This window comes from Paenibacillus glufosinatiresistens (assembly GCF_031470375.1).
In the GTDB taxonomy this organism is placed as follows: Bacteria; Bacillota; Bacilli; order Paenibacillales; family Paenibacillaceae; genus Paenibacillus_AQ; species Paenibacillus_AQ glufosinatiresistens.
The window spans coordinates 57672-115342 of the sequence record NZ_JAVFHT010000008.1 but is presented as its reverse complement, the minus strand read 5'-3'; the positions used below and the strand labels follow the sequence as shown (position 1 = coordinate 115342).

Below are 57671 nucleotides of genomic sequence, written 5' to 3'. Positions count from 1 at the left end.
GGATTTGGATTTAAACAGAGTCAACGCTGATTCACTGGTTCTGATGATACGGGCATCGTTCACGCTGGAAAATTGGGAGGGCATTCTCCAGATCTCCGACAGACTTTATTCCGAGATATTGCAATTTTACGAGATCAACCAGAGTGAGCGCGCAATTGGACAGAAGGTAAGCAATTTCGGCCTTGCACGCAACATCGTATATTATTTTGGTTATAGTATGTGTATGAAAGGAGTCGCGCTAGAGAAGCTAGGGAGACACGCCGAAGCCCGCGATTGTATCAAAAAATATGAGGAGTTGGGCTGGGTCAACGGAATGGACGCAGAGGGCTGGACAGAGGTGGAGTATTATCGCAATATCGCCAAGGCGAACCGTTATGTTGTCGATCTGGCAGAGGGGAAACTGGAAGTTGTCCCGCAGTATGTGGAGTTCCTCCGAAACAATGAGGAGGAGTTACTACCGGGATTAATTTACATCCTGGAAGCTGCGATAAAAAATGGATATGAGATTGACGACATCCTTAATGAATATAAGGATCAAATCGAGAGTATGGGCGAGTATTACGAAACGAAACGGAACATCCGGTACTACATAGATTATATTTACTTGCAAGCAAGATACTTTGCTATGAAAGGAAATATCACTGATTCTATAAACACTCTTCTACGAACTTTGGAAACATCTGTTAAACTAAAAGATGACACGGGGTTTCGCAAGGCAGCCGCTTTATTTGAGACACTGCGATACCAGGCAAAACCTGAGCAGCTAGCTAAGTACCTCGGAGTGATGCAACAAATACTAGAGACTAGGGAGGAGTTCGTTTTATGAAGAAATTTTTCTCGTGCATTCTGGTTGTGGTCGCATTGGTGGGTGTTAACGCTGCAGTTGTCAGCGCTGACGGAGGAAATGCACTCAAGAGTTCTGTAGCGAACGAGGGAATCGGTACGCTCAGTCACGGAGTAGATCATTAAACAAGAACCCATAACCGGACATAAGAACCGGAATAAGCACCATCGGGACTGCCCCCCGTTTGTGAGACAGGGATCAAAACACCTTGCAAGTTTAAGCAGCCAGTCGCCGGAAGTCTACCGGGGACTGGTTATTTAGTTTCGCCTGAATCCGAATTGAGTTATAGTAGGTGATGTAGTCTCGAACGGTCTGTTCAACGATTGCAGTCGTTGTACATATGAGATCTTCGAGGTAGAACGTTTCAGACTTTAGCGTGGAATGAAACGATTCAATGGGGGCATTATCAGCGGGCGTTCCCTTGCGGGACATGCTCATGGTAATGCCTTTTCCTTTGACTACAGCCTGGTACGCCTGTGACGTATACACACTGCCCTGGTCGCTATGAAGCAGCATGTTTGTCTGCTCTGGAAGTTGATTCAGCGTATCCAAAACCAAAGACGTGTCTTGCTTGTCCGCTATACTGTAAGCCACTATCTCCCCGTTGTACAGGTCCAGAATGCTCGAGAGATACAACATCTTGCCTCCAAACGGTAAATAGGTAATGTCCGTGACGAGTTTTTGTAGACAACCCTCTGCATGAAATTGCCGCTTTAGCAGATTCTCTGCTGGTTGTACGGGCTGCCCCGTGTTCTTGCGTTTCTTCATCCTTACGCGGCACTGTAGCCCTTCACGCTGCATAATCTGTTGAACTCGTTTATGGTTTATGGGCTCTTCTGCCCGAAGGAGTGCGGTGATTTTCCTGTACCCATATCGGAATTTATGCTGTACGCAAAGCTGCCTTATTTTCTCCACCGTAGCCTCTGAACGCTTGGTTTCTACGGCGGCTTTCCAGCGGTAGTAGGTGGCTCTTGCAATCCCAAGCCATGCGCAAGCCTCTAACACGGTTACTTCTTCTCGAATAGACTCGATCCAGGTAATGACGACTTGCGGTTCCACCTCCTTTCCAATTCCCTGTACTTTTTTAGCACGTCTAATTGCTGCTTTAAGAAACGATTCTCCGCCTTTACTCTTTCCAGTTCCGTAGAGTGTTCTGGAACTTTTCCGTAGCTGTACTGTTTGCCCACGGGCTGCTCCAAACGATGCACTTCGCCTTTTCGATACCATCTCATCCATGTCTTTAACTGTGTCTCGTTCCGTATTCCGAGCTGCTCCATTACCTCTCTGACCGGAACTCCTGCCAACCTCATCTCAATGGCTTTCATCTTGATTTCTACCGGGTAACTCACTCTAGTTGCCAACGCAAAAACACCTCCAAGATTATCTCCCTATCTTACGACAAGGTTCCATTCTCTTGAAGGTGTTTTGATTTGTCTCACGTTATGGGGTCAGTCCCCATCTCATCAACCCGCGCCCAGCGCGGGTTTTTCTTTTAAGAGGCGAAGTTCTTGTGTGGGCCCGAATGTCCGTTGGCGTACCACATCCAGTTAAGAATTTTTTAATAAACAGCGTTTAAACTGACCGTGCTGCCTGGACAGTGAGGATAACGTACGTTCGGAAAGGATGTTGATGAGGATGAATAAAATACTATTCATCGAGAATGAGAAGAATACAGAACAATTAATAGGCAAGGATTTGCTTCATGAAGCGTATGCCGTCACTCTAACCCATGACGAATGCACCGGCTTACAGTTGGCCAAAGAAGAACAATGGGATTTGATTCTCTTGGATTTTATGCCACCCGGATTTACCGGAATCGAGCTGTGTCGTCAAATAAGGGCAACCAAGCAAACTCCCATCATCATCCTTACAGCAGAAACCAGCCTTGAAGATAAAATCGACAGCTTGGATAGCGGAGCCGATGATTATCTTCCTAAGCCTGTTCATACTCAGGAGCTGCTGGCACGTATGAGGTCTTTGCTGAGACGCGCAGGTACTCTAAATGATGAGGATTTGTTAGTATATCATGATTTAGAACTTGATATTAAGGGGCGAATGCTCAAGATCAAGGACAGGTCTATAAACCTGACCAAACGCGAGTTCGAAATCCTCTTCGTTCTGATGAAAAATGCAGGCAGAGTCATGATGCGTGAAATGCTGCTGGAATCCGTATGGGGCTATGATTCTGACGTTGACATTAAGATAGTTGATGTCTATATCAGCTACCTTAGGAGTAAAATTGATGAACCTGGAAAACCTAGCGTTATTAAAACAATGCGAGGCTTAGGTTATGTCATCCGAAAATAAAATACACTTCCATACTGTCCTTTGAAGACGGGCGGCCCGAACTTTTTGACCCATTCCGCAAATAACTTCGCGGAAGTTTCGTTGCCTACAAGGACATAATCGGGATGATCATAAGCTACAATCTCGGGAAGGTATTCGGAAAATCCGTACATGGATCGTTCAAATGCAGTCCAGCCCAATACGCCAAGAGAGGCCTTCGTTATAAAGGGGTCCTGTCTTCCGTCACACAACACATTTCCGCCGCGGAACATGACATAACCGGATGAACCGTAAGGAGCGAGAACCTTGGGCCGAATGCCTCCAGAGGAATGTTGTAAAATGTAGTCCATCTCTTCTACCGGATAGTTTCGGGCATCAATGATTGGCGGCACTAAAAATATAGATACACTATTCAGAAGTAAGCCTGCCGCAAGAACCAGCCGTAGCCGGCTCTGCCGGAATACCCAACCGGACATGCGGAAATGGGCGGGGATGGCTTCAAAAAGGATTGCTGCAAAATAAGGGATGAAGAGCCACATAAACAAGTTCTGCTTGAAGTTGGACACGCCTAAATATAAAATCCCTGCCATAAACAAGAAACGGAACGGTTTACCTCGCAATGCAAACGGCAAGGTGCAGGCAAAGAACAGAAGCAACAGCATAATAGGGAGATTCTCCAGTGAACCGTACTGGATTGGCTTCCATTCGTTGATAAGGAGATTGAAGTTCTTCTTCGTTACAGTCAGGATATACAAAAGACTTCTTATTCCGCCGGGGTTCAACATGCCGATGAGCCAGACCAGAGCAAAGACAGTCCCTTTACGCAGCGTCATGGTTTTGTGGATAAAGGACTCCAGCAACGCCATCCCTGTAAACACAGCAATGACCAGCCATACCCCTGCGTGAAAATTGGCAATCGCCATCGAAAGTAGGATCATCGCTGCTGCGTACCTGCTTTTGGACGAATACTGGTACTCCCTTAAGTATATGAAGAACCAGACAATCATAAAGGATGAGATCATCTGCGGTCGTCCTTTGAAATAATTGTAGTAAATCCAGCAGGAAATCAGCAGGGCAAAAGGAAGGAGGAGATAGTGATCCTCCACAAGCCCCAGCTCTTTACGTGATACTTTGCCGAGCCGAAGCAGACCGAGAATCAGACAGAAAAGACAGCCCGCCGTCAAAATATAAACTCCCGGCCAGCCCCAAATGTTATAGAGCGTTGCCACAAGAATTTGAAATCCGAATTCATGAGGGATGTAAGGTAAATCGTCTCCAGAGAAGGTATAGATAGCATGATGCAGAACCAGCCTGTGATCGATCATATATTGGCCGACCTTAATATGCCAGAAAGTATCGGGGTCATTATAAGAGAATTTAGGGATCATTAACAGGAGGGTCCCGATGATTAGAAGAACGTATAGCCATTTGGAGACTTTGAACGTTGTCATTGCCTGACTCCCCACATTTTTTACTATCACTATACCCGAGTATTCTTAAGATATAGTAAGAGGAGAACCCGTATACAGAATTAATAAATGCTTAAGAATGGTTTCATCATTAGTTTATACATGTGCCTTACATTGAAATGAACCAACAAGTTGACAGCAGGAGGCTGATTGGATTGCATGCTTTTTATAATTATCCCCTTTTTGCGGCCTTTATCTCCATGATTCTAGCCCAAGTGATCAAGGTCCCTTTGAATCTGATCATTGAAAGATCATGGAATCCGGGACTCGCCTTCAGCACTGGAGGCATGCCCAGCTCTCACTCTGCTGCGGCCTCATCTCTTGCGGTATCCGTAGGGATCGTCGATGGGTTTAATTCCTCTTTGTTTGCGATTGCTGCTGTCGTATGCGCAATTACTATGTATGATGCAGCGGGTATCCGGCGTCATGCCGGAATCCATGCGGCTCTGCTCAACCGGATAATCGAAATGACTAAAGGCATGACGCCGGAGGCCCCTCTGAAGGAGCTTCTTGGACATCGGCCTGTAGAAGTCCTGGGAGGAGTAATACTGGGTACGATAACCAGCTATGGCTTACATTATTTAAATTGATTTGTTGTTTGATGCGTCATTCTGGAGCGAATATAAAGGCGGGTGGTATACCGGATATGTCGATTCGGTTGAAGTTTCTGTTGTCTTACGCGGCTATGCTGGTGATTCCGCTGATTCTGCTTGTGCTAACGTCCTTGCTGCTGACGGTTGTCTACCATGGAGATGTGCAAAGCCTCAAGAACGCCTATGAGACTAAATTTGAAGGCATGGAGGAGCGTGATACCCGTAATCTGATCAAACACACTTTTTTGCAAAATACAAAATTACTTGAAGACACTGAATTTCTGGACGAATTATCATTCGATATGCTTAAGAAAAATACCTATCTCTATATCCGTTCTGAGAATAAGACCGTGTATGCCTCAGATGATCTTCTGCACAAGCAAGGTTTGATGGACTCCCTGCCGGCCTTCAAAAAGGACAGATCTTTTCCTGAACCCTTCCAGCACAAATACAGCAATGAATGGTATCAAGTCGCCCAGTTTGATTTGGTATCCAGCCATTCAGAACCGGTGAGTATTTTTCTGGTCAGCAAAATTGATCCCTTGGTTCATTTTATCCGGACCTTTTTTCCAATCCTGTTTCTGTCCGCGGTTATTGTCCTGCTCCTGACACATACCCTGCTGACCACCTATATGTCGAGAAGAATCATTCGCCCGTTGCTTCAATTACGTGAAGCTGCGAGACGGGTAACAGACGGAAATTTGGATTTTCAGGTGGAGGTTAAGGGCAGAGATGAATTAGGACAACTCGGAATGGCTTTCGAGGAGATGAGGTCCAGACTTCAGGAGTCTATCGCAATCCAACAGCAATATGAAATAAACCGTAAAGAACTGATCACGAATATTTCCCATGACTTAAAGACGCCTATTACCGCTATTAAAGGTTATGTAGACGGCATCCTTGAGGGTGTAGCAAATTCACCTGAAAAAAACGAGAAATATATGCGAACGATTGCCGCCAAAGCGGGTGAATTGGATCACCTGATAGATGAATTGTTTTTGTACTCGAAACTGGATATGCAGAAGCATCCCTTTTCATTTGAATCCGTTCTGATCCTGCCTTTCTTGAACGATTGGGCCGAGGAATTGAAAGTTGAGCTGGAGAAGCAGGGTGTGGAGTTGAGTATCTCCATGAATGGGGCTGAACATGCAAGGGTAGCTGTAGACCGCGATTCGTTCAAACGCGTGCTCGGCAATATTATTCAGAACAGTCTGAAATATATGGATAAACCGGAGAAGCGAATGACCATACAGACCTGGGTAGAGGGGCACAACTTCACTCTCGCCATTGGGGATAACGGACCCGGGATTCCCCCGGAGGCTGCGGAGCATATTTTCGAACGATTTTATCGGGCAGAGCAATCCAGAAATACAAATACAGGGGGGAGCGGTCTGGGACTTGCCATCGCCAAACAGATCGTCAGTGAACACGGAGGTGAAATTTATGCGGACAGCCAGGAGAATGCAGGAACAGTGATTCGAATGGTTCTGCCAGTTGAAGAAGGAGGCCAGAAAGATGAAGCGAACGATACTAATTGTGGAAGATGAGCCTTCAATTGCGGAGCTTCAACGGGATTATCTCGAGATGAACGGCTTTCATACCGAAATCGCTGTGAATGGCGAACAAGGCCTGGAGCTGGCTCTCAGCGGTAAATATGAACTGATTGTGCTTGATGTTATGCTGCCCAAGCTGAGCGGCTTTGAAGTGTGCAAAAAAATCCGCAACGAGTTGGACATCCCCATTCTTATGGTCACCGCCAGAAGAGAAGATATTGATATTGTGCGCGGTCTCGGTCTTGGTGCAGATGACTATTTGACCAAACCTTTTAAACCTGCTGAATTGGTCGCCAGAGTAAAAGCCCACTTATCCCGTTATGACCGTCTCAAGGGCAACGGAACCGCGACGAGCGAATTAGAAGTCAGAGACATCAGACTGAACCCGGACTCTCGCCGTGCTTATGTCAGGGATAAGGAGGTCACGCTGACAACGAAGGAATTCGATCTGCTCTATTTTTTGGCTCAGCATCCCAATTATGTATTCAGCAAGGACCAGCTTTTTGAGCGTTTATGGGGGATAGACTCTTTGGGCGATGCTCAGACAGTTACTGTCCATATTCGTAAGCTCCGTGAGAAAATAGAGGAGGATTCAGCCAATCCTCTGTATATTGAAACCCTGTGGGGCGCAGGTTACCGCTTCCGGTCCTGAATGGATGAGGCAAGAGCATCTGTGACGCCATCTAACTGGACTATAGCTGCACAACATCGAATGCCAAAGCTAATCTTCGGATGCCGCTTTGGCTTTTTAGTTTTCCCCGAATAGAAGTTAAGAATTATTTAAGGGTCAGTTCACAGGCATTTTAGATTTACCCGTTAGTCTAAAGTCAAATAGAAGGCTAGAGGTTTGATAGGAAAGGGGAGTCAATAAATGTTTCATAACTGTACCAACCCAAGGCTAAGGGAAGACCGCGAAATCTGGAACAAGGTCCCCCAGGTGACGATTATTTTCTGGATCATTAAAGTTATGGCTACAACGGTGGGCGAAACCGCAGCGGACTTTTTGAATTTCAATCTTCACTGGGGGCTTACGATTACAACTGTAGCGATTACCGCTCTACTTATTATCGGACTGTTCTTTCAGATCACTTCGGCTAAATATATACCTTCACTGTATTGGCTGACTGTCGTGCTAATCAGTGTGGTGGGGACACTAATTACCGATAATCTCGTGGATAACCTCGGAGTTTCCCTGGAATTAACAACCCTATGTTTCTCTGTGGCACTGGCAGCGACCTTCATCGTTTGGTATAGAAGCGAGAAGACGCTATCCATCCATTCGATTACCACAAGAAAACGAGAGGTTTACTACTGGCTCACAATTTTATTTACATTTGCCTTGGGAACTGCAGCCGGAGATCTTCTAGCTGAGAGCCTGAACTTGGGATACTTCGTTTCGGCCGTGATCTTTGCTGTCATAATTGGCATGATTACGTTAGCATTCTTCCGGCTGAAGCTGAATGCAGTGGCCGCGTTTTGGATGGCCTATATAGTGACCCGCCCCTTGGGAGCGTCGCTGGGCGATTACTTGTCACAGCCCCGGAGTGAGGGAGGACTGGAGCTTGGAACGACCGTCACCAGCACTGTTTTCCTCATAATCATACTGGGACTGGTCTTGTATTTAACCAAAACCGAACATGCGAAGGACAGAGAGGAGCAGATTAAGCTATGAATGATTATTGGATTGCGATTATTCAGGGCATGGTAGAGGGGATTACGGAGTTTCTCCCGGTATCTTCTACAGGACATCAAGTCTTGTCCGGGGAATTGCTCGGATTTACGGGTGAAAAGGCCGCTACTTTCGAGATCGTCATTCAACTTGGAGCGATTCTTGCAGTAGCAGTCATCTACTGGCGGAGGCTGCTCAGCCTGCTGGGGATAGGCGTGGTGGAGCCGGAGAATGGAAATACAAATGCTAAGCAGAAATTAAATCTTGTCCATGTTATGATTGCTTGTCTGCCCGCGTCGATCCTGGGACTTATCTTTCATGGTTTTATCAAAAGCTATTTATTTTCTCCCTACTTCGTATTGACGGGACTTGTGCTGGGAGGGGGATTTATGTTGTATGGTGAAAAGAAACAGGTGATGGTAAGGGCGGACAACATCGATCAGATTTCTTATAAGCAAGCCTTCCACATTGGATTGTTCCAGTGCTTGTCTCTGTGGCCGGGATTCTCGCGTTCCGGAGCCACCATTGCCGGCGGGCTACTCACGGGTACCAGTTATAAAGCCTCGACCAATTTCTCTTTTCTTATTGCTGTTCCGATGCTGGTAGCAGCAAGCGGTTATGAGTTACTGAAGAGCTATAACACCTTGAATTCCGCCGACGCCGGGTTCTTTCTCACCGGATTTGTTGTAGCCTTTATCGTAGCCATGCTGGCTGTTGTGACTTTCCTTAGACTGCTTAATAAGCTGAAGCTTGCACCGTTTGCCTACTATCGGTTCGGGCTGGCCTTGGTATTCCTAGGTTATCTGCTGCTTCACTAAGGGGGCTTGATTTTATGAAAGGTCTATATGATGCAAAGGAGAGAAAGGAAAGAGAGAATTATTGGGAGTCGATATTTTTGACGAAAGCCTGATGTGTGGTCATACCCCTGTCAAGTAGACAAGTAAAAAAGGCTAAGCAGCCAACGCGTGCCGGTATTCAACCGGTGCGCGTTGTTTTAGTTTGGCCTGAAATCGCTGGTAGTTGTAGAAGTAGATATACTCCTCCACCGCTTGATGAATATCGCCTTCTGACTTACACTGGTTAAGGTACAACTTTTCCGTTTTGAGATGCGAAAAGAAGGATTCGATGCACGCGTTATCCAAGCAGGTAGCTTTGCGAGAGTGACTGCCCTTGACGCTGAATTCTTCAAGTCGCGCGTTGTACGCCTGAGATGTATACTGGAAGCCCTGATCCGAATGGAGCACGGCCCTGGATACGTCTCTTTTTCGTGTCCACTGTTCAACCGTATCCAGAACGAGTTTTACGTCGTTTCGCTCTGAGATCTGCCAGGCCACAATCTCATTGTTAAACAGGTCCTGAATGGCAGACAGGTAATAAAAACGTGTACCGTCTGAGATATACGTAATGTCAGTCACCAGCTTCTGCTGTGGCCCTGGTGCATGGAACTGACGCTGCAGCCGATTCGGATACACCACAGAGGGAGTATAGCCGGAGCGTTTTCGCTTTTTCCGGATTACCGAAAGAATCGCCAGTTCTTTCATAAGTCGCCCTACTTTCTTATGATTGACGAGATACCCCGCCTCCCGCAAAGCTATTTTCATTCGGGGGTAACCGAAGTAGGGATGGGCCATGTGAATGGCTAGCATATGCTCTTTGATCTCGTGATCTCGTACAGGAGCGTCTTTGCGCCTTGACTCACTCACTCGCCACTTGTAGTAGCTGGCTCTAGGGATTCCGGCAATGGATAACAGACGTTGCTTGGAATGAAGGGGGCTACTGTAACCAGCGCGAGCAAATTACAGTACACATGGTGTTAACTATAACCCGACAATAGGTGGAGAGCCCGTTAGAAATCATAAATGGGTGACCGGAGATGAGTTAATAGCAAAGTAAACGATGATAAAAGAAAGCAGCTGCCTGCTTTCTTTTATATAAATAGAGGAGACTTGCAGAAATTGACGTAATTTCCCGAAGGAAAAAGGTGGATGAATGATATAATAGTACTATAAATTTCAGCTGGATAGTGGAAAATATAGGGGAAGCACTTCGAGGGGGACTAAAGTATGATTAGAGGGATCGCCGTTAAAAATGTGGCTACCTATAGCAGTGAGGGTGTACTTTATAGTGACCTTAAGAAAGTCAATTATTTTTACGGCTCGAATGGCAGTGGGAAATCGACCTTATCTAATGTTCTTAAACATAATGAACTTTTTCCTGATAGCAGAATAGATTGGGTTTCCCAACCGTTAAAAACAGTGGTGTATAACCAAAAGTTTGTTGAGGAGAATTTCCACCAAGACTCAGATATCAAAGGTATTTTTACTTTGGGAAGAGAATCCACAGAGATCAAACAGGCTATCCAAGACAAGAAAGAACTGGTTGATAAGCTAACTGAAGAGATCCGGAGGTTAGGTGCCAATTTATACAACAAACAGGAAGAGGCTAGACTAAGCGAGGAAGAGTTTATTAATGATTGCTGGAAGTTAAAGCAAAAATATGATGAAATCTTTACGGAAGCTTTCTCAGGTTATAGAAACAACAAAAGCAAATTTATGAACAGATGTAAGCAGACATCGACAGGCGCAACTATATATGACTTCTCGGATCTTCAAGAACGAGCCCAGAAATTATTTAAAGGTTCTTTTGAGAAATTGCCTCTGTTTGAGAAGATCAAAATGGATTCACTTCATGCGATTTGCAATCATCGGATTTTTCGCACTCCCATTCTTGGTAAACAGGAAGTGGATATCGCTGTTCTCATCTCGAAGCTCGCTATCAGTGACTGGGTGAAACAAGGGCACCGACATATTGCTGGAACCGATGGAATATGCCCCTTCTGCCAACAAGAGCTTCCAGATGGCTATAAACAAAAGCTCGATGATTATTTTAATGAACATTATGAAACAGAAATGACAGAACTTCAATATGCGGTAGACCTTTATAAACGGGGCTTTGATCAATTGGAAAGTCAACTGCAATTATTGGACAAAAAGCAAACTACATATCTGGATATTAGTATTATTAGGCAACAGCATGAACTGATTCATTCGAAACATGCACATAATTTGGATTTGTTAAAGCAAAAGCAAAATCAGCCAAGTCAGCCGGTAGAATTGTTGAACATTCTGAATTTTATAACTGAAATAAATGACGAAGTTGAACGAGCGAATCAACAAGTTAAACAACATAATGCTTTTCTTGAAAATCGAGTGGCGGAAGAAAATATGCTAAAAGCACAGATTTGGGACTTTATCTTGAGTGAGAATCAACCGAATCATGAAAAATATGTCCGTAAAGATTTTAGCACCGGGAGAGCCATCGAGAGTCTGACAAACACATTAACTCAAAAAAGGAATGAAAAAACCACTCTTGAAGCGGAGATTCACAGGCTAGAAGCACAAATCACAAGTGTGATCCCCTCTGTTAACGAAATGAACCGGTTATTAAGAGCTTACCATTTTACCAACTTTAAATTTGCTCATACACAAAACCAGGGGAATTATCGCCTTATTCGTTCTAATGGTCAGGATGTGAATCAAACGTTAAGTGAGGGCGAGAAAACGTTTGTTACCTTCCTATATTTTATGCACTTATTGAACGGTAGTAATAACAGTGATCTTATCACTGAAAATAAAGTTGTCGTTATTGATGACCCTATTTCAAGCCTGGACAGCAATGTATTGTTTATCGTGAGCAACCTGATATCCAAACTTATTGAAGATGTTCGCAACAATGAAAGTAATATCGTTCAATTGTTTCTTCTGACGCATAATGTCTACTTTCACAAGGAAATTACGTTCTCAAAAAATCGGCCCAAAAATGGCGCGAAAATGGCGGACGAAACGTTTTGGATTATCCGGAAATTTAATGATATAACCGAATCGACTTGCTATAACAGCAACCCGATTAAAAGCTCGTATGAGTTAATGTGGCAGGAATTAAAGTCGGCCGATCATACTTCATCCATCACGGTTCAGAATTTGATTCGTAGAATCATTGAAAATTATTTTAAAATCTACGGCAATTACAGCGATCAGGACATTATAGAGAAATTTGAGGAGGAAGAGAAAGTCATATGCAAGTCCTTGATTTCCTGGGCCAATGACGGTTCGCACTTTGCAGGAGATGATTTGTATATTGAGCACCCTATGGATACCGTCAGTAAGTATTTAAGAGTGTTTGAAAAGATATTCGTGGTTACCAATCATCATGCCCATTATAAAATGATGATGGGAATAGAAGAGACATTGGAATCTGCTTTGGACCAAACACAGGTATCGTAATAGAGAACGTATATCATTCAATCTACATATATTTGTCTTTCTTCAGTTCATGGCGAGAAGTTACCGATTCGATTAAATAAGCACATCAGCTTCGAATCATTTTCAAGCAGTGACAGGATGAATTGGAATTGAAAACACAGAACCCAGTCACATGGATATAAGAAAGGTTTCTTTGTTTGTCCAAAAATTAAAGTGCGTTAAGTTCTATCTGTGTGAAAAGCTGGTATTGGCCGGGAATTTGCAATCAACCCAATTCCAGCTTTTTGTTTTGTTTTGGAACTCATGAGAAGATAGGGTTATTATGTAGGTAGATTCTTGTCATTTATGTAAGAAGAATTTTGTCAACGGATGTAGGAGGACAAGAACATAGTCCCATAACAGCCCGCGCCAAGCGCGGGTTTTGTTATTTAAGAGACCAAGTTCTTGTCCTTTCCGCAGGACAAGAACTTGGTCCCTTTGCCGAAAATGGACAAGAACTTGGTACTATTGCCGATTTGATAAATATCAAATAACACATGTGTCAAAAGAAGATAAAGTTCTAGACTGTAGATACTTCATTAATCTCCAACGGGAAACGTTAGTTGAACAGAAACACACTAATCTAAGACCTTATTTGTCAAGTCTTGTTCTGACGCTGCTTCTTATTTAATATTCCGTAAATCAAAAAACTCTAATCTATTTCTTTACAATCAAAGAGCAACATACCTTCGAATTGGAAGCTATCAGTTGATTTTTTTGGCTGTATCATAGCACGGCAACCTTTAAGTAAGTGTAGCCTTACTTTTTTAAAACACTTCCTCCGAAAAGAAAGCGCTTTTCCCATTGAGTACCCTCAATCGTATCGATTCGAACTCCACCCGATTTTTTAGAGTAGGTTTGTAGGATTTTTCCGTTTCCCAGATAGATTCCATTATGAGTAATTCGTGCTGTATTTCTATTAATTCCTTGATAATCTGAAGCTTTATTTCCACGGTAAGACATAAAGAACATAATATCTCCAGGCTTTAGGCTTTTCCAATTTGTTGTATAAGACCCTTTGCTCTTGATGTAGGCACCTTGAGTTCTCGAATTAGAGGGTAAAGTGATTCCTGCCCCTTCAAGATAGGCTTGTCTAACGAAATCAGAGCAATCAAAGGTTCTAGTATTACTTCTACTGGACCCAAATTCATACGGGGTACCTAAGTATGTCATTCCTTTGGAGATGATACTATTCCTTACAGTACTTATAGACTCTTGCGAAGTATAACTAGCTGCGGATGACGTCGTCGATTGCACTCCGAATATACTGATTGCCAGAGAGGTAGAAAGCAATAAAATGGAAAAATTCTTTTTCATGATAGACTTCCCTTCGTTTGTTTTTTGTGAAACTGACGTCATCCTATCACAGGATTCAAAGACTTGTTTAGGCGTAATATTTGGAATGTTAATTAAGATGTTTTCCCACAAAAAACACATACTTAACACATAAATGATAGTTAAAATTAAAAACACTTAGAGAAATGGCATGTACATTTAGCTATATTTTTAGGGAAGTCTTAACAAGTAAACTTCATGGAGATGAACAATATGAGAAAAAAGTGGATGAATGTCCTCACCGTAGCCATTTTAAGTGTTAGCATTACTGCCTGTGGATCGGCGCAAAAGAATAATTCAGATGCGACTCCATCTGCAACTACTGCAACAAATGCTGAATCTACTACTGGTACCTCGAATTCCCAAAATAGCTCACCAGTGATTTTATATACTGCTGATGAAGGTGGTAGTATTACTAAAATTGATGCAAACACATACAAAGTCATTAAGTCGATCGATATTGACGGTTCGGTTCATAACGTACAAATTTCACCCGATGGGAAAACGGTAGGAGTTACAGTGGTTCCTACTATGGGGGAGATGGAAGAGGGAGCAGGGAACGCGCAAAGTGAACATGAAATGAATGGGTATGCTTATTTTTTTAGCACATCATCAGACGAACTAATTCAAAAAGTTGAGGTCGGGGCTCATCCGGCTCATATTGTGTTCACAAATGATGGGAAGTATGTATTGGTTACGAATAATGAAGGAAACGATGCATCTGTAATTGATGCCAAGTCCTTAAAAATAGTAAATTCCATTCCAACCGGAACGGGACCGCATGGATTTAGAATATCCACAGACAGCAAATATGCCTATATAGCAAATATGGCCGAAGACACGGTAAGTGTGTTGGACTTGGATGCTATGAATGAAAAACAAAAAATCAGTGTAGGTAATACACCTGTAACGACGGGAATCACGAGTGATGGAAAAATCCTTGTCGTTCCATTAAACGCAGAAAATGCAGCCGCTGTAGTAGATTTGGATTCTTCTAACATTACAAAAGTGCCTGTCGGTAATGGCCCTGCTCAGGTATACATTTCTGCTGATAATAAATATGCCGTAATAGCGAACCAAGGTACAGAAGAAAATCCGTCACATAGCATTTCAAAAATTGATCTCGTGACAAAACAAGTAACAGCAACGACTGAGACAGGCACAGGGGCGCATGGTGTAGTCATCAGCCCGGATGGCAGCAAGATCTTTGTGACGAATATGTTCGATAACACCGTAACAGTGATCGATAATGAAACAAATCAAGTGATTACAACAATCAACGTAGGCGCGACTCCGAATGGTATCAGTATTACTCCATAACGAGGCTAAGGAGGAAATGATTTGAGAGTAATCTTATTCGAAGTTGCAGGACTTTCGATTAGATCCTATGGCGTAATAGTAGGGTTGGCAGTGCTACTTGCGATAGGTGTTGCATATTATTTAGCTCGAGGGACCAACTATCAAAAACATTTATTGAATCTAGTCTTCTACGTAATATTTAGTGCAATAATCGGCGCAAGAATATGGCATGTATTCTTTTTTCAGTGGGGTTATTATTCAAAACATTTGGGGGAAATATTCGCGATTTGGAATGGTGGCATTTCAATCCAGGGAGCGTTAATAGGTGGTTTTATTGCGGCAGCTTATTATGCGCGGAAAGAGAAGATTTCTTTTTGGGGACTTGCGGATATTCTAGCGCCGGCAATCATATTTGGACAAGCTGTCGGCCGAATTGCCTGCTTTTTAAATGGAGATGCATTTGGGGCCCCGACCGGGACTGGCTTCGGAATTGTTTATCCAGAAGGGACTATAGCTTTCGAGCGCTATGGTTCAGTTCCGTTATGGCCTGCTGAAATATGGGAAGGTCAGCTTGACTTAATCGTCTTTGGTATTCTTCTAGTCTTGAAGAATATAAAGTTGCCTAAAGGTGGACAATTTTTAAGTTATAATATTATGTATGCCCTGGTCCGGTTTTCTATGGAATTTCTGCGTGGAGATTCACCGCGTTATGCGTTAGGCTGGACAGCAGGTCAGTGGACGAGTATGAGTATTCTTGTTATTTCTCTGTCTGTGTTCCTTTATTTCTTCACAAGGAACCAGGTGAAAGAGACAGTACATAGGGTGTAAGGTGCATGAGTGGAAGAGAACATCCTTTGTGCTTATCGCATAGCTATTTTGGATCTACCATATAGGTAGTGTTGATATCATTGATATAGCTCCGCAAGTAACTAGTAGTCATTTGCCTGGGGTGAATGGATTAAAACCGGCTCTGCCGTGTTCTTCAGTTATGACGGAGTACAGTTGTATCTGCCACCATGGGAACGTCATGGTGGCTTTTTTTATATAAGGCCAACTCTTCATATTACCACTTTAAAACTGTCTGGTAGCTATCTTATGTGAACATTGAACCCGACCCTCAAAGATTAATGATTTGTATGGTTCGTATTCTGAATCGTTTTTTGTAAACCTAGCGGCTTCGCTTGTTCAGGATCGTTATGATTTGCAACGGTGACATATACCATAAGGACTGTTGAAATGAAGAGGAACATGAATAGCGGTGAACTCAAGACCTTAAAAGTACCTTCGATTACGTTCTCGCTAGATAAGCGCTGCAACAATAAAGTGTGGGCAAATTGCAAGAATCCGGATACGACCATAAAAAAGAATAGAACATCTTTCCATTCAGATTGAGGAAACATTTGTATCAGCATAACCCCCATTAATCCGGCCATCATCCCAGACGATGCTCCGTTTAAGAACGCCCCCAAACCCATCAGTCCTCCTATTATGCTTCCAGAAAAGATCCCTAGAAGGACACCTAACACCAAAGATTGAACAGGGCCGGCAATATAGAGGCCGCTCAAAGTACCGCCTCCAAAACCAACAATCATCCCGACTACCATAGGCGAAACCATTCGAATCGATTCTGTAACTGTCGCCTTAAATCGCAGGATAATGACAAAAGACCAGACCAAAATGAAGATATAAAAAACAACTGCAAGTCCTAAGGATGACACTTTAATCCCTCCTTTTAATGTGAGTTTGGTTGAATAAGCTACTTGTAAAGCGTGTCCTCTACCTACAAACAGTGATATGAGAAAGGATTAAAATGTATTCTCCATTAAAAGCCCATAAATGCTACATAAATTCCACAAGGATCTCTTGTACCATGGAGTTACAGGAGGCGAAAAGAAAAATGAATACGAAATTATTAACTGGCTTGGGTGCTTTTATATTGACGTTGGGAATCGGTTCCGCAGTATACGCTACAGGAGTTGATTCCGACATCTCCAAAGGGGATGTTTCTTCCAAGCAAGAGGTAGCTCAGCAGGAGACGTATTTTCACCATATGGCGAACATGAACGATACAATGAACGATGAAGTTATGACGGATATGATGAGCAATACCGATATGTCTGAAATGATGAAGCAGCCAGGCATGGACGAAATGATGAATGGACTTGATATGGAAAAAATGATGGAAGATAAAGACATGAGTGAAATGATGAAAAAACCGGATATGGTGGACATGATGGAAGGTACCACAATGGATGAGATGATGCAGGATTCCAATATGGATGAAATGATGCAAAGAAACCATAGGACAGATATCCCTGGGCAGAGCGTAAGTATTTAATAGACTATATGATTAAAGTTTAAGGAGGTTATTTCATGAGCTGTTGCGGAAACCATAACCAGCATGACAGTCATAACAATCATCATAAAAAAGGCCCAGCCCATCGTCTGATGATGATGATGTGTTGTATACTTCCGATCGTGCTGTTCGTTATTTTAATCATTGCTAATAATGTAAGTGGTTCAACAAGTAATATGCTTGCCTATAGTGTATTGTTGTTATGCCCGCTTTCACATCTCGTACTTATGCCTTTAATGATGCGAAACAAAAAACACTAATTGTACTGCATCAAGTGAGATTTTACCGATTTATTCTGATGAATAACTGTCAGTCTGAGAGATCGCGCACTCCTAAGTTGGGGTGGCGGTCTCCTTTTTTAACTAGCCTTATTAGAGCTATCTTCATGTGAATAACAAAGGTGGAGGAACGAAATGAAGTTATCCAGCAAACTGATTCTATATATAAGCCTTTTCATTTAAATACTCATCGTTTCCTTCAGTACTTATGCCATCGCGAATATGAATGCCCAGGTTACCCACCTCGCAGAACAAAAGATGGTGTCTAACACAAAGTTAGCGACTGCACTGCTAGATGTTAAATTTCCCGGAGAATGGACGCTGAAGGATGGGAAGTTGTTTAAAGGCGAGGTCTCTATAGAGGGAAATCATGACGTTGCTTTGTTCGTTGGAGCATTAACTGGTGATGATATTGTAATTTTTAAAGGCGAGAAGGGTGTAGCTGCATCGTCTAAGGGTAGCCATAATATGAACATCACAGAAATAATACTTGAGTCGAACGTAAAATCCATCGTCTTAGGTGGAAAGTCGTATGTTGGTGAAGCGCATGATGGAACTGAAATGGCGGTCTATGAACCCATTAGATCCTCAGACGGAACTGTAATTGGGGCGTTCCATATTAGTATGGGCAAGGAAATGTACAATCAGGCAATTAGTCGTTTTAAAGTAAAAATGATTGTATTTACGATGATCGGACTCCTTATCGCTTTATTCCTCACCGCTCTTTTCACAAGAAAATTAACCGCACCCTTAAGACAAGTCACTATCATGGCGGAACGAGTTGCATATGGCGATCTTAGTATCACAGATATCCCCGTCACTTCTAAGGATGAGTTGGGTATCCTTTCGAGAGCATTTAATCTAATGACTCATAACTTACATACACTAGTGTCTAAGGCTCAGCAGGCCGCGGATGAGGTACATAAAGTTTCTGGTGTTGTTCAAATGCATATCAATGGCGTAGGAGATTCATCACTTGAGATCGATCGTACCTTGCAATCCATACTCCAAGGTGCATCCAAACAGGTTGAGGGCATGAATCAAAGTATGGAGGCCGTTGAACATATCCAAATTAGCATACAAGAAATCGTTCAAAGGTCATCACAAGTCGCCAGTGCATCGGAAAATATGGTTGTGCATGCGGATCAAGGCAACGATTGGCTTCTAAGCATCATTTCTGTAATCAACCATTTGAACGCATCCATCACACATGTAGCTAGTAAAATACAACAATTATCGGATAGCTCAGGCAGTATCGGGAACATTGCGACCGTTATTACCGATTTATCCTCACAGACCCATTTGCTGTCGTTGAATGCTTCCATTGAGGCTGCGCGTGCAGGAGAAGCTGGGAGAGGATTTTCTGTGGTTGCAGATGAAGTGAAAAAACTAGCTGAGCAGTCTGAAAACTCAGCCCAAGAAATAAGAATACTCATTGAAAAGGTTCAACATATCACCAGTGAAGCAGCCGAAGGGATGAACACAAGTTTAGCTCAATTAACAGCGGGGAACCAGCACCTAATCTCTGCAGGGAAATCCTTCGAACAGATCATTATCTCCTCTCAACATGTAGCTTCTCAGAATCAAAATGTATATCAAGCAACAAGACAAATGTCAACAGATTCTCACTACATTTCTGATTCTGTTGCGGATGTGACTACGATTGCCGAACACACTTCTTCTCGTGTTCAAGGTGTGGTCCAAACTTCGGATATGCAAAGTCAAATGGTTAACCAGATATCAGGGGCTCTTGAAAACATGTCCCAATCGGTTGACCAATTGCTAAAGTCTATCCGTATCTTCAAACTGTAGCATCATGTACGGCCAATCACTAGACTTACCTTAATGATATATAGAACAAGCCCGTTGATATATACCACGGGCTTGACAGTCTTTATTTGATGGTGCCGTTCAGGAAGTCAAATTCCTATCCCATTAGAAAGACGATCAAGCGAAGCTTATCCATATGAGGCACACTATAATTATCTCAGCTAAAAGCCAATTATCATTTACATGATTTCAAGGGTTTCCGAAGACCGTGACTTCGTCTATCGTGATCAAACTGAGGATCATTGTGGGCTGTAATTAACCGCAGTTTTTACAAAAATTACAAAAGGCAGAGGTTATATACAGGTGCATAAACAAAGAGGTTAAATGAACAGACTAAAAAAGGAGATGAAGTACTTCCTAATCCCCTGTTTACATACGGTAGGGGGGTATGGTATATTGATGGTGAGAGGTGAGGCACATGGAACAATCAGTGGAACAGACTGCATCTCATGGACATCATCGAAAAAGTCATCATTCTGATCAAACAAAGGCCAATCTAATGACCCGGTTAAACCGGATTGAGGGTCAAATTCGTGGGGTTAAAGGGATGATAGAAAAAGATACCTATTGCGATGACGTTCTAAATCAAATTGCGGCGATTCAGTCGGCTCTCAATAGCGTAGGGAAAATGGTTCTGGAAGGTCATATGAAAAGCTGCGTGATTGAACGAATCCAATCCGGCGAACATGAAGTGATTGATGAGATTCTGGTTACCATGAATAAATTAATGAAATAAACAAACGATATGGAGGAATGAAAGATGAAGAACGAAACATTACATGTAGAAGGAATGTCTTGCGGACATTGTGTAAAAAGTGTTGAAGGAGCCGTTAAAAACATTGGGGCTGATGCAAAAGTGAACCTGGAGAAAAAGACAGTTGAGGTCGTTTTTGATGAATCTAGTGTATCCTTGGAAGCCATAAAGAATGCCATCGAAGAGCAAGGTTACGATGTCGTCTAAGTCCGTAAGCAGCCATCGTCAAGATGGCTCCTTTTTTTCAACACAATGTACCCCCTGGGGGTATGAGGGAGGGGTAGATAATGAGTTCAACTATATCTAAAAGTGAGGAGCAAACAACCTTACAGATCACAGGAATGACTTGTGCTGCTTGTGCCAACCGGATCGAGAAAGGATTAAGAAAAATGGATGGTGTGACGGAAGCAAATGTGAATTTCGCCTTGGAACGGGCGACTTTGACGTTTGATCCCAAACGTGCAACCATTCCGCAAATGCAAGAACAGATTGAACATTTAGGCTACGGCACTGTAAAGCAAACCACGGATTTCCAAATCACTGGGATGACATGCGCCGCTTGCGCCAATCGGATTGAAAAGGGATTAAACAAAATGCCCGGTGTTGTAACGGCGAATGTTAATCTTGCCCTTGAAACAGCCCGGGTCGAGTACGACCCAGCGACTGTTACTTTGGAAGACATGCAAAAAAAGGTGGAGCAACTCGGGTATAAGGCCATGCCGAAGGAAGGGCAGCAGGACGCCTCCGCACATAAACAAAAAGAAATCTCTAAACAAAAAAGACGGTTTATCATTTCAGCCCTTCTCTCTTTACCATTACTATGGTCCATGATCAGCCACTTCTCGTTCCTATCTTGGATTTGGATGCCTATGATTTTCATGGACCCTTGGTTCCAACTGATTTTGGCTACACCAGTTCAATTTTATATCGGTGGCCATTTCTATGTTGGTGCGTATAAAGCGCTGCGTAATAAAAGTGCCAATATGGACGTTCTGGTAGCCCTCGGGACTTCGGCAGCATACTTCTATAGCCTCTATTTGACGCTCGAATGGGTTCAAGCCGGTGCGGGGGCTCATGGACCGGAAATGTACTATGAGACCAGCTCTATCTTGATTACACTGGTCATCCTCGGGAAATTGTTCGAGGCTCTTGCCAAAGGAAGAACGTCTGAAGCGATTAAAACACTGATGGGTCTTCAAGCCAAGACGGCATTGGTTGTTCGCGATGGACAGGAAATGACTATCCCTGTCGAAGAAGTCGTGGCCGGTGACATCGTAATCGTAAAACCAGGGGAGAAAATCCCGGTTGACGGCGAGGTGGTGGAGGGGGCTTCTTCCGTAGATGAGGCTATGTTAACTGGAGAAAGCCTGCCGGTTGAGAAAAGAACGGGAGATCCTGTCATTGGTGCAACGATTAACAAGAACGGAGTACTTCGAATTCAAGCGACCAAAGTCGGAAAAGAAACGGCCCTGGCTCAGATTATTAAAGTGGTTGAAGAGGCCCAAGGTTCCAAAGCTCCTATTCAACGTGTAGCAGATGCCATTTCAGGTATATTTGTTCCGATCGTCGTAGCGATCTCGGTTCTTGCGTTTATCGCTTGGTTTGTTTGGATTACGCCAGGAGAGTTTGCAAACGCACTGGAGATTGCGATTGCGATACTCGTCATTGCTTGTCCTTGTGCCCTGGGACTTGCGACACCGACTTCCATTATGGCAGGTTCAGGAAGAGCCGCAGAGTCGGGAATCCTGTTTAAAGGCGGTGAACACCTAGAAGCTACCCACCGCATTAATACCATCATCTTAGATAAAACCGGAACGGTGACAAAAGGCAAACCGGAACTGACTGACGTCGTGGTTTCCGGCTGGATGGAAACAGATCTGCTGGCCCTTGTCGGCGCGGCAGAGAAGAACTCCGAGCATCCTCTGGCTGAAGCTATAGTTGCTGGGATTATCGCTAAGGGTATCCAATTGCCGAGAACGGACACGTTTGAAGCGATACCTGGGCATGGTATTAAGGCAAATGTGATGGGCAAGGAAATTCTCGTGGGTACGAGAAAACTCATGGCTCAGTTTCAAGTGTCCATCAATCATGCGCAAGATCAGATGGACCAACTGGAGCAGGCAGGCAAAACAGCCATGCTGATTGCTGTAGATCGGCAGTATGCCGGTATAGTAGCGGTTGCAGATACCATTAAGGAAACCTCGGCACAGGCTGTTAAACGGCTTAATGACATGGGGATCGAAGTCATTATGATTACGGGTGATAACCATCGAACAGCTGAAGCAATTGCCAAGCAGGTTGGAATTACGCGTGTATTGGCTGAAGTTCTCCCCGAAGGTAAAGCAGATGAAGTAAAGAAATTACAGGCTCAAGGGAAAAAAGTCGCAATGGTCGGAGACGGCATCAATGATGCTCCCGCCCTTGCCATGGCGGATATTGGAATGGCGATGGGTACAGGAACAGATGTAGCGATGGAAGCTGCTGACGTAACTCTCATGCGAGGAGATCTCAATAGTATTCCGGATGCGATCTATATGAGTCGAAAAACGATGGGGAATATTCGGCAAAACCTGTTCTGGGCGCTTGCGTATAATTCTATCGGTATCCCGATAGCGGCGATTGGTTTGCTTGCACCTTGGGTTGCTGGAGCAGCTATGGCATTAAGTTCAGTTTCTGTGGTTCTGAATGCGCTTCGGTTGCAGCGTGTTAAATTGTAAACTTATTGTATTATATTGGGGAGAAGAGAAGAAGGGTATAATCCAATAATGGATCATGCCCTTTCAATCGTCTCCCCTTATCATTTTTTAACAACTACACTTTGAGGTTGTAATGTGGTGTGATCTACCTAACGTATTGCTTTTTTCGAATCTAACGAAGGGTAAATCTATTCTATAACCATCCTCACTACATTGGTCACCGTACATTGTACGTTCAAACAACACGATCAGGAGTAAGTACGTATAAATCTTCAAACTGTTCTCAAAAATATTCTCATACAAGCAGCATGAGTATTTGTATTATCACCGTAATTTGGAGCACTATTTCAAAACGAAAGTCCGGTTGTTTACGCAAACATACCCTATGGAGACCCGTTATATTTAGCGAGAGTCCTTTGAAAAAAATAAATCGAACGGTTTTTCTATGGGTTCAACACCTTACGAGGAATATGGCAGTGCCTTAACTGTTCGGCATAAGCGAAAAAATGCTAGTTGTCAATGAGCACATTCTCATATGTTGCTGGCCGATACTGAGGTCTGCGGTCAGAAACCACTATACATAAAATAGAATGACGAGGCATGGCGCTGTTTGTCGTGCATGGCATTCATAAAGTGTATTTCAATCAGGGAATCATTTGCCCTGTAAGCTAATAAGCTGTTTTTACTAATTCATCGTTATCTGCGATTCTAACACCTTTTAGGAATGTCTTTAGCATCTTACCGATGAGATTTTAAGCTATTATCCCCTAGATGGCTCAAGTTCGTAGTAAATCAAAGGTAATGCTTGGATTCGTTAATCTGAGTACGTATAACTCTGGATCATAGAGCAATTCAATCGCATTATTAGAAAGCGGAGTCTCCGGACGTGTACGTGTATATATTTGGTCTTTATTTAGATAATAACTAACGATCAAACAACATTCAAATAATGAAAAGAGAGGGAATGAAAATGTTACTTGCCAACTCCGCTACTCCAAAGCACTATACGCATTGTATTGAAGCCTGCCTAAAATGTGCACAGGCTTGCGAAGAATGTTTTTCAGCATGCCTAAAAGAGACTGATGTTCAAGCAAGAACCTCAATGATCAAGATGCTGAACGATTGCGCAGAAATCTGCCTTCAGGCAGCTCAATTAATGAGCAGAGACAGTATGTTTGCGAAGGCAAGTTGCGAGCTGTGTGCCATGGTTTGCGAAGCATGCGCCAAAGATTGTGAAGCGTTTAAAGATGCCCATTGTCAAGAATGCGCAAAATTCTGCCGCGAATGTGCAGAAGCTTGCCGGCAGATGGCAAGAGCGTAACGAGTGCAATGAAACATCGAGCAGGAGTATCTCGAATTCAAGAGATACCCTGCTTTTTTAGGTTAGGTGTATTGGTGTGCATCGGATTTTATTTAAGCAGTTGGAGGGTGTTTTCTCCCTTATGAGCAAAATCACACACTAAACTCAAATAAAGAACACGAATCTTACATATTAATCTCTTAAAATAAAGTCAATCAAAGATTACACATTTAAGAATTCAGAGGAGGAATAAGGCAATGGCATGGTCATGGAATCGGGTATATATAGTGCCGTTAAGTATAGGATCGGTTTTGTTTGGGGAAAAGACAGTGAATAAAGTAATCTCTAAACAAATAGAAACGGATTGGACCATTCACGCAGACTATTTCGAGGCAGCGGTACAGAATGAACAATTAAAACGAGAACTTTCCAGCTTACGCTAAGTTTTATAAAATGATCATTATGAAAAAAGGAACTGATCCTATCAGTTCCTTTTTGCTTTAACAAGTACAGATGTTCGAAATGGCGTCGAGCGCTTCAACCGATTTTCCGTATTTGCACATGGCGTTACAGTCGTTTCGTAAATCCGAAAAACGAATGTATGAGATAGGGCCGCACTGCGTTTGTTGCAAAGAAGGACGAAGCAGTTGTGCACGCACTTCTTTTTCCCGTTTATCCGGGCAAATCAGATACAACCTGGACGTTGCATTTCCTACGGATAATGATAAGTCATGCAGCCTGAGAATGCCGGAGTAGATGGAGGTGCTCTTTTCAACTTCAAATCCCGATACAATCTCATTATGTTCATTGAGCCAAAGAACATCGATAAAAGCGATTGTATCCGCAATAGATTTAGGGAGATCCATGGCTGGAAATACAGAAAGAGAATACCGCCCTAGAGGCTCGTCCTGCCATTGTCTCTGATGATCGTTCTGGGCGATCCAGACGTTGTACCCAAAGGACCGTCCCAGTCTCGCCAAATACAGCTGCATTTCGGAATGTTCACTTTCTTCGTTAGTATCATTCAGCACCTCCAGATGCCGCTTATACCGCCCCTTTTCCCGTTTCTTTTCCTCCTCTTGAAGAAACGCCTCAGCATTCCCGCTAACAATCAAGCGCCCGGTGCCTATTTCAAACAATAAGCCGGAAATGGCGCCCAGGTCCTTGGATAAGGATGAGCGGTAAGCCGTGTTGATGTCCAGCAATGTCTCGCGCATCTCCAAGTAAGCCGGCCAGGAGCCGAGCTTTATCTTACGATCCAGCAGGGAGTTAAACCCATTCACGATGGCTGTGTTGAACGGGGGGAAAAGTGTAGGTTGCAAAAAATACAAGATATTAGCTACCGCAGGACCAAGGCCTTTGATATGGTATTGATCCAGTTTCACAATCTCGGTCAACAATTGTTTTTCGTCAGAGGCTTGTAACACGGCCTTCAAAAATCGGCCAAAAGCCAGCTGGTTCTCTTCATTTTCATAAATGTCGGGAATACGCAGTTTAGGTTTCCAGTAAAACGCGTGTGCAGCACCTTCAAAAACTTGTTTTTGTTCACAAATCGCCGCAAGAACATCCTCCAGTGGAGAGCCCTTAAAGTCGTTTCCAAAAAATCGTGCCTCAATCGCTTTTATAACATCGTTCACACCGGTTTTAATGGTCCGAAAAGCCTTTAACCGATCGCTGTTGTTTAAAAACCAGGTGTGGTATACCGATTCCTGGTCAGTTTTATAATCTAAAATAAGCTGCTGTAACTCTCGGTTCATGTCGAAGTCGCCCCCATATTCAAATCATATCTAGGATTATAATGTCGATTTAACAGAGTTGCTGTGCGATTTGTTCGTTATAAAAACATGTTATGCCCATCAATTCTACATACTTTCCCCAAAGTCAGTTGGTATCCTTAGGCTACATCAACGAAAACAAATAACATTAATATTAAAGGAGGTGAAAAAGGTTGAAAGCATTACGCAGCACGATTGGCTTCCTTCTCCTTGTCATCATTGTAGCAAGTTTAGGTTATATCGGTTGGTATGCCAACGATAAAGGATTAATCTCGTGGAACAGTCTAAGTACCTCGACAACAAATTCGAATGTCCATAGTCAGCATTCGGCGTCCGTTGCGCCCGAAGGAACATCCACTAACCCAGTCACCACGCTGAGGGAAAGAGTATCTGCAGCCCAGCAATCGATGAAACAAATGGCTAACAATATGATGGCGTATCCGTCAGAAGCCGTATTAAATGGGTCTTCTGTTAACGACGGTGAAACAGGAGGAACTGCCTCACAACAAGCGGTGCCTGGATCAATTCAAGTTCAAAAGGGCATTTACTCCTTATCAGAAAGTGTGTATTTATTAGCACAGCTGGAGCAAACCCTGGATAACGGAATGGGGTTTACTGAATCGGCAAACCCGACGTATGAGACGTATCAGTTCCGTTATAACCTGCTGCTACAAAGCCAAAAGACGCTTAGCGAGGTGAATACAAAGCTCAATGAAGCTAAGAATGGTATTCTCCTAAACGGAACAGGAATGATGGGTAGCAATAATATGCAGGAAACGAGTAGAGCCATCTATGATATGGCCCAGACGGTGATGGGTATAACTAGTCTGAATCAGTGGGTCGAGCAGCAGATTCAACAGACCGTCTCACAAGCCCAGAATGTGTTAGCCGCAAGTACCTCCAATCAAGACAGCAGCATCTTCAATGGACTAGGAACCCCAAGTCTCATGATTCTAATCGTGGGTATCTTTACAATTTTGTTGGTAGTCGCTCTCGTTGGCGTGATCGGCAGTATACTAACCCCCCGTCCGGAAACGTCCAGTGCCGAAAATCACCTTTAACTTAAGGAGGAAGTAAAATGATGGATATGAATATGTCCGGAGGAACGCAAGGAACGCTGAACTACACCGGAAATTATCAAGGGATGGAAATGGAAGGCGTTTCAAGTACAGGAAGCATCATTTCCGGCATTCTTGGAACGGTGACCCAACTGCTTTTAGTGGCTCTGATTCTCAGTCTGGTGGTTGGACTCGCCATTTGGGTAAAAAACAAGTACTTTAAGGAATCCTATAGTAAAGCGAAGACCGTAGTCGGTAATGATCCTATGCTTAAGACCATTTTCGTTCTTGCAACTACGCTTATTGGTGTCATAGTCGTGCTGTATCTGCTGGGCATCGTACTGAATGGCGGATTTAACGCTGGTGGAATGGGTATTGTAGGTTCTTGGAGTGTAGCAGGCATATTAACGTTTTTTGTAAAACTGCTGACTATTCTGTTTGTGATCGCTTTGATTGCTTTCCTGTATAACTATGTTAAGCAAAATGTAAGCCAGTCTACAATCAATGCAACGAATGGTGCGGTTCTCACAGCAGGTGTGGAACCAAAAACGAATCGGACAGATGTAACGCCGGAAGGCGAAACGAAAAAAGACTAAATGAATCGCAGGTGATCGTTTATGAAGTTTGATTTTATCCTCCATTGGCTCTGGGCGCTGGTATTCTCGGTACTGGCCCTTAGTGGAATCGCTATGGCTGGAGCCAAGTATGGCTGGTTGATGCAATATGATATCGCGATGGCGGATATCGTACACCGGATAGCGGCTATCGTGTATGTACTGCTCACTTTCATTATGATGATGTACGAGATCATCCGCATTCTTCGCCGGGATAAAACCAAAAAGCCTTGGCTTGTGTTCGGACCATCCGGGTATGGACTGTTCACCTTCATCACAACACTCATCTTCATCATTACCGGTGCGATTATTTGGCTCTTTATGGACAGCAATCATGCAGCTACCGCGTTTTCACTTTGGATTCATGAAAAACTGACTTATCTGGCTGTAGCAAGCGTGATCTGGCACATTTACATGAAAACCCATGCGCTAACATGGCCTAAAAAAAGGGCTGCAAAACCTAAATAATGATTGCTCAAGGGAGAGAGGGCCTTTATCATGTGGATGCAAAAAAAGTGGTTCAAGCTATTCATCTGGTTTGTAACCACCTCGTTCTTCTTCGCTCTTGCCGCCATACTCATTTCCATGTTCAGGTTTGGACCGACAGAACAAGAGGTGATGCAGTTTATGATGGGCATGATGAAGGCCATGGATTCCTCTCTGATGGGGCTGTCGATGCAAGTGAAAGAGGACACAAACATACACAGTCTAATGAACCAGAGCATCGCTTTTGCCTTTCCGTTATTGTCTATAAGTATAGCGGCTGGAGTGTACGTACGGTGCAGAAGAAAGGTGTAAAACCATGTTTAAAAAGCAGAAAATGCCGTTCTGGCAACTCACCGCCGTTTTTGCTGTCATTTCGGTGCTCGTGGTTGCCCTATCCTGGGGAAACCGCACGGAGAATGCAGCTCAAATGGACGCATCTATGGCCGATATGATGAAGAGCGAAAGTTTATCCAAGGCTACGATCCCTGATCTGTTTACATACGAAGGGATGGCAGCAGGAGCGGGGAATGGGAACAGCCAGCATGAGGGCCACCATGATCAACAGGGAAAACTGTATACCATTCATATCGTCACCACTGCGTTGCTTCTTCTAACAATGCCAATGATTATTGCCGGAGCAGTATTTCTTGCGATCGTATGGCCGAAGCCGTTAAACGGGAGGAAAAGGAAATGAATGTTCTAGGTTCATTTGGCAATCTGTACATGGCCGTTTTACTGATCTTGCTTTCAGCCGGGCTCATTTTTACTGTCTATGAGATGGTAAAAAAAACAGTTGGCTATATCAGCGAGAGCCGGGGGCAAAAAGGAACTACAACTTCTAGCAAATTTGGAGGAATGACAATAATGAAAAGTAGTGGTTGGTTAAAACTGGCGGTATTTTCGTTTTTCGGACTTATCATTTCTGTAGTACTGCTCAATGTAACAAATCCGACTGCAGCATCTTCTACAAATGATCAACATAGTGTGCATGTAAACGGTACTGCAAACGCGACAGGTACGATGGGGAATATGAGCGGGACGGTGAATGGAACGGTCAATGGGACGGTCAACATGGACCAGATGAATGAAGTGATGCAGCGCATGAATCAGCTTCAGCAAGATATGATGATGATGCAGCAGCAGTATATGAACGGTATGCAGTCACAATCCAACATGAATATGGGGTCGTCCGGCGGTATGAGCGGTTCTGGAGGTATGATGGACGATATGGATATGAACATGGGCGGCATGAGTGGAAGCAGTGGCATGAGCGGAAGCAGCAGCAGCGGCGGCATGGGCATGATGTAATTTAAGCGGGAACGGAGCAGCGTTCGTCTTTATTGACCGAATGCTGCTTTTTTAAATCATCTATCTTTGAATAGGAGGAAGACAGATTGAGCAACAGAAGTTTGGTATGGTTGCTTTTCATTGCATTGATTCTTGGTGGAACGGCAGCCGGCCTTTATATGAATGGAACCTCTGCAGCTGGTCAGAGCTCAACCGTCATGGCTCCCCAAGCTACGGATGATATGTCATCCATGGATCATAGTGCGCATGGCACATCTACAAATGTAACGGAGGAGGAAACACCTGTACCAAGTTCCACTCCGACTGCTATCGTACCTACACCGACATCGCCCGTTACTCCAGGGCCAGAAAACACGACTGCCCCTTCAAGTGAGCCTACGGCGCTGGAACCAAAAGAGGGCCAGCCGGTAAAAGGGTTTTCTCTCACAGCCATGAACCGTACTTTGACCATTGCTGAAGGGATAACGCTGCCTCTATGGACATTTAATGGCACCGTTCCAGGGCAGGAAATTAGAGTCACACAAGGGGATTTTGTGGTTGTTACCTTGAAGAATGAACTGGAGGAGCCGGTATCCATTCACTGGCACGGGTACCCGGTCACCTCAGAGGCGGATGGCGTTCCCGGGGTGACACAGGAGGCAGTGAACCCTGGAGAAACCTTCACATACCGCTTCTCGGCCGATATACCGGGAACCTACTGGTATCATTCTCATCAGGAAAGCTCCAAGCAAGTAGACAAAGGACTTTACGGCGCACTGATCGTGGAACCCAAATCAGAGCCTAAACCGGATCAAGATGTGACTCTCCTCTTAGACGAATGGATGGAAGAGCAGGAAACCTCCAGCCACAGCGCTCATGGCTCTTCATCTCAAGCGATGAGCGAAGAAGAGATGATGGCCACGATGTATAACATTTACACGGTTAATGGGAAATCGGGTTCTTTAATCGATCCCTTGACGACCAAGGTAGGGGATACGGTTCGCTTACGTTTGATAAATGCCGGGTATCGCTCGCACGCCATTCATATTCCCGGAGAATTTAAAGTTGTCAGCTCAGATGGTCAGGATATAGCTGAACCAGGAGTACTGAATAACCAAATGGTTACGGTGGCGCCAGGAGAACGGTACGATATAGAAATGACCATCAAGACTAACGAAGACTTTACGCTGGATGCACATGACAATAATTTGTATAACGATCAGTTGGTGATCCCGGTAAAAGTCGCAGGAAGTAATGGAGTAATCAGCAAGATCCAGCATGAAAATATACCGGTTTTCAATTTGCTTCAATATGGAAAACAGGTAAATACGGATCTGCGAACGGTCAGTTCTTTTGATGTGGAGTATACCGCCATTTTAAATTCTAAAATGAATGGGAATGAGCAACAGTACACGATCAATGATCAGGTGTTCAAGGATCTTCCTGCGCTTCAGGTCAAGACGGGGGATTATGTTAAATTGACGCTTCAAAATGATGATACAGTAGACCATCCCATTCATATCCATGGCCATTTTGCTCAAGTGATCGAGCGAAATGGGGAACTGGTCAGTGGTACGATTATGAAAGATACCGTGCTGGTCAAACCAGGGGAAAAGGTTGTTTTGATCTTCAAAGCAGACAATCCTGGTAACTGGTTGATTCACTGTCATGAGCTTCATCATGCAGCGGGAGGAATGGTTCAGAAATTGATCTATACGGATTACAAGTCCACCTACACGCCGAGTTCCTCTGAAGGGAATAAACCTGAATAAAAGAGTGATTCATAAATATTCCCCCATAAAAAGTGAAGAGGGTGTAAGAACTTTAGTAAGTTCTTGCACCCTCTGCTTCATTCACCATCTAAAAAGAACCCCACTAACTTGGCATGATACGGATTTGTGATCTGAAAAGGGGGTGTATTCGTGCCGCTTTTATCAGGGGCGGTTTTTTCTGCAAATTCTAGTTCTGCACATTCTAGTACAGAAGAATCACTGGATGGGGGGTGTGCACCCTGGTTTACCGTCACTTCATTTGTTATATTGCAGCTGGAATGACTTCGAGTTACAGCATCAGGAACATCTTTGATAAGCTGTAGCAACCAACTGGTTAATAGCTGCTTGGTGAAGGGATGTTGAATCCATTCCAGGTGGTCTTTTCCAAGATACTCCGGTAGTGTAATCGTCACACTCGGCTTTGTCACAGCTATGGATCGTTCAATGGATTCGATGAATATAGCTGCGATTTTACTTTGAAAAAGGGACTTATCCAAATGCTCCAGGTCAACAAGAAAGTCAATAACTCTCTGGGAAGTGTGTTCGGGTAGATGAATCGTTAGCTTGTGCTCCACTGCCTGCGATCTGGAAATCTCCATGTCTTGTTCCCTAATTGGCGGTGTATTGCTCATTCTTAACTTTCAGGTACACTTTCAGTAATTTGAAATACGCTCTAGCGATCATCCAAATTGAATCTTTTGTACTGACAAACCGCAGCGGATAATCTTCCTCAAGCTCGTTGATTCTCTCGATGTACGGTCTTAAAAGCAAAGATCCACCGCCAATTTGATACGAAACTCGAATACTGGGGACCTTGTTCCACGTGCTCCGGATCAGTTTATACTCCTCACGAGCGATTTTCATCAGCACTTCATCGACAATGGACTGAATACCGGTACGTTTACCTCGAAACCAAACGTGATACCGTTCTTCTTCATTCTCAGTGGTTATGACTTCAATGAGCTGCTGACGATTTATGAAACGGTACCCCGTTTCTGTGTATACGCGATCCATGATTTCATCCAAATAAGGAGAGACTCCTTCTTTGATTCCGTCCGAATGGATATTGTCTACTGCTCCATCCTCTAAAATGATTGCCGCATCAGTCGATAGTCCGCCAATATCGTTAATTAATACGTTCATATGAGTGAGTTCTTCATTGCGAACCGAACCGTCATCATGAGTCGTTAAATCAATCAAAGCAACATGTCCTTCAATATTGACCAGTACTTCTTCAAAATGAATGCGTATTGTTCTACCACCAATGGTCGGCGTAATATGGAAACGGACCTCATGAGTACCCGATTTCAGTTTTTGTTTGAAAAGCTTGCGTTTACCACGTTTTGCTTCACTTAGTGGAAGTCCCGTGGATAAATAATAAGTCACTTCAGTAACGCCATTTTGATTTGGAGAAGCCATTGCAGCATCATAAGCTAACGCGGTTAACAACATTACAATGGGCTGGTCGGCTTCTGATTTATCACTAATCGTAGTCAATTCGTCGTTATGATCATATCCGCCGGCGAGATGACCTACCGCATAAACACCTTGTCCCCGTTTCAATGCGTCAGAAATGATCTCAACATGAAGCCCATCCAATGGGTGTTTCTCAAGCTCCACTATGTTTCGGGAAAGACCGATTTCGGCGATAACGTTGGGAATAAGGAGCTCGTTCTCTAATTTTTCGAAGTAAGCTTTTAATGAGTCATTGCCGATATCCACTGCTGCTTGCCGGATAACCATCGTTGTTTTCCTCCTTATGTACCTTTAGCGATTGGTTTTCAAATCGTTTTGATCATTAAAAAAATGACGCTTTACATACGCTTGAGTAATAGGATTGTCTTTTAGTCCCTCATTGGAGTGTTGCTGTGGTTGAATGGGCTGGTCTTCAGTTAAAATAGGTGAAGTTGTGGAGAAAGCGGTTAATGTAAATAGCCGGGCTATTCCCATGAATACCACAATAGCTGTCAATAGAATGAGCAAAAGGAGACACAGAAGAAGGAGTTCCGAAAAAAAGGCGTTCAAGTTCAAATGACCATCTCCTTTAGTACGATCCGTTTAACCATCAGCATACAACTCACTCCCTTTGGCACAAGTTTTTATCAGATTTAGGTAAATTATGCCATAAGAATATGTTGAAATGATGTAGATATGAAGAAGATTTCACTTCTTCAATTGCTTATCGTTTTTTCTGTAAAATAGAAAAGTTCACGATTCACGCATGCTTTCAACATACATTCCACATACTCAAATTTTAAAATAAAAATATAAATTAAAGGAACTTTCATAGGAGGATTTCAAATGGAATGGTCTACATTATTCGTGCTGGTATGTCCTTTCATGATGATTGTTATGATGTTTACAATGAAAGGGGGACACTCTCACGGCTCCCCAAATCATCGTGTTGCAGCTGAAAGCCTGCATGACCAGTTGGTCGATCTGAAAGCTGAAAATGAGCGAATTAGCAAAGAACTGCAGAGTTTTAAAAAATAGATGGACAGAATATGCCGTAAGCGTGTGTCGCTTACGGCATTCTAATGTTGAACCGTTCACACATCTACACATTTTCAACACATTAATTTTGTAATATTAAAAAAACAGATAAATTTGAGGTGAATGTTCAGTGTCGAAACTCCAGGTATTAATTGTAGATGATGAATGGAATATGAGAAATTTGCTGCGGATTTATTTAATGAAAGAAGGTTTTGCGATTAAAGAAGCATCCACGGGGCAAGAAGCCTTGGCGCTGGTCCAAGCCCATTCCTTTGATGTCATTATTCTAGATGTTATGTTGCCCGATATGGATGGTTGGCAAATCTGTAAGCGTATCAGAGAACTTGTGAAAACGCCGGTATTATTCCTGTCAGCGCGAACTGAGACTAAAGATAAGATAAAAGGTTTGGGTATCGGAGCGGATGATTACTTGACCAAGCCATTCGATTCAGAAGAATTACTGGCTCGAATTTTCTCGCTGATTCGTAGATCAGTGATGAACCAGGAGGTAATTCCTCAACCGTCGCGCATGCTTCATTATCCAGATCTTGTAATCATACCTGAAGCCCGTGAAGTCCGGATTTGTGATGAATATGTAGAATTTACTCAAAAGGAATTCGATTTATTGGTGTCTTTTGCGCAGAATATCCAAAAAGCATTTACAAGAGAAGAATTAGTGGAACGGCTATGGGGCTATGATTTTGAAGGTGAGTTCAGAGTCGTCGATACGCATATCAAAAACATCAGAGAAAAGATGCATTTGGCCGGCTTGAAATATAACCCGATCCAAACGGTATGGGGGGTTGGCTATAAGTTTTATGTTCCGGGAGATGCCAATGAAAAATAACCGTATCGGCTTAAAATTAGGATTTGTTATTATCACGGTGTTTCTAATCGTATTGGTGTTTCTGGGCTTTACTATAGACCGTTTATTCACAAATTTTTATATCGATCGGATGCGTACGGAGAATGAGGAATTGGGTTCTCATTTTGCGGTCATGGCCCAATCGGATAGTACTTCTGGTGAAATGATGAAAACTTTTGCAGAATTCTCGAACGTCAGTATTTTTAACGTCAATGCCAATAGTGAGGTAATTCTACACTCAGGAACGCATGACTCTTCCGATCGAAAGATAATTCGAAGCTCGGATCTGGAAAGAATCTTTGCAGGAAAGAAAGTCAATTTCTTATATACTGAACCTTCCGGAATTCGTTACTTTGTTTCCGGACAACCAATCTATGTGAAAGACGTAGCGGCCTCCGCCCTTTATGTCATGTCTTCCACCGAGAAAATGGAACAGTCATTACTTGCGGTCCGTAATCTTTTGATCTTGTCAGGGATTGGCGCTTTTTTATTGGCTCTCGGTATTACATGGATAATAGCCCAGTATTTATCCCGGCCTTTACTTAAAATGCAACAGGCCACACGGAAGATCGCTGCAGGGGACTTGGAAACACGTCTTGATATTAACAGCAATGATGAAATGGGCAGCTTGGCGCATGCAATCAACGATCTTGCTGTGGATCTTCAGCGATATCGGGATACAAGGCAAGAGTTTTTCGCTAATATTTCTCATGAACTCCGGACACCGATCACCTATTTGGAGGGCTATTCTCAGGTTCTCCAACAGGAACTTTATGAAACCGTAGAGGAGAAAAACAAGTATCTGGGAATCATTCATGACGAAGCGTTACGTTTGCAGCACTTAGTTGAGGACCTTTTTGATTTATCGAAAATGGAAGAAGGGAAGATTAATCTTGAGCTGGACTGGGTGAATATGTCTGATTTAACGCAGCAGGCGGTGCGAAAAGTGGAGCTCAAGGCAAGAGAAAAAAGCCTTATCCTGAAATACAAGGAAAACGGTATGATGAAAAAGATTCGCGGAGATAAAAAGCGGATGGAGCAAATAATCCTTAATCTTTTGGAGAATGCAGTCCGTTATACCGAAAAAGGCGAAATTAACGTCTCTCTCTCATATACCAGCAGTGCTTTTCTCCTGGTCGTGGAGGATTCAGGGATTGGCATTCCAAAAGACGAAATCCCATACATTTTTGAACGCTTTTATCGTGTAGAAAAGTCTAGATCACGCCAATATGGAGGAACGGGCTTAGGACTGTCCATAGTGAAAAAACTGGTTGAACTGCAGGGCGGGCAAATTACAGTAACAAGTGAAGTAGACAAAGGCACACGGTTTGAAATTCAGTTTTACCAGCAGCCATGACGTTAGGAGGCAGGCTAATGAAAAAAGTGGAATGGCTAATTGCTGTTCTTTTGATCGGAATGGGTATAAGTTGCATGACGATATCCGCGGTATCCTTTCAAAGTCCCATAATACAAGCAAGTGGGATCATAAAATTGGTAACATGTTTTGTTTTTATCGGGTTATTGAGTTTCGTTTCTTTAAGGATTTATAAAGCTCGAAAAAAACATTGAGACAAAGACTTTTTATTCGCAAAATTGCAAAACTCAATTTTTTCACAAAAACCACATCAAATCTTCATACTTTCAGGTTAATTGAAGATAGCTACACCTCATTCAAACACTGAAAGGAGAAGTTTATTTCATGACACAAGAACAATTACAGGAGTGCATTGATGAATGTCTACGTTGTATGCAGGCTTGCAATTACTGCTACAAATCTTGTTTGGAGGAAGAATCCGTTGATATGATGAAGGATTGCATCCGTCTCGACCGAGAGTGTGCGGATATTTGTGCCTTTACTGCTCAGGCCTTGACTCAACACAGCACCTATTCCACGGAGCTGTGCAGACTGTGTGCTGATGCTTGTGAACGTTGTGGTAATGAATGCAGTAAACACCATCATTCGGCTCATTGCCAGAAATGTGCTGAGGCCTGTTTCCGATGTGCGGAGGTTTGCCGTAAGATGATCGCTTAACTTAACATTTGACTTTAAATGAATCAGATGAGCAAGGTTGTTATGTTTCCCTTGCTCATCTGATGTCAAAAGGAACAGGAAAGGGTATAAGGAGAGTATGGATGGGTAGGGACACTCAAACGATTAAGAGACGATATGACCGAATAGCTCCGCTTTTTCATCGTGTGGATGGAAAAATGATGAGGAGTTGGCGCAAAGAACTGTTAAGCGGCCTAAGTGGGAATGTACTCGAGGTAGGCATAGGAACAGGTGCTAATCTTTCCTATTATCCACCCACTGTTCGCTTAACCGGGATTGATTTTAGCCCAAAGATGCTACAATATGCCGAACAACGTGCAAAGGAACTGAAGATCGACGTTACTTTAATGGAGATGGATGCTCAAAATTTAACTTTTGAAGATCAGACATTCGACTACATAGTAGCGACTTGTGTGTTTTGTTCTGTCCCCGATCCGGTTCAGGGCATGAGAGAAATGAAGCGAGTGTGTAATAAAGAAGGGGAGATCAGGCTGTTAGAACACATGAGGAGTGAGCATCCAATGGTTGGGAAGCTAATGGATCTGCTTAATCCCCTTACAGTTCGTATCAGCGGGGCCAACATTAACCGGTATACGTTAAAGAATGTGGAATCTGCCGGCTTGATCATACAAAAAAGCGAGCCTTTATGTACAACCATTGTAAGACGATTGCTCTTGAGCCCGTAATCAGCCGGCTTCCCACGTCAATGGTATGAAATCTGTTTCGTTGGAGACGATAATGCATACGCGTTAGTCTGCATAAATTTCACAATTCACCTATGAAGGAGTGTTATTAATATGAAAAAAGGTTTGTTCATTTTAGCTACAGCGCTGGTGGTCGTCATCAGTGGCTGTGGAAATACCGCAAATAACGGAAATGAAGCGTCCAATACACCCAATAACGCTGCATCCAGCATGAATCATTCAGAGATGGAACATGAGAATATGACAAGTGAAGTGCCTGAAGGATTAAAAGAAGCCGCTAATCCGGAGTATAAGGTCGGCGATCAAGTCATTATTACCGAGGGACACATGGCCGGGATGAAGGGAGCTACCGCAACCATTGTAGGGGCTTATGACACTAATGTCTACGCGGTATCGTATACACCCACTACCGGAGGAGATCCGGTTACCAATCATAAATGGGTTATTCAGCAAGATTTAAAAGATGCAGGAGACCAGCTTTATGCGCCTGGCACAGAAGTGGTGCTTAACGTTGATCATATGCCTGGTATGAAGGGGGCTACCGCAACTGTAGATACAGGTGAGCAAATAACCGTATACATGGTTGACTATACCCCGACAACAGGCGGAGAGCCAGTAAGAAATCACAAATGGGTAACCGGTGATGAGTTAAAAGCGAAGTAAACGAAGATGAAAAAAAGCAGCCCCTGGAGGCTGCTTTTTTTAAATAAATAGAGGAATATCTTTGCAAAAATTGACGGGAATTACCGATGGAATCAATGGATGAATGATATAATAGTATTAGATTTTCCGCAAAAGACATGAGGAATACAGGGGAATAGCATTACAAGGGGGATCAAAGTATGATTAGGGAGATTGCCGTAAGAAATGTGGCTACCTATAGTAGTGAGGGTGTACTTTACAGTGACCTGAAAAAAATTAACTATTTTTACGGATCGAATGGTAGCGGGAAAACAACCTTATCTAATGTTCTTAAACAAATTGAACTTTATGCTGATAGTAGGATATCCTGGGTTTCCCAGCCATTAAAAACAGTGGTGTATAACCAAAAGTTTGTCGAAGAAAATTTCCACCAAGATTCAGATATCAAAGGTATCTTTACTTTGGGAAGAGAATCAACAGAGATTAAACAAACCATCCGAGACAAAAAAGACTTAGTTGATAAAGTAGTTGAGGAAATTCGTCGGTTAAGTTCTAATCTAGAGGTCAAACAAAAAGAGTCTAAACAAAACGATGATGAGTTTACCGACGATTGTTGGAAATTAAAGCGGAAATATGACGATATCTTTTCAGTGGCCTTTTCGGGTTTAAGAAACAATAGAATAAACTTTATGAAAAGATGTAAGCAAGCACCGACAGGCGGACTAATATGTGCTCTAGCAGACCTCCAAGCGCGTGTACAGAAATTGTTTAATGGTTCAAATGAGAAGCTACCCCTTCTTGAAAAGATTAAAATAGAGCATCTGTCTGCGGTATGCAATCACCGGATTATTCAGACCCCTATTATCGGTAAACAGGAAGTCGATATTGCTGTTCTTATATCCAAGCTAGCGATTAGTGACTGGGTTAAACAAGGACATACACATGTTTCTGAAGCGGAAGGAGTGTGCCCCTTTTGCCAACAACAACTTCCTGAGGGATTTACTGAAAAACTCAATGATTACTTTAATGAACATTACGAAAAAGAGATGATTGAACTCCAAGATCAAGTTGAACACTATAAACGGTGTTATCATTATCTTGAAAATCAAGTGCAAGAGTTATTATTGACCGACAAGAAAAATACATATTTGAATCTCGATCTCATTTCGCAACAATATGAACTGATCCTTTCGAAAAATGCACATAATTTGGACTTGTTCCAGCAGAAGCAAACTCATCCCAGTCATCCAATCGAACTGTTAACTATTGCGGCTTTCGTCGATGTGATCAATGAAGAAATCGTCCGAGCGAATGAACAAATTCAGCAGCATAATACTTTTATAGAGAACCGAGTGGATGAAGGGAATAAATTGATAACCCAGATTTGGGATTTTATCTGGAGTGAGAATCAGCAAAATCATGAGAAATATGTTCGTATAGATTATAGAACAGGACGAGCAATCGACAACCTTTCTGCAACATTAGCTCAAAAGAAGAATGAAAGAGTCGCATTAGAATCCGAAATTCACAGGCTGGAGGCTCAGATTACGAGTGTAATCCCCTCTGTAAACGAAATGAATCGGTTACTGAGGGCCTATCATTTTACTAATTTCAAATTCGCTCATACACAAAGTCAAGGAAATTATCGGTTAATCCGATCAAATGGTGAGGACGTTAATCAAACATTAAGTGAAGGCGAGAAAACGTTTGTTACCTTTCTTTATTTTATGCACTTATTAAACGGTAGCAATAACAGTGATTTAATTACGGAGAATAAAGTTGTTGTGATTGATGACACCATTTCAAGCTTGGACAGTAACGTATTGTTTATCGTAAGCAATCTGATTTCCAAACTTATAGAAGATGTACGCAACGAAGAAAGTAATATCATTCAGTTGTTTCTTCTAACGCATAATGTCTATTTTCACAAGGAAATTACGTTTTCAAAAAACCGGCCCAAAAATGGCGCTAGGATGGCGGATGAGACATTTTGGATTATCCGAAAATGGAATGATGTAACCGAATCAACCCCGTATAACAGCAACCCGATTAAAAGCTCGTATGAGTTAATGTGGCAGGAATTAAAGTCAGCCAATCACAGCTCTTCCATCACCGTTCAGAATTTGATTCGTAGAATCATTGAAAATTATTTTAAAATCTATGGTAATTACAGCGATCAGGACATTATTGATAGATTCGAGGAGGATGAGAAGGTCATATGTAAATCCTTAATCTCCTGGGCCAATGATGGTTCTCACTTTGCAGGAGATGATTTGTATATCGAGCACCCGATGGATACAGTCAGCAAGTACTTACGGGTATTTGAAAAGATATTTGTGGTTACACATCATCATGCCCATTATAAAATGATGATGGGAATTGAAGAATCTCTGGGATCGGCTTTGGAACAAACACAGGTATCGTAATCGAAAACGTAATATCAATTAAACGACATATACGGGATTAGAAGACGAGGAGGAAGTAACTACTCGTCTTTTTATATACACCAAAGATATTGAAATATATTACAAAAACGTTACTATTGTTTCAGACAAAGAATGATATTGAGTGGTTATTATAAAGCAAAAATATGGAGAAACAATGAAGAAAGTACGTAGAAAATACGTTGATAGTTAAATTTTTAGAAGGATTGACAGGTGGCCTACTATCTATTAAAGTGTTAATAGTTACAAAATATTAATAAGTTGCCGAATTTCAGCGTTGAAAACGGGGGAACCATTTTTTGGGTGAATTATTCTTGCATGAAAGGGAATATAGGGAACCTTTAACCGAATCCTCAGCTAACTCCGTAGGCATTGAAGGGAGAACAAGTTTCTGAAGAAAGTCATCGTATCCATGTTGGCAGCCTCATTTATATTTGCTTCTGCAGCACCAGGTACATATGCTAGCGAGGTAACCTTGGACAGTGTTGTGAATCGGGTCGTAGGAACCCCTTATCTTTATGGAGGAACCACAACTTCAGGCTTTGATTGTTCCGGATTTATTCTATATGTACTTAAGAAGTTCAATGTAGATGACCTTCCGCGCACTTCTCAATCGCAGGCTAAAACTGGCATTCCTGTAGCCAAAGATGATTTACGTGAGGGTGACCTCGTCTTTTTTAACACATTTGGTTCTGGAGTTTCGCATGCGGGCATTTACGTAGGTGATAACAAGTTCGCTCACTCTTCCAGCAGTAAGGGCGTAAGAATCAGCAGCTTGTCAGAGGCGTATTATAAGGAGCGATATGTAACAGCTCGCCGTGTAGTCAGTGAAAACAGCTATTCTGAAATGGTGAGCCGTTAATAGAAAGTTTTCTACATGTGGAGTAATGAAGATCGCCTCTAATTAGAGAGGCGATCTTTTTATTTGAATAGGCTATTCTAATTCCGTTAAGCTTGTTTGAGGATTATTTTTATTGGAAGTAGGATAAGGTACATGCGATGGATTCTCATGATAAGTATAAAAAGGGCTATCTCAGCGTTGTTAACTAATAATTTATTAGTCCCTGTACTTAGTGTGTCTTCTTTTACTAACCGTGAAGATGATTAGAATGAGTACGATACTTACTAAAATCAAAGCCACACTGAGATATTCCTTGCTGAGAATCAGCAATTGCTGAATAGAATAAGCCTCTATAATCAGAGCTGGCAGCTTTCCAAGCATAGTTGCTAATCCAAAAGTGACCCAGCTAACACGACTAACGGAACTCGATATATTAACCAATCCTGAAGGGATAAACGGGAGTATTCTTAAAGCAAGAATAAGAAAGAATGCTTCATAACCAGAAGTTTGTTGAAGTCTCTTCAAATATTTATTCTCATTTTTTATACCTCGTATTAAGGACAAGAACCCCCTGCGATAGAGAACAAAGCTAACAATTGCCCCGAGCACTTCTCCGAAAAAGGAAATCATCATTCCGTTGAGAAAACCGAACAAGGTGATGTTAGCTCCTGTGAGAAATACACTAGGGATGAATGCAAAAATGCTTATTAATATATTTAAAACCAGACTTAAGATAATGGCGAAATACCCACTTTCAGCTAACAATTCAACGATGTGCGTAGTCATACAAAATCCGTTCCTTTTTTATTTGAGATAACCTGAGCTCATTATAACAGGTAAATAAAAAGCTAAACATAGATCTCTGATTCTACGTTTAGCCCAATATATGTGCTTATGGAATAGTTTGTTTTTTATTTAAGAAAGTTATAGGATCGCATCTATATCATCAGTTGAATTAGGCTTCACTTCAACAATCATTCGCAGAGGTAGGCAAATGATAGATTGTCTTGGTCTTGATATTAAACCAAAGCTAAAACAGATTTTTTGCGGGCAGTCCGATTCAATTACTTCGATCCCTCTATCATGAACTTTGAGTATATCGTATCCTCTTTTTGTTTGAATCTTGATAATTTGGGGCTCATCCGTGAGTTCTACCTCTTTATATAGTTTATTATCTATACGTATACTTGCATAAGTACCGGTATTGGGCTGGTCCTTTCTAAGCAACTCTACTCCTAAAAGAGTCAGGGCTATTAGCAAAATACATGTGATAAGAATTAAATCCGCTTTCTTAATGCCAATTTTCTTCATCATCTTGTTCATCTCCAGCTTAACAGATAGTCTCATAGTATCTGAAAATAGTGTGTAAACTATGTGGAGGTATTTAAAAAATAAGAAAACCGTGTTTTTCTTATTTTGCGAAGAAAATAAAGTATAAGGCCGGAGTTGTTGATTCTACGAGGCCTTCTTAATGAAAATCGTGAGGCACTAAAAAATAAGAAGTAGACTGAGACATCAAGAGATTGTCCAAAAAGAATTGGACCAGAAAGTATTAGACAGAAGCATGGCACTGCCGCTGGCCGACGTAGCCGGTTGCAAATTGCTGCGCCAGGGCGCTTCCGGAGAAGCAGGAGCACGAGCTGAAGCATGCGCTGCCGCTGTAACCGGAGCCGCTGATCGAGGCGTCGAATCTAATACTTTATTTTCTTTCGACACACAAAAGAAAAAAATATCTATTGATGATTTTTATAATTCAACTCAATTTAATAAAGAGCTTTACTATAATAATGTTGATACCTTCCAGACAGTTGATCGACACATTAGAAAGAACGTATTATGGAAACACTCAAATTGCATAAAACAATTTTGACAGTTACTAAAAAATGATAGGGAAGACTTCCCTGATATTTGTCCTATGCTTATGCCTATGTCAACTGGCGTAAAACCCTTTAAAAACTGAACGTTTTTATCGTTCAGATATTCGAATAAATGATGTAGCCCGAAGTGGAGGACGATTTGGTTATGAGCTGCTTACAAGTGCAATAACTGATGACATAAAATTATTATTGGAAGAATATGTACTAAAGAATAATGGGGAAAAGATAAATAAGGATACATTGGAGTGGATCCAAGAACAATGGACATATCGATTTAGTCTAATATTTTTTTACGAGTGTCTAAAATATTCAGAAGATATTTTAGTTAATGATAAGAAAAATACCAACTGGGATAAGATACTCATGGACACAAAAGCTAACTTCAAAATTGCATTTAGATATCAAGAGGTTAATGTTTTGAGTGCTAAAAGAATAAACCTCATGATGTACTATGAGAATACAGTTGACCAAAAAAACATTGAATATGAATGCCCAAATTATAGCTTAAGAAAAAAGAGAGCTATTTCAAATATGAAATCCTACGTACCGGCACGGATATCCAACGAATATCCCAAAAATTATGAACTGATTAATTACGTTAGTTCATATATAAAGAAGCATGATTATTAAAACAACTCGATTGAGTTGTTTTTTTGTGGCCAAAATAGGGGATTAATCGAGTCTGTAAAATAGTTTGTGTAAACTCCTAAACCCAGTAAAATGGAAGTAACAGAAAGGTTGGGGAGAACACATGGGACTTTGGACAAAACAACAACTGCGAGAATTCATCAAAGAGAACAATTTGGTATCCGCACAGGATGCCCAAAATGCGTTGAAAGAGTTGTTCGCCGAAACGATTCAAGAGATGCTGGAGGCGGAACTGGACACGCATCTAGGCTACGAGAAGCACGAGGTTAAGGCGAAGATGACGCCAAACAGCCGTAACGGCAAAAGCAAGAAGAACATTGTCAGTGAGTATGGTGAACAGGAAATTACGGTTCCCCGAGACCGGCTCGGCGAGTTTGAACCGATTGTCGTTCGGAAACATCAGTCCAATGTCACCGGCATTGAAGACCAGATTATCGCCCTGTACGCCAAAGGCGTCAGCACTCGCGAGATTCAGGATCACCTGCAGAATCTATACGGGATCGAAGTCTCACCCACACTCATTTCTAACGTGACTAACAAGATCGTTCCTCTTATAAAAGAGTGGCAGAACCGCCCTCTGCAAGGCGTTTACGCGGTCATTTACATGGATGCCATCCACTTTAAAGTGAAGCAGGACGGGGCCATTATTAACAAAGCTGCATATATGGTCATTGGCATTGATCTGGACGGAAACAAGGATGTGCTGGGCATGTGGATCGGCGAGAATGAGTCCGCCAAGTTCTGGCTCAGCGTGCTGAATGACTTGAAGAATCGCGGCGTTCAGGACATCCTCATTATCTGCGTAGATAATCTGAATGGCTTCTCTCAAGCGATTGCCGCCTGCTACCCCAAGACGGAAATCCAGAAGTGTATTATTCACCAAATCCGCAGCTCCACCCGCTATGTTTCCTACAAAGATCTCAAAAAGGTCACGGCGGACCTGAAGCCGATATACAAGGCGGCTACCGAGGAAAGCGCGCTGCTCGAATTGGATCGCTTCGAGGAAGTCTGGGGTGGGAAATACCCACTGATTGTACGTTCCTGGCGAAACAATTGGGAGGAGCTTGCGACCTTCTTCAAGTATCCGCCAGAGATTCGAAAGCTTATCTACACAACGAATATGATTGAAAGTTACCACCGTCAGCTCCGTAAGGTGACAAAGGGAAAAAGCATCTTCCCGACGGACGAAGCCTTGCTTAAAATGCTCTACTTGGCGACGATGGACGTTACCCGCAAATGGACAGGCCGTGTCCAAAACTGGGGTCAGATGCTACTCCAACTCTCCGTCTTCTTTCCAGATCGGATCGGCCAGTACTTACGCTAGTATCGCGAATTCCCCCTCGGGGGAATTCCTTGCTAAAGAGTTTACACAAAATTATTGACAGACCCTGAATTTATCTGATCATTCCACTTTTTTGCCATATGGCTGAATTTAATCAGCTTGTTGGTTACGCGCATTGTCTAGCTCAATAACAAATTATCCTTCTATAATAGATAGTTTTGCAGAATGTAATTCAGAAAACACTGAAATGCAGTTTTGTAAATTTATATTCCTCCACTGGCTCAATTTTCTCTGTGCTGTAGCTTTGTTTTCTCCTTCCGTACGCGCTCCAAAAAATTCTTCTTAAGTGTTACTTCCAATTTTTTTTGTTGTTCCGCATTGCATTTTGGACTTAGTAGATATTTGCGAAGCTTCAGAACCGCTTTTTTAGCTATGTCTTTGCGCTTCTCCAGTAATTGCGTTTTGAGTTCTCGGCGTCTTTAAGGGGAAGGAGCGCGTGTACGTGATCCCGTCTGACTCTTATCCAACGAATATGAGGAAGTCGAGAGAATTATCTTCTCGGCTAGAAATTGGATGAAGCCGAAACTATTGTAGTCTCATTTGCTGTATGCTCGGAATCCTTAAACTTTAGAAAAATATACTCAACGAGAAGGCGATATTCACTTTTAGTGAAGATGCGGCTTCTTGTTGCTGATTATCAGGATCACTCGGCATTAATCCGGAAAATATTGTTTTCGTATAGAAATTTGTACAAATCTTAACAGTTAGAAAAATCATTGATAATGAGAGCTTTGGGAGAATGTTTTTTTACGAGGGCAGTGTCTCACCGAGTGTTTGGTAAATGAGAATGAGGTTAAGAAATAATATAATTGCCGCACAAAGGAATGCTGTTACATTAACAATAGGTTTATTAACTTAGATGCCAATGAGATCTTTGCGTCTCGTGAAGTAAATCAAAGTAATAACGGGTGTTGTCAGGATAAGACTTAAGGCGACTTGGCTAATGACTAAAGTTCGTGTTGGATCAAGTCCCAGCGAAACAATAATAACTGCAGGTAACATGGAAATAACACGGCGTAGCCAACCGGGGATGGTAAATCGCACAAAACCGTGCATGATGACTTTACCGGACATTGTCCACTTGTGGAGCTTGAAATGCCAGAGGCGAGTAATTTAAAATCAAAAACGCGCTAGCGGCTGCAGATCCGAGTAATGGAGTTAAGGTCTGAAAGGCAGATTTTATATTCGCTACTTGAGAGTTGCCTGTTTGGTAAAAGACAGCGGCAGCGATTATCATAATGGAGAGATTTATTAAGCCTGCCAGGAACAGCGCAATAACTACTTCCTTTTCAGAACCCAACAAGAAAGCTCTGTTCACTCATTTGCTGGGTGTTTCAATAGTCCAATTTTCTTTGCTAAATAACATAGTTTCTAGTATAACTGCTTGTTTAATTAATCAGAAAATATGCTGTTTTTACCCGAGTTGATGCATGAGCATGTAATCATGAATTTTTCTTGCGAAAAGGGTTAATTTAATTGTATCAATCTAAAGAGGCGTGACGGGTGTGTTGTTATTTGTGGAACCAGATTGCGTCAATTGTGCCATGAAAATCGAAAATGGTGTAAAAAGACCTAAGGTTCAGACTTCGGAAGCAATCACATGACTCAAAAAGTTCGAAGTTTAAAGTGTAACATTGATATTAATGAGAAGGGGGAATGAACGAGTGGATCAAAAAAAAGAGGAACATAAAAAAAAGCACGATGGCGATGGACATGAAGGTCATTCGCATATGAGTGGTAAAGGAAAAAATAAGATTATGATAATTCGTTTGACCGTCGGTGCAGTACTCGCCGCAATTGGAATAATATTCGCATTATCCGGTTGGTGGGAAGTAGTATTATTTTCAATAGCATATCTCGTCATCGGTGGTAATATTGTCCTGCAGGCGATTAAAAATATCCTTCGTGGTCAAGTGTTTGATGAATACTTTTTAATGTCAGTGGCTACAATTGGCGCGTTTGCTATCCAGCAATATCCTGAAGGTGTAGCTGTAATGCTCTTTTACCAAGTAGGGGAGTTATTTCAGAGTATTGCCATTAATCGATCCCGTAAATCCATTAGTGCATTGTTGGATATCAGGCCCGATTATGCAAACTTAAAAATAGGAAACGAAACGAAACGGGTGACGCCAGAAGAGGTTAACATAGGAGATCACATTGTTGTCAAGCCCGGTGAAAAGGTACCATTGGATGGAGTAGTTATTGATGGGAGTTCAGCGGTAGATACATCCGCACTAACCGGTGAATCTATGCCTCGGGAAGTTGAAGTGAAGAGTGAAGTCCTGGGCGGTTTCATTAACAAAAACGGAGTTTTAACTGTGGAAGTGACCAAGCTGTTTGGTGAATCGACAGTATCCAAAATACTGGAACTAGTCGAAAATGCAAGCAGTAAGAAAGCGCCGACTGAGAAATTCATTTCTAAGTTTGCACGTTACTATACACCGGTTGTTGTCATCGTCGCTTTACTTCTGGCGGTTGTACCTCCCCTGGTTTTAAGTGGGGCTACCTTTTCAGATTGGATCTACCGGGCGCTTGTCTTTTTGGTCATATCTTGTCCTTGTGCGCTTGTTGTTTCTATACCGCTGGGTTTTTTTGGAGGGATTGGAGCAGCATCCAAGACAGGTATTCTTGTCAAGGGCAGCAACTACTTGGAAGCCTTAAACAATGTTAAGTATGTTGTATTTGACAAGACAGGAACACTCACTAAGGGAGCCTTTAAAGTCACTGGTATTAATCCTGCCGGAGAATTATCCGAAGACGAACTTCTTGAATACGCGGCATTTGCGGAGCTGCATTCAACTCACCCTATCGCTGAGTCCATACGGGTCGCCTACGGGAAGGAGATCAGGGAAGATCAACTGGAGGGTTATAATGAAATCTCGGGACATGGCATACAAGTAAAGGTTCAGGGGAAAGAGGTCTTAGCCGGTAACATCAAGCTAATGAACAAGTACAGTATATCTTTTGAAACGCCCAATGAGGCAGGAACGGTTATTCATGTTGCAATTGAAAAAAAGTATGCGGGGTATATTGTCATCTCGGATGAAATAAAAGACGATTCCGCAAAGGCCATTCGATCGTTAAAAGAACTAGGCATAAAGAAAATCGTGATGTTGACAGGGGACGCCAAAGCCGTTGGCGATTCGGTTGGACAGCAGCTAGGTATAGATGAAGTGCATGCAGAGTTACTGCCACAGCATAAAGTGGAAGAGATTGAGAAGTTGATGCAGAGTAAATCGCCTAAAGAAAAAATAATTTTTGTTGGTGACGGTATTAATGATACTCCAGTGTTAGCTCGGGCAGATGTGGGTATAGCCATGGGTGGATTAGGGTCGGATGCCGCTATAGAAGCAGCTGACATTGTCATTATGACAGATGAACCCTCGAAAATCTCGACAGCTATACGAATTGCTAAGAGAACCAGACGGATTGTTTGGCAGAATATCATCTTTGCATTAAGCGTAAAAGCGATATTTTTACTCTTAGGCGCTTTTGGTTTTGCTACTATGTGGGAAGCAGTATTTTCAGATGTAGGCGTGACCGTGATTGCGGTCTTGAATGCCATGCGAATCTTAAGAATGAGCACATCCCGGTGATGTCTCCAATGAAATATATTAACGAGGTAACAACGAGCCGAAGTTTGTTTACAGCTTGGCAGTCCTTGTTCGAGGTTCCCTTTCGCGACATGGATTTGCTGGACCCGACAAGAGGATTTTTTCCAGGCTCCCGCTTTAATTTGGCACATCCACAGAATGGACAAGTCCCATGAGCTGCGTAGTGCTTTTTAATGAGTAAATAGCGATTTTCGTCTGAAGCCTTCCGGCGTTGCGGCTTTCTTCGGTTCATCTTCATCTGAACCTATGTACGTCGGAGTTTTTCCTCGGTGGAGAGTTCGTTTTTCTTTGCCTAAATTATCCAGTGAATGCAGCCTGCTAGAAGATTACCATGGGTAGTATAAAGCTTGGTAAGCCTTAAGACTGCGTGCTTAAAGGTGGGAGAGTAAATATGGTTCTTTTCCGATACATGAAGGATGTTTGGAAGGGCTTCCAACCGGCATATTCATTGTTAAGTTTACATATTTCTATTTTTCTCCATTTCTCTTTCCCCGCTCATTGATTAATCTAGTTAAAACACAAGTAACCCGTAAGTTGGACACTTTTTTAAAGTGTACATCTTATGGGTTACAGTTCAAATATCCCCTCTTACTTTTTTAATGTTTTCCGTGTAGTCCCCAATGGGGTGCTTGAAAGTGTCCGTGATCTTCATGTTTGTCGTAATGGCCAGGGATGCCTACCCAATGGAGTCCATGAGGAACTTCCAGTGTGGGTGGAAATCCTGGTGGATAAACTTCGCCTTCCCCTGCCTTGATAAAACCAATGTGAGCTTGTTCATGTTCGCCAAGGTCAACATGGGCTCCGTGGGCTACAAATTCATAATGCTCTGGGATATGGATATGTTGCCATTCGTGATCTGACATTACTTTTCATTCCTTTCGGTGAATTTAAATACAAAGATATTGTGGGTATAATTGATTGTTTTTATTCACGGGACAATGCTAATACATTTAACCTACTGGTGGAATTCAGATAATCATGTGGTTGAATAGACGTTGACAAAACAAAAAGGAATATACTACAATGTGTAAGGTGACAAAATATTAACAACTTAATGTCATAAACGTAAGATGTCACACCATCGAGAATGTTGTTAGAAGGTGTTTCAGAATATTGGATACGAACTTAGGGAGGGATATTTTTTGAAAAGAATGTTACTGTCCTTTTTAGGCGCAACGGTATTGTTTGGTGCCATTGCTACTAGCACATATGCTAATCAAACTATGATTGAGAGTCAGGTAAGCGAGGTAATTGGAACCCCATATAAGTATGGTGGATCTACTACTACGGGTTTTGATTGCTCAGGCTTCATATTACATATTATGGATAATTATAAGCTGGATTTACCGCGGACTTCACAAACACAAGCTAAATCTGGTAGCTACGTGGCAAAAGAAAATCTGCGCATTGGGGATCTGGTTTTCTTTAATACAAATGGTAGAGGAATTTCACATGCGGGTATTTATATGGGGGAAAATAAATTTGCTCACTCTTCAAGTAGTAAGGGAGTAACTATAAGCAGTTTATCTGAAGGATATTACACGAATAGATATGTGACAGCACGAAGAGTGCTGGGCAAATCCATGTTTGATAAGGTCACTAGCGAGATACATTAATTTATTCAGGGGATAGTAAGTTTATATGTAAAATGGAATTGTGTTCTTTATCTTAATTTCAGCTGAGAGCTGCCTCGATCTTTTACAGAGGTAGCTTTTTTAGATATTATCGTAACAGGATATTTCTTAACTGATTACTGAAAATGATTTGAAAAACAGAAGGAGGATGCAATTGGAGATTAAGCATAATATGATGGCCAAGGATTATCATCTAACCTCGATGACAGTCCTTTTTTGTGTTTCGCTAACAGAAAACTTAATAAGAACGATTTATTTATCTTTTCACGTTAAATGATATGAGAATAATCACTAATTTAATTTGGATAATTCACATAAATTGTCTAATTTGTGTCTTTTGAATAGTGTTTATGTGTAAAACGTGTGACGAATGAATTTTAATACTACAAATCGTAGTTTTAATTATGTACAATTATTGAGTCACGAAAGTTTTGTATAAAGGCAATGACAAGAGAGTTAATCAACTGAAGTAACTAAGCGACTTTTGTGTAACGTATTTAAAAAATCAAGAGAAAGGTGTGCTCAAATGAAGCTTCGCTGGACAATTATGGCTATTCTACTCGTCTTTTCAGCTTTGTTAACGGGTTGTCAACCACTAAAAGTACTAGATCCTAAAGGGCCCCAAGCTCGAACTACAGCGAATGTAATATGGGTTTCAATTGGAACAATGGCTTTGGTTGTTATTGTTGTAATCATATTGTATGCGTTCATTATAAGGAAGTATCGTGCCTCAAATCAGAATGAGGACTACGAACCACCCTATATTGAAGGTAGTCTAAAACTTGAAATTCTTTGGACAGCGATCCCTGTTTTAATCGTAGCTTTTTTGTCAGTTGTTACTATTGTCTCTACTTTTAAGGTTGAAGCAGTACCCAAGGGGTATTCCAAAGAACCATTAGTGATCTATGCATCATCTTCTAATTGGAAGTGGCATTTCAGTTACCCGGAAGAGGATATTGAAACCGTCAATTATTTGTATATTCCAACAAACAGGCCTATTCAATTCAAGTTATATTCTTATGGGCCAATATCAAGCTTCTGGATTCCTCAACTTGGTGGGCAAAAGTATGCGATGGCAGATATGGTCAATACATTAAATTTAGCCGCTGACATTCCCGGAGAGTACACTGGCCGTAATGCAAACTTTACCGGTGAAGGGTTCGCGGAGCAGACGTTTAGTGTTAATGCAGTTCCACCGGAAGAATATGACGAGTGGGTAGATGAAGTGAAAGAGACAGCAAAACCAATCACTGAAGCAAAATTTGATGAGTTATTAGAACCTGGCCATCTAGGACAATCAACATTCACCGGAACCCATTTAGGTTTTTCGCCGCCTCCGGGAAGCCACCATAGTGAGGAGTCTAACACTGCTAATGAAAGCTCAAATGAGTCAACTCAGGGCACAAATGATAGTAATCCAATCAATACGAACATGGAGGGAATGAATCATGGGGATTCAATAATGGGGCAGTAAGAATCCTGGTGTAAATGTTTAATCTTGAGAGGAGCCGAAGAGTATGGATTTTTTCAATCGATTTGCTGTACCCAATCCAAGCCCTACAATTTATGCCTCAATGGTAGCTATCGCTCTTGCTATAATCGCAATCATTGTAAGCTTAACCTATTTTAAAAAATGGGGATACTTATGGAGAGAATGGATAACTACAGTGGACCATAAGCGGATAGGGATTATGTATCTTATATCTGCATTAATCATGTTATTTCGTGGTGGAGCTGATGCCATTATGATGCGTGCCCAGACGGCTGTGCCTGATAATACGCTACTGGGTGCAAAAGAATATAACGAAATCTTTACAACACACGGCGTTGTGATGATTATATTTATGGCTATGGCGTTTATTATGGCTTTAATGAACTTTGCTGTGCCATTGCAGATCGGTGCTCGAGACGTTGCCTTTCCACGACTCAATGCACTGAGTTATTGGTTATATTTCTTTGGGGCTATGTTATTTAACATCTCTTTTGTCATTGGAGGTTCTCCGGATTCGGGATGGTCTTCTTATTTCCCGCTTGCGGGCACTGAATTTAGTGCATCTGTAGGAACAAATTATTATATGCTCGCGCTTCAAATCTCTGGGATAGGGACGTTAATCACAGGGATAAATTTTATCACAACTATTCTAAAAATGAGAGCACCCGGCATGACCTTAATGAAAATGCCAATGTTTACTTGGTCAGCCTTGATTACAAATTTAATCATTGTTTTTGCTTTTCCTGTATTAACCGTGGCACTTGCCATGGGAACGATGGACCGACTTTTTGGAACAAACTTTTTCACAACGACCAATGGCGGTATGGATATGCTTTGGGCTAACTTGTTCTGGGTTTGGGGACATCCTGAAGTATACATTTTAATTTTACCGGCATTTGGTATTTACAGTGAGATTATTTCAACATTTGCACGACGAAACTTATACGGCTACAAATCAATGGTCATCTCTATGGTTGCTATTTCGATCCTTTCCTTTTTAGTCTGGGTTCATCATTTCTTCACAATGGGTCAAGGAGCATTAGTCAACAGTATTTTCTCCGTAACGACAATGGCAATCGCTGTTCCTACCGGAATTAAAATATTCAACTGGTTGTTCACATTGCGAAAAGGAAAAATTGTATTTACTGTGCCTATGCTATATTCCTTGGGGTTTATCCCTATATTCACAATTGGTGGTGTGACAGGGGTTATGTTGGCAATGGCAAGTGCTGACTATCAGTATCACAATACCATGTTCTTGGTGGCTCACTTCCATCTCGTTATTATTCCAGGCGTAGTATTTGCAATGATTGCTGGGCTCACTTATTGGTGGCCTAAAATGTTCGGATTCATGTTGAATGAAAGAATTGGAAAATGGGCGTTTTGGTTTATCTCAATCGGTGTTTGTGTGACATTCTTTCCAATGTTCATCTCTGGATTAAATGGCCAAGCGCGCCGGATGTATACCTATTCGGAATCTACAGGATTTGGTATATGGAACATGATCTCATTTATCGGAGCAATTGGGCTGTTAATAGGGTTCGTTTTAATCGTATATAACATCTATTACAGCACTCGTTACGCATCCAGAGATATACCTGGAGATCCGTGGGATGCTCGTTCTCTCGAATGGGCCTCTTCCACTCCAGTGCCGGAATATAATTTTGCCATCATTCCAACAGTTAATTCTGGTGAAGCATTTTGGGATTACAAGAAAAAGGGCCATAATCTTTTCAATGGTACATTAGAAAAAATTCACATGCCTAATAATAGTGGGCTGCCATTTATTATTGGAGGTATATTTTTTATCTGGGGCTTTGCATTTGTATTTGGGTTGTGGATTTTTGCAACTATTGCCACCGTCGGAATCTTCATTTGTTTAGCCTACCGATCATTTGAACAAGACCATGGTCGATATATCACAGTTGAAGAAATTGAAAAAACTGAACGCAATCGGGGAGGAGTCGGAATATGAAAATTGATCAGTCGCTCCCGCTGGAATATAGTACAGAACAAAATCGTTTGAATATTATGGGTTTTTGGATTTTTCTGGGAGCTGAAATTGCACTTTTTGGGACATTATTCGCCTCTTACTTTACATTAGTTAATCGAACGGGTAATGGACCTACTGGAGCGGATATCTTTGAAATCATTCCTGTAATGACTGAAACCGTTTTGCTTTTAGTAAGTAGTTTTACAATCGGTTTGGGAATTCACGCCATGCGTTTAGGAAGGCAAAAGGCAAGTGTTGTTTTTATAATCATCACTCTATTACTTGGCTTAGGATTTATCGGCGTTGAGATTTATGACTTTATTGTATATATGCATGAAGGTGCGAAGCTTCAAACAAGTGGATTTACAGCTATTTTATTTACGCTATTAGGGACCCATGGCGCGCATGTTGCTTTTGGTTTGGTTTGGGGACTGTTGATAATTATTCAAATTATGAAGCGCGGTTTAACACCTGAAACAACGAATAAAACCTTTATTTTCTCTCTTTATTGGCATTTTCTTGATGTTGTCTGGATTTTCATTTTCAGCTTCGTCTTTTTAAAGGGGATGATGTAATGATGAGGGAACTCTTTCCTCGGAAGCAAATAATGGGTTTAGTATTTTCACTGACTCTTACAGCAGCGGCTTTAACCGTTTATTTCTTTGATCTCTCATTCGCAGTGGGTTCAACGATCCTTCTAATTACAGCATTTTTACAAGCTATTATTCAATTGAGCGTTTTTATGCATGTTGGAGAAGGTGAAGATAAGAAAGCAGTTTATACGGGGTTATACTATGGGGTCTTTGTCGCCCTAGTAACAGTCTTTGGTACGCTTCTAACCCTTATTTGGGGATATTATTAGAAGAATCTATTTATCAGAATGATCTATCTGTCGATATTACTTTCGGGTTATGTCCTCCTCATAATCATGGTAAAATGTAATCAAGAATGGAGGTTGAATTTGTGCAAGTGAAAAAAATTAACTTAAATGAAGAGGGCCTGCACCGGTTCTTTGGCACTCTGGAAACAAAGATTATGGAGATTCTTTGGGTGAAAGGAAAGCTTACCATTAAACAGGTCCATGAGATCATTAATAATGAAAGTCCTATATCACTAAATGCAGTCATGACGGTGATGGTACGGCTATCGGACAAAGGTCACCTGCATAAAGATTCGAGTGGAAAGGGGAGGAATAAAGTCACCTATTTCTCCCCGACGCAAAATAGAGAGCAATTTATTATTGAACAGACCAAAGTGGTCACGGACGGCTTGATAGAAGACTTCGGTTCCTTAATGGTAAGCCATCTTGTCGATAATTTGGATAAAGCTGATCCAGAGTTAATTGATAGACTGGTTCAGAAGCTGGATGAAATGAAAAACCAACCATGAAATATTTAACTCTGAGACTACCTCGCCAAACAAAGCTTGCATTAATCGCCTTGGGAATCATCGGTGTATTGGTTATCGTTTTGCTTGGATATAATGTTTTACATCAAATACAGGACGTGCCGATAAAGTCTAATCTCTTGAAAATGATAAGCGCAATAGTTGCAGATACGTTTACTAATCATATTGTTTGGGAACTTGTATTAAATGTATTAGTTGTATTCTCATTGACAGTGTTCGGGAAGAATATTATACATCAAATGAAGTTATATAGGAGCTGGAATCGATACGCAAATGCTTACAGTGACTTGGAAATGTTTAATTCTGTAGTTGCAAAATTTAAGCATGAGAGGATTCGCTTTGTCATTTTAAATGAACCCAAAATGATAGCCATGACGATTGGGTTTCTAAAGCCGAAAATTGTTCTTTCTTCCTATGTTATAGAACGATTTGATGAAAATGAACTTGAAGCAATTATTTATCACGAATTATATCATTATAAGTCACGCCATCCCTTACAGTTGTTTATATTAAACGTTGTGGCTGATTGTCTTGCTTTTCTGCCTGTAGTAAAAGAATTGGTCCAACATTATAAGGTTTGGATGGAACTTCTAGCAGATCGCTATTCAATCAAACGGATGGGAAGCGAGGTTCCCATCTCTCATGTATTACTTGCTGTGTTAAAAAATGAACAATTAAAAAATCAAGCCCTTGGAGTTCATTTTGCCAATGAAGCAATAAACTATCGACTTATGCAGTTAATCGAACCAAATAAAGAAATCAACATACCGTTATTCAATTGGAGAAAAATGACTACATCTTTATTTATGCTACAGGTAATGCTATCAATCTTTATATACAGCTGCGTATAAGTTTTTGTGAATATTCGTTTTGTTTGAAAAAGACACTTCTTGCATGTTTTAGTGATCGTCTACACGTTCACTTCATCATATGCAAAAGCGTCTTTTTTAATATGCTCGTTTTTAATTGCATTACTGTTAATATTTTCTCCTGGTCGAGTAGACGTGAACCTCACGACCCACGCCCCTCTCAGATCCGTACGTGCCCAATTAAGGCATACGGCTCCTCATATCATCGTTTACAAATTTGCAACGATTAGCCATAGATATTCACATAAATTTTGGGCTCGGGCAGCGGGTAACGTTTCAGAAAGAGGTTAAATTTGTCATACGTAAAGCTTCTTCTCTGGCTTCTGCGATTCAACCATTTAAATAACGCTTTCGTGATCTGAAATTTGTATACGGACAGCGCTCGGCTATTATCAGTTATCCCATAATAGCGATAGTGTCCTGTTAGCTTCGCCCGTATTGTTTTCATTAACTCCTTCACGTCTTGATGGCGTTCTACTTGCAGCCATTCTTTGAACGCTTTCACTTTCGCCTTAAATTTCTTTCCGCTTGTTTTCCTCTTCACTCTGAATTTGCCCTTGCTGCTTTTGCCGCAGTAGTGGGTAAAACCTAAGAAGTCAAACGTCTTGGGTTTGCCTAATCCTTTTCGTTTCCTGTTTTCTTCGGCGAAGCGTCCAAATTCCAGAATTTTAGTTTTCTCCTCTGCGATTTGCAGGTCGAATTTGGCCAGACGCTTGATTAGAGCTGCATAGAATCGCTCTGCATCGTTCTTGTATTGAAAACAGCACACGTAATCATCAGCATATCTAATCATACTTGCTTCGCCACGGCACGCTCTCTTTACTGCAATCTCGAACCATAGGTCCAGAGCATAATGCAGGTAGAGATTCGCCAGTATCGGCGAGATCAGAGACCCCTGAGGAGTGCCGGTTTCTGTCGCTTCCCACGCGCCCTGTTCCATACACCCGGCTTTCAGAAAGCGCCAGATGAGCTTTTGAATATTAGGGTCTGCTATTCTCTCTTCAAGGAATTTCATGAGCCATTGATGATTGACATTGGTGAAGAAGCTGCGGATGTCAGCATCCACGACGTAGCTGGTTTTTCCATGCTCGATGTTGCGATTTAATGCCTTCAGTGCGTCATGACAGCTTTTCTCCGATCGGAAACCGTACGATAGGTTTAGAAAATCCGGCTCGTAGATGGCCTGTAAAATCTTGTTCAA

At 42.0% G+C, this 57671-nt stretch carries 57 protein-coding genes, 1 pseudogene and 1 riboswitch (2 of these 59 cut by a window edge); of the genes and pseudogenes, 43 read left to right on the top strand and 15 right to left on the bottom strand.

Annotation, left to right across the window (positions count from 1 at the left end; all coding sequences use genetic code 11):
- Nucleotides 1–826, top strand: the 3' portion of a protein-coding gene (locus tag RBI05_RS11175) for a DNA-binding protein (protein WP_310551163.1). 2 nt of this gene lie to the left of the window's left edge; 826 of the gene's 828 nt are visible here — the last part of the coding sequence; its start codon straddles the left edge of the window (only 1 of its three bases is visible, at nt 1); its stop codon occupies nt 824–826.
- A 234-nt stretch (nt 827–1060) separates the two neighbouring features.
- Here RBI05_RS11175 and RBI05_RS11170 read toward each other — a convergent pair.
- A protein-coding gene (locus tag RBI05_RS11170; RefSeq protein WP_310551162.1) for an IS3 family transposase occupies nt 1061–2205 on the bottom strand; the annotation gives its coding sequence in 2 pieces (ribosomal slippage) (nt 1061–1932 and nt 1932–2205; 1146 coding nt in all).
- Nucleotides 2206–2479: 274 nt separating this feature from the next.
- Between RBI05_RS11170 and RBI05_RS11165 the strand changes: the two genes are divergently transcribed.
- Complete coding sequence (locus RBI05_RS11165) at nt 2480–3151, top strand: response regulator transcription factor (protein WP_310551161.1); 672 nt, start codon at nt 2480–2482, stop codon at nt 3149–3151.
- On the opposite strand, the gene RBI05_RS11160 is transcribed toward RBI05_RS11165, so the two are convergent.
- Entirely contained in the window at nt 3133–4581 is a 1449-nt protein-coding gene (locus RBI05_RS11160) for a hypothetical protein (RefSeq protein ID WP_310551160.1), read from the bottom strand. The genes RBI05_RS11165 and RBI05_RS11160 overlap by 19 nt on opposite strands.
- Before the next feature lie 173 nt (nt 4582–4754).
- Here RBI05_RS11160 and RBI05_RS11155 point away from each other — a divergent pair, with 173 nt between their 5' ends.
- The 5 genes from RBI05_RS11155 (at nt 4755) to RBI05_RS11135 (ending at nt 9232) form a co-directional block, all read left to right on the top strand.
- Nucleotides 4755–5189 carry a divergent PAP2 family protein gene (locus RBI05_RS11155; RefSeq protein ID WP_310551159.1) on the top strand — a complete coding sequence of 145 codons (435 nt, stop codon included), beginning with the start codon at nt 4755–4757 and terminating at the stop codon, nt 5187–5189.
- Nucleotides 5190–5245: 56 nt separating this feature from the next.
- Nucleotides 5246–6739: a sensor histidine kinase gene (locus RBI05_RS11150; RefSeq protein WP_310551158.1), complete on the top strand. Its 1494-nt coding sequence runs from the start codon at nt 5246–5248 to the stop codon at nt 6737–6739.
- Complete coding sequence (locus RBI05_RS11145; RefSeq protein ID WP_310551157.1) at nt 6708–7397, top strand: response regulator transcription factor; 690 nt, start codon at nt 6708–6710, stop codon at nt 7395–7397. The genes RBI05_RS11150 and RBI05_RS11145 overlap by 32 nt, the downstream gene beginning before the upstream one ends.
- 219 nt (nt 7398–7616) lie before the next feature.
- Nucleotides 7617–8417, top strand: a complete 801-nt coding sequence (locus RBI05_RS11140; protein WP_310551156.1) for a COG4705 family protein — start codon at nt 7617–7619, stop codon at nt 8415–8417.
- Nucleotides 8414–9232, top strand: a complete 819-nt coding sequence (locus RBI05_RS11135) for an undecaprenyl-diphosphate phosphatase (RefSeq protein WP_310551155.1) — start codon at nt 8414–8416, stop codon at nt 9230–9232. The genes RBI05_RS11140 and RBI05_RS11135 overlap by 4 nt, the downstream gene beginning before the upstream one ends.
- Before the next feature lie 132 nt (nt 9233–9364).
- Here the strand turns inward: RBI05_RS11135 and RBI05_RS11130 are convergent, their stop codons facing one another.
- A complete protein-coding gene (locus tag RBI05_RS11130) occupies nt 9365–10147 on the bottom strand; it encodes an IS3 family transposase (protein WP_310551191.1) in 783 nt (260 codons plus the stop codon).
- 97 nt (nt 10148–10244) lie between these two features.
- Between RBI05_RS11130 and RBI05_RS11125 the strand changes: the two genes are divergently transcribed.
- Both RBI05_RS11125 and RBI05_RS11120 read left to right on the top strand, forming a co-directional pair.
- Complete coding sequence (locus RBI05_RS11125; RefSeq protein WP_310551190.1) at nt 10245–10307, top strand: hypothetical protein; 63 nt, start codon at nt 10245–10247, stop codon at nt 10305–10307.
- A gap of 170 nt (nt 10308–10477) precedes the next feature.
- Nucleotides 10478–12697 (top strand): AAA family ATPase, encoded by a 2220-nt coding sequence (locus RBI05_RS11120; RefSeq protein ID WP_310551154.1) that lies wholly within the window; start codon nt 10478–10480, stop codon nt 12695–12697.
- A gap of 777 nt (nt 12698–13474) precedes the next feature.
- On the opposite strand, the gene RBI05_RS11115 is transcribed toward RBI05_RS11120, so the two are convergent.
- Nucleotides 13475–14032 (bottom strand): C40 family peptidase, encoded by a 558-nt coding sequence (locus tag RBI05_RS11115; protein ID WP_223879977.1) that lies wholly within the window; start codon nt 14030–14032, stop codon nt 13475–13477.
- A 231-nt stretch (nt 14033–14263) separates the two neighbouring features.
- Between RBI05_RS11115 and RBI05_RS11110 the strand changes: the two genes are divergently transcribed.
- Nucleotides 14264–15370, top strand: coding sequence for a YVTN family beta-propeller repeat protein (locus tag RBI05_RS11110; RefSeq protein WP_310551153.1), 1107 nt, complete (start codon nt 14264–14266; stop codon nt 15368–15370).
- Nucleotides 15371–15391: 21 nt separating this feature from the next.
- Nucleotides 15392–16177: a prolipoprotein diacylglyceryl transferase gene (gene lgt, locus RBI05_RS11105; RefSeq protein ID WP_310551152.1), complete on the top strand. Its 786-nt coding sequence runs from the start codon at nt 15392–15394 to the stop codon at nt 16175–16177.
- A 296-nt stretch (nt 16178–16473) separates the two neighbouring features.
- Here the strand turns inward: lgt and RBI05_RS11100 are convergent, their stop codons facing one another.
- Nucleotides 16474–17067 carry a hypothetical protein gene (locus tag RBI05_RS11100; RefSeq protein ID WP_068724079.1) on the bottom strand — a complete coding sequence of 198 codons (594 nt, stop codon included), beginning with the start codon at nt 17065–17067 and terminating at the stop codon, nt 16474–16476.
- A gap of 179 nt (nt 17068–17246) precedes the next feature.
- Between RBI05_RS11100 and RBI05_RS11095 the strand changes: the two genes are divergently transcribed.
- The 7 genes from RBI05_RS11095 to RBI05_RS11065 all read left to right on the top strand — a co-directional run bounded on the left by RBI05_RS11095 (nt 17247) and on the right by RBI05_RS11065 (nt 25006).
- Nucleotides 17247–17687, top strand: coding sequence for a hypothetical protein (locus RBI05_RS11095; RefSeq protein ID WP_310551151.1), 441 nt, complete (start codon nt 17247–17249; stop codon nt 17685–17687).
- A gap of 632 nt (nt 17688–18319) precedes the next feature.
- Nucleotides 18320–19795 carry a methyl-accepting chemotaxis protein gene (locus RBI05_RS11090; protein ID WP_310551150.1) on the top strand — a complete coding sequence of 492 codons (1476 nt, stop codon included), beginning with the start codon at nt 18320–18322 and terminating at the stop codon, nt 19793–19795.
- A 436-nt stretch (nt 19796–20231) separates the two neighbouring features.
- Nucleotides 20232–20549 carry a metal-sensitive transcriptional regulator gene (locus RBI05_RS11085; RefSeq protein ID WP_054940734.1) on the top strand — a complete coding sequence of 106 codons (318 nt, stop codon included), beginning with the start codon at nt 20232–20234 and terminating at the stop codon, nt 20547–20549.
- A gap of 24 nt (nt 20550–20573) precedes the next feature.
- Nucleotides 20574–20774 (top strand): copper ion binding protein, encoded by a 201-nt coding sequence (locus RBI05_RS11080; protein ID WP_054940735.1) that lies wholly within the window; start codon nt 20574–20576, stop codon nt 20772–20774.
- A gap of 80 nt (nt 20775–20854) precedes the next feature.
- Nucleotides 20855–23284, top strand: a complete 2430-nt coding sequence (locus RBI05_RS11075; protein WP_206104905.1) for a heavy metal translocating P-type ATPase — start codon at nt 20855–20857, stop codon at nt 23282–23284.
- A 949-nt stretch (nt 23285–24233) separates the two neighbouring features.
- Entirely contained in the window at nt 24234–24584 is a 351-nt protein-coding gene (locus RBI05_RS11070; protein WP_068724072.1) for a four-helix bundle copper-binding protein, read from the top strand.
- A gap of 236 nt (nt 24585–24820) precedes the next feature.
- Complete coding sequence (locus tag RBI05_RS11065; protein WP_054940736.1) at nt 24821–25006, top strand: hypothetical protein; 186 nt, start codon at nt 24821–24823, stop codon at nt 25004–25006.
- Nucleotides 25007–25063: 57 nt separating this feature from the next.
- Here RBI05_RS11065 and RBI05_RS11060 read toward each other — a convergent pair whose 3' ends face one another.
- Nucleotides 25064–26320: a hypothetical protein gene (locus RBI05_RS11060; protein WP_310551149.1), complete on the bottom strand. Its 1257-nt coding sequence runs from the start codon at nt 26318–26320 to the stop codon at nt 25064–25066.
- 191 nt (nt 26321–26511) lie between these two features.
- Here RBI05_RS11060 and RBI05_RS11055 point away from each other — a divergent pair, with 191 nt between their 5' ends.
- The 7 genes from RBI05_RS11055 (at nt 26512) to RBI05_RS11025 (ending at nt 31555) form a co-directional block, all read left to right on the top strand.
- Nucleotides 26512–27399 (top strand): hypothetical protein, encoded by an 888-nt coding sequence (locus RBI05_RS11055; RefSeq protein ID WP_310551148.1) that lies wholly within the window; start codon nt 26512–26514, stop codon nt 27397–27399.
- A 17-nt stretch (nt 27400–27416) separates the two neighbouring features.
- A complete protein-coding gene (locus tag RBI05_RS11050; protein WP_310551147.1) occupies nt 27417–27992 on the top strand; it encodes a hypothetical protein in 576 nt (191 codons plus the stop codon).
- Between the two features lie 21 nt (nt 27993–28013).
- On the top strand, nt 28014–28478 hold the full coding sequence (locus RBI05_RS11045; RefSeq protein WP_310551146.1) for a cytochrome b/b6 domain-containing protein: 465 nt from the start codon (nt 28014–28016) through the stop codon (nt 28476–28478).
- A 30-nt stretch (nt 28479–28508) separates the two neighbouring features.
- Entirely contained in the window at nt 28509–28808 is a 300-nt protein-coding gene (locus tag RBI05_RS11040) for a hypothetical protein (protein ID WP_068723309.1), read from the top strand.
- A gap of 4 nt (nt 28809–28812) precedes the next feature.
- Complete coding sequence (locus RBI05_RS11035) at nt 28813–29190, top strand: hypothetical protein (RefSeq protein WP_150457477.1); 378 nt, start codon at nt 28813–28815, stop codon at nt 29188–29190.
- Complete coding sequence (locus tag RBI05_RS11030; RefSeq protein WP_310551145.1) at nt 29187–29804, top strand: hypothetical protein; 618 nt, start codon at nt 29187–29189, stop codon at nt 29802–29804. Before RBI05_RS11035 ends, RBI05_RS11030 begins: the two co-directional genes overlap by 4 nt.
- Nucleotides 29805–29890: 86 nt before the next feature.
- Nucleotides 29891–31555 carry a multicopper oxidase domain-containing protein gene (locus RBI05_RS11025; RefSeq protein ID WP_310551144.1) on the top strand — a complete coding sequence of 555 codons (1665 nt, stop codon included), beginning with the start codon at nt 29891–29893 and terminating at the stop codon, nt 31553–31555.
- Between the two features lie 77 nt (nt 31556–31632).
- On the opposite strand, the gene RBI05_RS11020 is transcribed toward RBI05_RS11025, so the two are convergent.
- Genes RBI05_RS11020 through RBI05_RS11010 form a run of 3 tightly spaced genes read right to left on the bottom strand, consistent with a single transcriptional unit; the run spans nt 31633 to nt 33586 of the window.
- Complete coding sequence (locus RBI05_RS11020) at nt 31633–32154, bottom strand: hypothetical protein (RefSeq protein ID WP_310551143.1); 522 nt, start codon at nt 32152–32154, stop codon at nt 31633–31635.
- 10 nt (nt 32155–32164) lie between these two features.
- Entirely contained in the window at nt 32165–33298 is a 1134-nt protein-coding gene (locus tag RBI05_RS11015) for a ParM/StbA family protein (RefSeq protein ID WP_068723300.1), read from the bottom strand.
- Nucleotides 33299–33322: 24 nt separating this feature from the next.
- The gene (locus RBI05_RS11010; RefSeq protein ID WP_090714448.1) at nt 33323–33586 is read right to left on the bottom strand and encodes a hypothetical protein; all 264 of its coding nucleotides are present in this window, start codon (nt 33584–33586) and stop codon (nt 33323–33325) included.
- Nucleotides 33587–33856: 270 nt separating this feature from the next.
- Here RBI05_RS11010 and RBI05_RS11005 point away from each other — a divergent pair, with 270 nt between their 5' ends.
- From RBI05_RS11005 to RBI05_RS10970, 8 genes are all read left to right on the top strand, one after another.
- Entirely contained in the window at nt 33857–34048 is a 192-nt protein-coding gene (locus RBI05_RS11005) for a DUF2933 domain-containing protein (protein ID WP_310551142.1), read from the top strand.
- A gap of 130 nt (nt 34049–34178) precedes the next feature.
- Nucleotides 34179–34895 carry a response regulator transcription factor gene (locus tag RBI05_RS11000; protein WP_068723296.1) on the top strand — a complete coding sequence of 239 codons (717 nt, stop codon included), beginning with the start codon at nt 34179–34181 and terminating at the stop codon, nt 34893–34895.
- Nucleotides 34885–36270, top strand: a complete 1386-nt coding sequence (locus RBI05_RS10995) for a sensor histidine kinase (RefSeq protein WP_221801659.1) — start codon at nt 34885–34887, stop codon at nt 36268–36270. The genes RBI05_RS11000 and RBI05_RS10995 overlap by 11 nt, the downstream gene beginning before the upstream one ends.
- A gap of 342 nt (nt 36271–36612) precedes the next feature.
- On the top strand, nt 36613–36945 hold the full coding sequence (locus RBI05_RS10990) for a four-helix bundle copper-binding protein (RefSeq protein WP_082707807.1): 333 nt from the start codon (nt 36613–36615) through the stop codon (nt 36943–36945).
- A gap of 101 nt (nt 36946–37046) precedes the next feature.
- Complete coding sequence (locus RBI05_RS10985) at nt 37047–37649, top strand: class I SAM-dependent methyltransferase (protein ID WP_310551141.1); 603 nt, start codon at nt 37047–37049, stop codon at nt 37647–37649.
- Between the two features lie 111 nt (nt 37650–37760).
- Nucleotides 37761–38330 (top strand): YdhK family protein, encoded by a 570-nt coding sequence (locus RBI05_RS10980; protein WP_310551140.1) that lies wholly within the window; start codon nt 37761–37763, stop codon nt 38328–38330.
- Between the two features lie 179 nt (nt 38331–38509).
- The gene (locus tag RBI05_RS10975) at nt 38510–40735 is read left to right on the top strand and encodes an AAA family ATPase (RefSeq protein ID WP_310551139.1); all 2226 of its coding nucleotides are present in this window, start codon (nt 38510–38512) and stop codon (nt 40733–40735) included.
- Nucleotides 40736–41005: 270 nt separating this feature from the next.
- A riboswitch (cyclic di-AMP (ydaO/yuaA leader) is annotated at nt 41006–41140 on the top strand.
- A 4-nt stretch (nt 41141–41144) separates the two neighbouring features.
- On the top strand, nt 41145–41615 hold the full coding sequence (locus RBI05_RS10970; protein WP_310551189.1) for a C40 family peptidase: 471 nt from the start codon (nt 41145–41147) through the stop codon (nt 41613–41615).
- A gap of 195 nt (nt 41616–41810) precedes the next feature.
- On the opposite strand, the gene RBI05_RS10965 is transcribed toward RBI05_RS10970, so the two are convergent.
- Complete coding sequence (locus RBI05_RS10965; RefSeq protein ID WP_310551138.1) at nt 41811–42380, bottom strand: TVP38/TMEM64 family protein; 570 nt, start codon at nt 42378–42380, stop codon at nt 41811–41813.
- Between the two features lie 138 nt (nt 42381–42518).
- Nucleotides 42519–42908, bottom strand: a complete 390-nt coding sequence (locus tag RBI05_RS10960) for a NusG domain II-containing protein (RefSeq protein ID WP_232380836.1) — start codon at nt 42906–42908, stop codon at nt 42519–42521.
- Nucleotides 42909–43158: 250 nt separating this feature from the next.
- Here RBI05_RS10960 and RBI05_RS10955 point away from each other — a divergent pair, with 250 nt between their 5' ends.
- Both RBI05_RS10955 and RBI05_RS10950 read left to right on the top strand, forming a co-directional pair.
- Nucleotides 43159–43464, top strand: coding sequence for a hypothetical protein (locus tag RBI05_RS10955; RefSeq protein WP_310551137.1), 306 nt, complete (start codon nt 43159–43161; stop codon nt 43462–43464).
- Between the two features lie 758 nt (nt 43465–44222).
- Nucleotides 44223–45443: an IS256 family transposase gene (locus tag RBI05_RS10950; RefSeq protein ID WP_310551136.1), complete on the top strand. Its 1221-nt coding sequence runs from the start codon at nt 44223–44225 to the stop codon at nt 45441–45443.
- An 873-nt stretch (nt 45444–46316) separates the two neighbouring features.
- Here RBI05_RS10950 and RBI05_RS10945 read toward each other — a convergent pair.
- Nucleotides 46317–46517 carry a divalent metal cation transporter gene (locus RBI05_RS10945; protein WP_232381189.1) on the bottom strand — a complete coding sequence of 67 codons (201 nt, stop codon included), beginning with the start codon at nt 46515–46517 and terminating at the stop codon, nt 46317–46319.
- A 7-nt stretch (nt 46518–46524) separates the two neighbouring features.
- Nucleotides 46525–46698, bottom strand: coding sequence for a hypothetical protein (locus RBI05_RS10940; RefSeq protein ID WP_310551188.1), 174 nt, complete (start codon nt 46696–46698; stop codon nt 46525–46527).
- A 481-nt stretch (nt 46699–47179) separates the two neighbouring features.
- On the opposite strand from RBI05_RS10940, the pseudogene RBI05_RS10935 reads away from it, so the two are divergent.
- Nucleotides 47180–49057: pseudogene (locus RBI05_RS10935) on the top strand (heavy metal translocating P-type ATPase); the annotation flags it as partial.
- 614 nt (nt 49058–49671) lie between these two features.
- Here RBI05_RS10935 and RBI05_RS10930 read toward each other — a convergent pair.
- Nucleotides 49672–49938, bottom strand: a complete 267-nt coding sequence (locus RBI05_RS10930; protein WP_148449090.1) for a hypothetical protein — start codon at nt 49936–49938, stop codon at nt 49672–49674.
- A gap of 279 nt (nt 49939–50217) precedes the next feature.
- Between RBI05_RS10930 and RBI05_RS10925 the strand changes: the two genes are divergently transcribed.
- The 7 genes from RBI05_RS10925 (at nt 50218) to RBI05_RS10895 (ending at nt 56452) form a co-directional block, all read left to right on the top strand.
- Nucleotides 50218–50691, top strand: coding sequence for a C40 family peptidase (locus RBI05_RS10925; RefSeq protein ID WP_310551135.1), 474 nt, complete (start codon nt 50218–50220; stop codon nt 50689–50691).
- Between the two features lie 544 nt (nt 50692–51235).
- A complete protein-coding gene (qoxA, locus tag RBI05_RS10920; RefSeq protein ID WP_054940699.1) occupies nt 51236–52183 on the top strand; it encodes a cytochrome aa3 quinol oxidase subunit II in 948 nt (315 codons plus the stop codon).
- 43 nt (nt 52184–52226) lie between these two features.
- Nucleotides 52227–54176, top strand: coding sequence for a cytochrome aa3 quinol oxidase subunit I (gene qoxB / locus RBI05_RS10915; protein WP_054940700.1), 1950 nt, complete (start codon nt 52227–52229; stop codon nt 54174–54176).
- Entirely contained in the window at nt 54173–54769 is a 597-nt protein-coding gene (gene qoxC, locus RBI05_RS10910) for a cytochrome aa3 quinol oxidase subunit III (protein ID WP_054940701.1), read from the top strand. Before qoxB ends, qoxC begins: the two co-directional genes overlap by 4 nt.
- Nucleotides 54770–54771: 2 nt before the next feature.
- The gene (qoxD, locus tag RBI05_RS10905) at nt 54772–55056 is read left to right on the top strand and encodes a cytochrome aa3 quinol oxidase subunit IV (protein WP_310551187.1); all 285 of its coding nucleotides are present in this window, start codon (nt 54772–54774) and stop codon (nt 55054–55056) included.
- Nucleotides 55057–55157: 101 nt separating this feature from the next.
- Nucleotides 55158–55583, top strand: coding sequence for a BlaI/MecI/CopY family transcriptional regulator (locus tag RBI05_RS10900; RefSeq protein ID WP_310551134.1), 426 nt, complete (start codon nt 55158–55160; stop codon nt 55581–55583).
- The gene (locus RBI05_RS10895; RefSeq protein ID WP_310551133.1) at nt 55580–56452 is read left to right on the top strand and encodes a M56 family metallopeptidase; all 873 of its coding nucleotides are present in this window, start codon (nt 55580–55582) and stop codon (nt 56450–56452) included. The genes RBI05_RS10900 and RBI05_RS10895 overlap by 4 nt, the downstream gene beginning before the upstream one ends.
- A 244-nt stretch (nt 56453–56696) precedes the next feature.
- Here RBI05_RS10895 and ltrA read toward each other — a convergent pair whose 3' ends face one another.
- Nucleotides 56697–57671 carry the 3' portion of a group II intron reverse transcriptase/maturase gene (gene ltrA, locus RBI05_RS10890; protein ID WP_310551132.1) on the bottom strand. 324 nt of this gene lie beyond the right edge of the window, so 975 of the gene's 1299 nt are visible here — the last part of the coding sequence; its start codon lies beyond the right edge, outside the window; the stop codon is at nt 56697–56699.

Excerpts from the sequence above, each read along its gene's own strand:
- RBI05_RS10930 (WP_148449090.1), bottom strand. The coding sequence starts at position 49,938 with ATGTCAGATCACGAATGGCAACATATCCATATCCCAGAGCATTATGAA.
- RBI05_RS11030 (WP_310551145.1), top strand. The coding sequence starts at position 29,187 with ATGAATGTTCTAGGTTCATTTGGCAATCTGTACATGGCCGTTTTACTG.
- qoxD (WP_310551187.1), top strand. The coding sequence starts at position 54,772 with ATGAGGGAACTCTTTCCTCGGAAGCAAATAATGGGTTTAGTATTTTCA.
- RBI05_RS11085 (WP_054940734.1), top strand. The coding sequence starts at position 20,232 with ATGGAACAATCAGTGGAACAGACTGCATCTCATGGACATCATCGAAAA.
- RBI05_RS11160 (WP_310551160.1), bottom strand. The coding sequence starts at position 4,581 with ATGACAACGTTCAAAGTCTCCAAATGGCTATACGTTCTTCTAATCATC.
- RBI05_RS11035 (WP_150457477.1), top strand. The coding sequence starts at position 28,813 with ATGTTTAAAAAGCAGAAAATGCCGTTCTGGCAACTCACCGCCGTTTTT.
- RBI05_RS10990 (WP_082707807.1), top strand. The coding sequence starts at position 36,613 with ATGACACAAGAACAATTACAGGAGTGCATTGATGAATGTCTACGTTGT.
- RBI05_RS11005 (WP_310551142.1), top strand. The coding sequence starts at position 33,857 with ATGGAATGGTCTACATTATTCGTGCTGGTATGTCCTTTCATGATGATT.
- RBI05_RS11020 (WP_310551143.1), bottom strand. The coding sequence starts at position 32,154 with ATGGAGATTTCCAGATCGCAGGCAGTGGAGCACAAGCTAACGATTCAT.
- RBI05_RS11080 (WP_054940735.1), top strand. The coding sequence starts at position 20,574 with ATGAAGAACGAAACATTACATGTAGAAGGAATGTCTTGCGGACATTGT.
- RBI05_RS11095 (WP_310551151.1), top strand. The coding sequence starts at position 17,247 with ATGAATACGAAATTATTAACTGGCTTGGGTGCTTTTATATTGACGTTG.
- RBI05_RS11075 (WP_206104905.1), top strand. The coding sequence starts at position 20,855 with ATGAGTTCAACTATATCTAAAAGTGAGGAGCAAACAACCTTACAGATC.
- RBI05_RS11060 (WP_310551149.1), bottom strand. The coding sequence starts at position 26,320 with ATGAACCGAGAGTTACAGCAGCTTATTTTAGATTATAAAACTGACCAG.
- RBI05_RS11115 (WP_223879977.1), bottom strand. The coding sequence starts at position 14,032 with ATGAAAAAGAATTTTTCCATTTTATTGCTTTCTACCTCTCTGGCAATC.
- RBI05_RS10995 (WP_221801659.1), top strand. The coding sequence starts at position 34,885 with ATGAAAAATAACCGTATCGGCTTAAAATTAGGATTTGTTATTATCACG.
- RBI05_RS10960 (WP_232380836.1), bottom strand. The coding sequence starts at position 42,908 with ATGATGAAGAAAATTGGCATTAAGAAAGCGGATTTAATTCTTATCACA.
- RBI05_RS11150 (WP_310551158.1), top strand. The coding sequence starts at position 5,246 with ATGTCGATTCGGTTGAAGTTTCTGTTGTCTTACGCGGCTATGCTGGTG.
- RBI05_RS11140 (WP_310551156.1), top strand. The coding sequence starts at position 7,617 with ATGTTTCATAACTGTACCAACCCAAGGCTAAGGGAAGACCGCGAAATC.
- RBI05_RS11045 (WP_310551146.1), top strand. The coding sequence starts at position 28,014 with ATGAAGTTTGATTTTATCCTCCATTGGCTCTGGGCGCTGGTATTCTCG.
- RBI05_RS10950 (WP_310551136.1), top strand. The coding sequence starts at position 44,223 with ATGGGACTTTGGACAAAACAACAACTGCGAGAATTCATCAAAGAGAAC.
- qoxA (WP_054940699.1), top strand. The coding sequence starts at position 51,236 with ATGAAGCTTCGCTGGACAATTATGGCTATTCTACTCGTCTTTTCAGCT.
- RBI05_RS11135 (WP_310551155.1), top strand. The coding sequence starts at position 8,414 with ATGAATGATTATTGGATTGCGATTATTCAGGGCATGGTAGAGGGGATT.
- RBI05_RS11145 (WP_310551157.1), top strand. The coding sequence starts at position 6,708 with ATGAAGCGAACGATACTAATTGTGGAAGATGAGCCTTCAATTGCGGAG.
- RBI05_RS10975 (WP_310551139.1), top strand. The coding sequence starts at position 38,510 with ATGATTAGGGAGATTGCCGTAAGAAATGTGGCTACCTATAGTAGTGAG.
- RBI05_RS10985 (WP_310551141.1), top strand. The coding sequence starts at position 37,047 with ATGGGTAGGGACACTCAAACGATTAAGAGACGATATGACCGAATAGCT.
- RBI05_RS10895 (WP_310551133.1), top strand. The coding sequence starts at position 55,580 with ATGAAATATTTAACTCTGAGACTACCTCGCCAAACAAAGCTTGCATTA.
- RBI05_RS11015 (WP_068723300.1), bottom strand. The coding sequence starts at position 33,298 with ATGGTTATCCGGCAAGCAGCAGTGGATATCGGCAATGACTCATTAAAA.
- RBI05_RS11070 (WP_068724072.1), top strand. The coding sequence starts at position 24,234 with ATGTTACTTGCCAACTCCGCTACTCCAAAGCACTATACGCATTGTATT.
- RBI05_RS10940 (WP_310551188.1), bottom strand. The coding sequence starts at position 46,698 with ATGATAATCGCTGCCGCTGTCTTTTACCAAACAGGCAACTCTCAAGTA.
- RBI05_RS11050 (WP_310551147.1), top strand. The coding sequence starts at position 27,417 with ATGATGGATATGAATATGTCCGGAGGAACGCAAGGAACGCTGAACTAC.
- RBI05_RS11040 (WP_068723309.1), top strand. The coding sequence starts at position 28,509 with ATGTGGATGCAAAAAAAGTGGTTCAAGCTATTCATCTGGTTTGTAACC.
- RBI05_RS11065 (WP_054940736.1), top strand. The coding sequence starts at position 24,821 with ATGGCATGGTCATGGAATCGGGTATATATAGTGCCGTTAAGTATAGGA.
- RBI05_RS11120 (WP_310551154.1), top strand. The coding sequence starts at position 10,478 with ATGATTAGAGGGATCGCCGTTAAAAATGTGGCTACCTATAGCAGTGAG.
- qoxC (WP_054940701.1), top strand. The coding sequence starts at position 54,173 with ATGAAAATTGATCAGTCGCTCCCGCTGGAATATAGTACAGAACAAAAT.
- qoxB (WP_054940700.1), top strand. The coding sequence starts at position 52,227 with ATGGATTTTTTCAATCGATTTGCTGTACCCAATCCAAGCCCTACAATT.
- RBI05_RS10980 (WP_310551140.1), top strand. The coding sequence starts at position 37,761 with ATGAAAAAAGGTTTGTTCATTTTAGCTACAGCGCTGGTGGTCGTCATC.
- RBI05_RS11110 (WP_310551153.1), top strand. The coding sequence starts at position 14,264 with ATGAGAAAAAAGTGGATGAATGTCCTCACCGTAGCCATTTTAAGTGTT.
- RBI05_RS10945 (WP_232381189.1), bottom strand. The coding sequence starts at position 46,517 with ATGCACGGTTTTGTGCGATTTACCATCCCCGGTTGGCTACGCCGTGTT.
- RBI05_RS10965 (WP_310551138.1), bottom strand. The coding sequence starts at position 42,380 with ATGACTACGCACATCGTTGAATTGTTAGCTGAAAGTGGGTATTTCGCC.
- RBI05_RS11165 (WP_310551161.1), top strand. The coding sequence starts at position 2,480 with ATGAATAAAATACTATTCATCGAGAATGAGAAGAATACAGAACAATTA.
- RBI05_RS10955 (WP_310551137.1), top strand. The coding sequence starts at position 43,159 with ATGGCACTGCCGCTGGCCGACGTAGCCGGTTGCAAATTGCTGCGCCAG.